This window comes from Oceanisphaera psychrotolerans (genome assembly GCF_001870485.1).
GTDB classification, from domain to species: domain Bacteria; phylum Pseudomonadota; class Gammaproteobacteria; order Enterobacterales; family Aeromonadaceae; genus Oceanimonas; species Oceanimonas psychrotolerans.
This window is the reverse complement of record NZ_MDKE01000015.1, coordinates 1-57,671: the sequence shown is the minus strand read 5'-3', so window position 1 is coordinate 57,671 and position 57,671 is coordinate 1. Positions and strand designations below refer to the sequence as shown.

Below are 57,671 nucleotides of genomic sequence, written 5' to 3'. Positions count from 1 at the left end.
CACCATCAGAACAATAAAACAAGCCGTCTCTATTCCCGTGATCGCCAACGGGGATATCGACAGCCCGGAAAAGGCGCGTTTTGTACTGGATTATACCGGCGCCGATGCCATCATGATTGGCCGGGCTGCCCAGGGACGGCCGTGGATTTTTAGAGAAATCCGCCACTATCTTGAGCAGGGCACCACTCCCGCACCGCTTCCCAAGGACCAGGAGCGGTCCATGATCCGGGAACATGTTGCCGCACTGCACGAGTTTTACGGTGCGGTAATGGGCGTAAGGATTGCCCGGAAACATGTGGGGTGGTACCTGCAGGAAAGTGATGCGGGCCGTGACTTTCGCCGTAATTTCAATGTTCTGGATGAGGCCGGGCAACAGCTCGACTCGCTGGAGCAGTATTTCGCGAATATAGCTTAACGAACACAAGAAGAGCCGACCGAATATGTTCGAACAAACTACGACTTCAGATGCACTGGTTACTACTACTAAATCTCCGACTTCCGAGCAGCCTACCCAGCGCCCGCTACGCAACTCGGTAGAGCAGGCCCTGCGTAATTACCTGTCCCAGCTCAATGGCCAGGAAGTAACCGAGTTGTATGAGTTGGTCCTCGCCGAAGTCGAAGCCCCGATGCTGGACGTGATCATGCAGTATACCCGCGGTAACCAGACCCGCGCCGCCAACATGATGGGCATCAACCGCGGTACCCTGCGCAAGAAGCTCAAGAAATACGGCATGAACTGATAGCAACCAGTTAAAACATTGAATTTAAAGGCATCATTCCGAAAGGGGTGGTGCCTTTTTCTATTTTGTAGCACACCATGTAGCACACAACGCCAACCGTTCAGCTCAGCTGTTCACCTGCCAACGCTTCATTGATAAGGATCACCATGAAAATTGCGACGTTAGGGCCTGCTGGCAGCAACCACGAACTGATTGCCCGGCGCTACCTTGAAAGGCGCTGTTCAGACGAGGGCAGCGTGGTATTGTTCGCTGAGTTCGAAGAGGCATTTCAGGCTCTTATGGCTGGTCAAGTCAGCCACTTACTGCAGTGCACCGCCCATGCCACCCATGGCGATTGCGTTGGTCGCTATATGCATCGTGCTTACCCGGTGGATACCTTTATTGCGGGCAGCAAGCCGCTGGCTCTGATTGCACAACGCGCGATAGCTCGGCCCACTCGGGTAGCGATTCAGCCAGCGACACGCCACTACACCGATCTGACGGAATACCGGATAATCGAAGCCCCGACCACAGTGGCGGTGGCAGAGGGGCTGCTCGCGGGGCGTTTTGAGGCGGGTATTTGCGCCGAAGAGGTGATGGCACAGGCGCCCGAGCAACTGCGTTTGATACAGTCACTGGGGCCTGCGCTGGATATCTGGGTGATCTTTGCTACCCAGCCGCTGCCGGCTTCTTCACCACTACGGTTGGATGCGGAAGTTTAAAACCCGAAGATCAGCATGCCCCCAGCCGCGATCAGCGCTCCTCGCTGCCACAGCGCCTTACGAGCAATCACACCGAAAGAGATGGCACCCAAGCCCATTGCCACTTTCAGCGCATCAAACAGGGCGCCTGAAGGGTTAACGGCCAGCTGGATCATGTCCGGGTTGGCCACCATCGCCAGGGGGATAATATACAGCCCTATGCCCAAAGCCATGGCCTTGAAGGCGACTTTCAGCCAGTTCTCTCCCACCATGCCCGCGGCGATAAATACCCCGCCACACACCGGCGGTGTGATGGTAGAGAGTAGCGCATACCAGAAGACGAAAAGGTGCGCCAGGAGCGGCTCCAGGCCCAGTGAGATCAACGCCGGTCCGGCAACAGAGACGCAGATGACATAGGCGGCGGTGGTCGGTACCTCCATGCCCAAAATCAAGCAGGCCAATGCCGTTAGCAGCAGTGCTGGCCATAGCATGTCGTTGGAGAGCGACAGAATACCCGAGGTGATCTTGACGCCCAATCCGGTCAACGACAGTACGCCGACCACCAGCGAAGCACAGAGGATGATGGCACCAATCACTGCAATTTGCCGCCCGGCGGTCACCGCTGCTTCCGATAAACGCCGGGCAAAGCCGGACAGCGAAAAGCGCAGCGCAACATCAAAGCACAGCAGCGCCATGCCCGCAAAAATCGCAATGCTCGCGGCGTACTGGGGGGTATAACCGCCGTTGAAAATACGCTCTAACAGCAGCACGAACGGGATGGCGAAAAACAGCGAGGTAATCAACACCTCTTTCGTGCCGGGGCGTTCGCTTTCGGCCATGGGCTTGAGATCATGCCGGGTCGCATAAGCATTAATGCCTATCCAGACCGTCAAAAAGTAGAGCACCGCCGGCAGCATGGCCGCCGCCATAATCTGCGTATAGGGTGTGCCCGTCAGCTCCACCATGACGAAGGCCCCCGCCCCCATCAGCGGCGGCATGATTTGCCCACCGGAGGAGGCAACCGCTTCCACCGCACCGGCCAGCGAGCGTGGGTAACGCAGACGGACCATGGATGGAATGGTGATGGCCCCGGTGGAGGCCACATTGGCCGAGGCCGAACCAGAGATGGAGCCCATCAGCGCGGAGGAAATCACCGCCACCTTGGCCGCCCCTCCCGTGAGCCGACCCGCGACCGCGCTGGCCAGATTCATAAAGCCCTGGCCCGCTTCACCGGCATTCAGCACGGCGCCGAAAATCACAAAAATGGCGACGACGCCGACACTCACTCCGGTGAGCGACCCCCATAGCCCGCCTTCGGCAATGGTCAGGGTGCCCACCATGCTGGGCAGCGGCAGCCCCGGATGGCCAAACGCTCCCGGAATGTACTGGCCAAAAGCGCCGTACATCAGGGCCAGCAGGGCCACCAGCGGTAGCGGCCAGCCAATGGCCCGGCGTGCCGCTTCAAGTGCCAGGGCGATTAAAAACAGGCCTATTGCCATCTGCAGGTGGCTATCGATAAAGCCGTACTGGTCAGCCAGCGCCGACTCGTTAACGGCAATATAGCCACAGGCCGCTATGCCCAGCACCGTCAGCAACCACCCACTGATGCGCTGCGCCGGCGTCTTGGCCATATAGACCAGTATCCAGGGCAACAACAGCGCCATGTGCAGCGGTCGACTGACGAGCGCAGGCGTTAAGCCATAAAAGATCAATCCAAGATGAAACACGACACTGGCCGCCCCTAGCGCGATCCAGCCAGGCGCTATTGCGTCATCATCCGCAGGGGCCGCCGTGTGCGACGAAGTAAAAGCACGCATGCCAGGTTACCTATCAATACAGCACAGCCACGGTGGTGCCGTGGCTGTGAAAAGCGGAACGACAAGGATTAACGCAGGGAGTCAGGGACCACAAAGCCCGCTTCTTCGTAGTAACGCAACGCGCCCGGGTGTAACTGACCGGCCATGTTTGTCAGCATGCCGGGGGTAATACTGCTCCACCACACGGCTTCTTCTGCCATGGCATCGCGACGCTCCCAAAAGGTCTTGGTCAGCGTATAAGCGGTGTCATCATCCATAGCAGTGGTGGTGTAGGCAATGACCGGTAGCGACGTGGTCTCTACGTCTTCATCAACGCCGGGATAGATGCCAGCCGGAATGGTCTGGCGTGGCGCACCGGTCTGTTCGATTTGTTCATCGGTCAGGCTGATCAGGGTCACCGGCATGCTGGCGGCCGTTTCAATCACATTGGGCGACGGGAAAGAGCTGGAGGTCACAAAGCCATCAATCTGGCCGTTTTTGAGCGCATCCGGGCCACTGCCAATGGCTGCATCGGCAATTTTCACACTTTCTTCCAGGCCAAACAGTTTCAGGTAGCGAGCGGCTTCACGGGCGCCAAAGGTGCCTCGACCAATCAATAAATGCTTACCTTCCAGCGCGGTGATATCGGTCACGCCTTCGTCACCCGCCAACACAAAGTGCATGGTAATAGAGGGGATCGGGAATAAACCACGAATTTCCTGAAAGCGGGGATGCTTGCGTTTGGCAAAGGCGCCCTCTCCGGCCATGGCTTGCTTGACCAATGCAGGCGGTGTGGTAAACACATAGTTGCCCTGGCGAGCCATCACTTCCATCACGTTTTGTACCGAGCCCTGACTCTCTTCCAGGGTCAGAATAATGGCGTCATCCGTTCCCTGACGGATGGCTTCCGATAGCTCTACGCCCATCTGATAATAGGCGGTACCCGCAGAGGCCGATTTATAGGTCACACGGGTGTCAGTGTCGGCATGAGCAGAGAAAGCGGCACTGGCGAGTGCCAGCGTTGCCGCCGACACACCCAGCGTGTGGCGAAGTGAGCGAAAGGGGTTGCGCATCGTTATTTTCCTTAATGTATCCAGCGGCCGTTTTCCAACGGTCCTCGTTTTATCTCATCAAGCGGTGAGTATGGCGGGCCTCAACATAGCACGACAGTGCCCAGGCGGGCCAGGCTCTGAAGGAGCCCCACATTTTTTGTGAATAATTTATCCCGGCAGACTCGCCCTTGTTTAAGCAGCCTTCATGCGCGGGAATATTACCTAGACTGATAGCAATGGATTTTTATAGACGAGACAATCACCCATGGTCGGGATAAAGCAGAGGCAATCCGGGCTCACCACCGTTGAATATGCCATCGTCGGTGCCTTGCTTGCCCTGGCGGTGGTCGCCAGCTTTGCCGGGCTCGGCAAGGCGGTGGGTGATACTGTGATGGATCTTGTGGTGGCAATTCAGCAGCTCAATGACAATGATGCTGACGCAAATTCCGACAATAACAATGGCGGTGACAACTCGGGATCCACCGGCGGTGGGTCGGGAGCTGGAACTGGCGATAGCGGTTCGGGTTCGGGTACCTCAGGCGCCGGTGACAACGGCTCCGGTTCGAGCTCAGCGGGCGCCGGCGATAATGACTCCGGTTCGGGCTCAGCGGGCGCCGGCGATAATGGCTCCGGCTCGCCGGGTGCCGGTGATAACAGCCCTACATCATCGTTATCGGACAGCGCCGATAGTGATACCGAAGCCCTCCCTGCGCCGGAGACTGCAGCAGCCAATATTTCCCCCTCTGCTGATGGCGCCATACCAGCCCAAGGCAGCGTCAATACCCAGAGGCAGATCAACGCGCATGAGCAGGGAGTACAATCGTCATTGTCTCCCTGGCTGCTCGGCCTGATCGCATTTGTCCTGGCATGGTGGCTGTACCGCCGCAGGAAGAAAAAAGCGGCTTAAGCGGGTGAGCCAAAGCAAACCTCCGGTTGGAAGGTGGTAGTCCTGCCCCCCTTCAATACAGGTCAGCCGTAATACAGGCAGATGCGCTGGCCGCGGATGTCTGCGATGTCGAAGTCGGTGTCGTAGATGTCCGACAACACCTCGGCCCGGATCACCTCGTTTACCGGGCCCTGGGTGATCACCCGGCCCTGTTTGAGGACGATGATGTGGTCGGAGTAGCAGGAGGCGAAGTTGATATCGTGAATGACGATCACCACCGCCTTGTTCAGCTCGTGGGCCAGCACCCGGATATTGCGCATGATCTGCAGCGAGTGTTTGATATCCAGATTGTTCAGCGGCTCGTCCAGAAAAACGTATTCGGTGTCTTGTGCCACCACCATGGCGATAAAGGCGAGCTGACGCTGGCCGCCACTCAGCTCGTCCAGATAACGGTGCTGAATACCGGTCAGATCCAGATAGTCGATCGCCTTGTCGATCACCGCCTTGTCTTCGCGGCTGAGCTTGCCGCCGCTATGAGGAAAACGGCCGAACGACACCAGCTCTCGCACGCTGAAACGCATGCTGAGGTTGTTGGCCTGACGCAGCACCGCCAGCCGTTTGGCCAGTGCCCTGGTGTCCCATTGCGCCAGCTCCCGGCTGTCGATAAACACCTGACCGCTGTCTTTTACCAACAGGCGGCTCGCCATCGAGAGCAGGGTGCTCTTGCCCGCGCCATTGGGGCCGATAATGGCCGTGACCTGGCCGGTCTTGAAACAGGCGGAGGCCTGGTCGACCACCATTTTCGAGCCGAATTTCTTGGTCAGCTGTGCGAGTTCGATCATTGTTCTGGTTATCCGCGTCGTTATATTTTTTGACGGATCAGCAGCCACAAGAAGTAGAGGCCACCGAAAAAGTTGATCACCACGCTCAGGGTGGTGTTAAGCGCAAACAGGTTTTCCAGCAGCCACTGGCCGCTCAGCAGCATCAGTACCGCCAGCAGGGAGCTGGCGACCAACAGCACCCTGTGCTGGTAGCTGTTGCACATCTGGCGGGTGAGGTTGGCCACCAGCAGGCCGAAAAACAGGATGGGCCCCACCAGCGCGGTAGACACCGACACCAGCACCGACACCAGTAGCAGCACCCGTTTGGTCACTGCTTTTACATCCACCCCCAGGCTGATGGCGTTGTCCCGCTCCAGCCAGAACACGTCCAGCTGCCGATGCTGGCGATACAGCAGAACCACCACCAGCGCCAGCGGCAACAGGCAGAGGTACACCAGCTCGTTGTTGATGTTGTTGAAGCTGGCAAACATCTTGCCCTGGGCCAGGGCGAACTCGGTGGGATCCAGCAGCATCATGAAGAAGGAAGACAGGCTGCCGAACAGCTGGCCGAAAATAACGCCGAGCAACAACAGGGTCATGATGCCGGCCTGCTGCTTTTGAAAGTAAAAACCGAACAGCAGCAGCGAGAACAGCATCATCACCGCCACCGACAAGGCAAAGTTGAGGTACACATTGGCCATGGCCACGCTCAGTCCGCCCAGCAGCAGCACCATCAGCAGTTGGGTGACCTGATACAGGGCGTCAAAGCCCATGATGCCGGGAGTCAGAATGCGGTTGTTGGTAATGGTTTGAAACACCAGTGACGACTGGGCGATGGCCACGGCGGCGATGATCAGTGCCAGCACCCTGGGCGTGCGGCGCGACAGAAAATAACGGTAATTGTCCGCGTCCAGTCCCACCCCGACAAAGAGCCCGGCAAACAACAGTGAGGCGGCCGCCATCAGCATGATTTTAAGCGTATCGGACATCATGATACCTGCCGGCCCGGGGTGTCTTTCAGCACCAGATAGATGAAGGCACCGCCCCCCAGAATACTGATGACCATGGTGATCGGCACCTCATGGGGAAAGATAATCAGCCGGCCGAGCACATCGCAAACCAGCACCAGAATGGCGCCGCACAAGGCCGTGACCGGGATGTTTCTGCGCATGTTGTCGCCCAGGTAGCGGGACACCAGGTTGGGCACTATCAGCCCGAGAAAGGGCAGCATGCCGACGATCATCACCACCGAGGCCGACATCACCGACACCAGCATCACGCCCAGCAGCACCATTTGCCGATAGTTGAGGCCGATGTTGATGGAAAAGTCCTTGCCCATGCCGACGGCAGACAGCCGGGTGGCAAACCAGTAACTGATGACACCTACCGGCAGCGCGATATAGAGCAGCTCGTAATTACCCAGCAGGATGCTGGAAAAGTTGGCCATCTCCCAACCCGACAGGTTCTGGATGACGTCGAATTTATAGGCGATGAAAGTGGCGGCGGCGCCGACCACGTTGCCGAAAATAATGCCGATCAACGGCACATAAATGGCGTTCTTGAACTGAACCCCGTGAATGAAACGCACAAACAACAGGGTGCCGGTCATGGCCGAGCCGAAGATGACGAGCAGGTTGCTACCATCGCCAAACAGCACCAGGCTCAGTACATAGCCAAACATGGCACACTCTATGGTGCCGGTGGTGGACGGGGCGGCAAAGCGGTTCTGGCTGATTTGCTGCATGATAAGCCCGGCGATGCTCAGGCCCGCTCCTGCCAGCCAGATGGCCAGCAGACGGGGCAGACGACTGACCAGCAGCACCTCGATGGCGGCGGCATCACCGGCCAGTACCGCCCCGATATCCAGATCGATCACGCCGACAAACACCGACGCCACACTGAACAGCACAAAAACAAGCAGTAACTTTTTCAAGTTGAGCTCCTGATGACCCTGCGAACACAACAGGGTCAGTACGGGCTGGCCCTGTTGCTGCCGCATGATCGGCTTACTGAATATGCAGGTTCTGTTTCACGTCCCGGATCATGATCTCGGTGGCGGTCACGCCCGAGGCGGAGGTGTACCAGGCAGCGATATCCGGATAGGTCACGGCGTGATTCTTGTAGGCATCGGTGGCCTTGACCAGGGCGTTATCGAACTGTTCGTGGGTGGTACTCTTGCCCTTGTTCACCACCTTGTCCCGGTCGATGATGAACAGGTGCTGCGGATTGGTCTGCTTGATGAACTCGAAAGACACCAGCTCGCCATGGCTCGACTGAGTGGTCACATGGGCCGCGTCCATGAAGCCAAAATCACGGAACACCGCAGAAAAGCGTGACGGGGCGCCGAAGGCAGTGATGTTCTTGCCGCTGCTCATCACCAGCAGGGCATTGTTTTGCTCGGCCCTGTTCTTGTCGGCAATGGCCCTGAACTGGGCATCCAGTTCGGCGATCTTCGCTTCTACCCGGTCTTCGATGGCGAACACCCGACCCAGGGTGCGCCACAACTGTTGGGTGCCTTGCCAGTAACTGAGATTGGCCGTCGTGTCCGGTGCAAACACCAGCGTCGGGGCGATCTTGCTCAGTTCGTCAAACTGTTCAGAGCTGCGCGGACCGACGATGATCAGATCCGGCTTCAGGCTGAAGATGCCTTCAAAATCGGGCTCGAACAAGGTGCCGGATGAGGCAAATTTATCGTCCTTGTATTTGGACAGATACCCCGGCAGATATTCCTTGGTCACCGCTATCGGCTCGATGCCGAAAGCGTCCAGCATATCCAGGGCGCCAGTCCCCGTGACCACCACCCGCTCGGGCCTGACCGGTACCCGTGTCTTGCCCATCTGGTGTTCCACGGTAATGATGTTTGCGGGCGTCTCGGCCGTAACGAAAAAGGGAAAAACCAGGGCCGCGAGCAACGCCAGTGCCGGGAAACGCATATTCAACTCCTGAAAACTAATGAAAATCGTTTTTATTATGATGCGCGTAATTTATCTTAATAATTATAAAAAGCCCATGATTAATCATCACCCGCATCGGGTTTGCGGTGCCTGCTGCCCGGCACCCCATTGAATTTGCGGGTTAAACGGGCGGCCAGTCGAGAACATGATGCTCGCGGCGGGCGAAACGATCGAAGTGGGATTTGATCACCTCCTTGAGTTCTTCGAGTCGGGCCTCGTCTTCGGCACAACAATGAATGCTCAGGGTGTCGGCATTCGCCGCAAGGGTGCAACGACCGATATCGAAGTGGATTTCTCCCTCGCTGTCGGTCCAGCTCGCCTCGACCTTGTGATTGAAATGTTTACACAGATGACGCAGATACTTGCTGCCATCTCCGGTATTGATGAAAGTGCTGCTCTCGAACATGGAAAACTCCGTTACATGCAAGAGGCAGGCACTCTGTACCTGCCTCTTGATCAACAAAAGGGTTAGAAGCGGTAGGCCGCACCCAGGCGGATATCCCGGCCCGCCTCGGGCAGGCCGGCGGTGATATCCAGCGGATCGGCATAGGTAGCGTGATCCAGATACTGCTTGTCGAACAGGTTGTTCACGGTCAGCGACAGGGTCAGCTGATCACCGGCCAGCGGCCGCCAGCGGGCATAGACGTCATGCACCCCAAAGCCCGGCTTCTCGGAGTAGCCGTCGGCCACCGTGGTCAGACGCTCGCTCACCCGACCGGTCCAGCCGAGATCCACGCTGTCGACGGGTTGAAAGTCCAGGTTCGCCACCCAGGTATCGCCGATGCTGGTACCGATGCCCATATTGCCATCGGACAAGGGCTCACCATCCAGCTCTGGCCGCGCCTGGCTGTAGCTCAGCGAGGCGCTCACCCGCTCCCAGTCGTAACCGATGCCGGCGGTAAAGCCCCTGGTTTTGAGGTCGCCAAGATTGGTAATCATGCCACTGGAACGACCCACCACGTCATCGATATGGCTGACAAAGGCGGTGGTGGTCAGGGTGAGGTTGCCATAACGGTAAATGGCGCCCAGCTCGTAGTTGTCGGCGACTTCTTCCTTGATGTCCGGGTCATAGCTGTAAGTGTCCATCAGGTACAGCTCCTTGAGCTGGGGACCGCGTATGGCACGGGCCCAGCCACCGTGCAGGTTGAGCCGGTCGGTGGCGTCCAGACTGAAGCCCAGGTTGGGGCTCAGCCCCGACTCGCTGTAGCTACGGCCGGACAGGCCTTCATCCAGCTGGTACCAGTCATAACGGGTGCCGGCGCTCAGCATCAGGTAATCGGTCAGCTGGTAATGATCCTGCACATAGAGACCGGTGACATGGCCGACATCCTTGTAAGACTCGCCCGGGGCTGAAAATTCACCTTCATCATGACGATAGTCCATACCATAGGTCACGCCATGATCCCCCAACTGGCTCTTGTTGCGCAGATCGGCGCCGTAGCTGCTGGTACCGGCGGCGTAATCATATGAGCCTTGAAACAGGGAGGCTTCAGTGTTGTACAGGGTCAGCTCGGTATCCACCAGATCGTTGTCGCGGGCGTAAAGCCGTACTTGCCGGTAATGGTTTCGCGCAGCACTTCCTGGTCGATGGGAGTACTCCAGCTTCCAGGGAAGTGCGCCTTGAAGGGGCGGAAGGCTTCGTCCTCGGTGCGCTCATAGCTCAGGCTGACCTTCTGCTCGTCGGTAAGCTGGCCCACCACCTTGCCGAAGCCGGTCAGCAGCTCGGAGTCGGTATAGGGCTGGGTCTCACCGTTGCCGTCCTTGTATTCACCCAGCTCGGTACGGGACAGGGTGCCCATGGCACTCCAGTTGTCGGTCAGGTTGCCATAGAGGCTGGCGGAGGTCTTGTAGCCGTCGGTATTGCTGTAGTACTCAGTCTTCAGCGTGCCGCCGACGTCCTGCCCCGGGCGCAGCATGTCCTCCGGATCCTTGGTCACGAAGCGGATGGCGCCACCCAACGCGCCCGGGCCATTGGTGGCCTCGCCGGCGCCGGCGGAGACTTCCACCTGCTTGAGCAGCTCGGGGTCAACCGTTACCCGCCCCTGGTGATGAAAGATTTGGCCTGCCTGGGTGGCACCATCGACACTGACATTGAGCTGGGTGTCTTCCACGCCGCGCACATAGATTTTCTGCGCGCCTGGGGCAGAGCCGCCCACGGCCACGTCCGGGGTGTCGGAAAAGATATCATCCAGATCGGTCGCCTGTTTTTTCTCGAGGCTGTCCTGGGTCACCAGCACATCGGTGTCCGGTGCGGTGCGTGATTCGGTCACCACCACCTGATCCAGTTCGGTATAGCCGCTGTCGGCGGCCCGGGCCTGGCCGGTGGTGATGACCGCCGTCACGGCCAGGGCCAGGGCGGAAGGTCGGGTAAGCAGAGAACGTGGGCTGGTCATCGAGAATCAAGGTCCTTTTAATGAGAATGATTGTCATTTGTGTGCATATTCTCAATATTTGCGGCAGCCCGGTAAACCACTTTTACATTTGTTACAAACAGCGGAAATAAAACTCACCTGAAACCATATCCCTGACCGTGAACCGTCTTCAGTCGATCCGGTGCCAGTCCCGCCTGAGTCAGCTTGCGCCGAACCCGGCTGAGGTGCATGTCCAGGCTGCGATCATCGGTGCTGAACGGTTTTTCCAGCACCTGACGGTAGAGAAAAGGCTTGTCCAGCACCCGCTCCCGATGAGCCACCAGGGTCCACAGCAGCCGGAACTGGATCGGCGTCAGTGCCACCTCTGCCTGACCGACCTTGACCCGCATCTGCAGACGATCGAGGCAGAGACTGTCCACTCGCAACATCCGTGCGGGATGGTCCGGCCCGCGGGGGTAACGGCGCAGCAGGGCCTGGATCCGCCACAGGCACTCTTCCGCATCGGCCGGGGCCGACAGCACATCGTCGGCGCCCCGGCTCAGGGCGGCAATGCGCCCCGCCGCCGTGCCGGTGGCTTCAATCGCCAGCAAGGGCCGGTCCGTCCGCTGTCGCCACTGGGCGATCAGTGCGGGCCCCGCCTCCCCTTCGGGCAGACATAACACCACCAGCAGCGGAGCCTGCCGTTCCAGCCATGTCTGCGCATCCACCGCGGAGCAGCACAGAAATGGATGATCGGCCTGCTGCAGCCGCTCGCCCAACGCCCGGAAAAACGCATCCTCTTCGGCCATGACCAGCAGAATGGTATCGGTGCTCACCGGAGAACAGGGCATGCCTCCCCCTTATCCGACCGCAAGCAGCGACGGCGCCCGGGCGGCATCACGCGCCAGCTCGGCGATGGCCCGGCGATCCCGGCGCAACACCTCGAAACAGTCGTTGCCGAACCACTCCAGCGAGGCCGACACGTCCGGATCCTCCAGCAAGGGTGCCAGTAAGTCCCGGTAGTCCACGCAGCCGTCAAACAGCGGCACCATTCCCCTGCGATCGCCGGCCGCTGCATAGACATTGGCCGGGTTGAACACTGCCAGCTCGTCACGGCTGCGCACATTCTTGAGATGAAAATAACCGATGTGAGGCCGCAGTTGCCGCAATAGCGTCAGCGGTTCGTCGCCCCCTTCCCACACATGCAGGGTGTCGAAATTGAGCCGGAAGGCCGGATGATCCACCTCCTCGAGCAGACGCAGCGTGGAGGCCCCGCAATCCGCCAGGGTGCCCGGGTGGGTTTCCACCAACAGCTCCAGGCCGTGTTCCGCGGCCATGATGCTCTGCTCCCGCAGGCAGGCGACGATGGCGGCACGCTCTCCCGATGCCGTGTCCCGGCTACCGCGACGGCCGGCAAAGGTGCGGATCCGGGAGGTGCGCCAGTGCCGGGCCAGGGCGCACAGGGCCAGGGTCTGCTGCCGGATGTCGGTGCGCGGACCTTCGGTCGGCAGGTAATCACTGAGCATGGGCACCTCCAGCCCGAAGCCGGCCAGCCAGTCGCCGTCATAATGGGGCTGCCCCGCCAGGTTGCGGGCGTGGGCGCCCCACAGTTCGATGCCCTGAAACTGGTTGGCCTGGGCCCAGATGGCCAGCTCGGCCAGTGAAATCAGCTGATGCCGGAAGCTGATGGTACAAAGCGCAATCTTCATGCGACTCCCTCCATTGTTTCGGTGGCGGCAGCCGAGCCGTCCGCCAGATCATGGTGCGCGCACCAGTCGGCAAACACCGCCGCCAACCCACGCTTGAGCCTGAACTCGGTCTCGTCCAGAGTATCGAGCTGCCGGACAATCGCCGGCACCAGTTCGGGATCGCCACGTTGTCCCAGCTTCATCAACTGATAGTGCAGCGCCTTGAAACCCTGGATCAGGCTTTCTATCACCTCGCACCAGCACTCGAAATCGGCGTCCGCCAGTTTCAGCTCTCGCCAGAAGAAGGCGAAGGCATGTTCGTAGCCGTACTTGCGGACCGATATCACCGGCAGCTCGCGCAGGGCATGGTCCAGATTGCCTAACCGAACCCCATCGGTGCCATTGAGGTGCGCGTCCAGAATGCGCCGCACCCCCTCGGTCAGGCCGTTGCACTCGGGCCGGAAGCAGGCGAGAAAATAGTCGCGCACCACCGCCGGCACCGGCGGCCGGACCGGAGCCCGGTCGAAGCGCCAGCCGCCGGCCACCGTGGGCTGATCCACCGCCTGCAGTATCCGCGCCCGCGGCAGCTCTCCCTCCCAGCGGTAGTCCGGATCGCGCATCAGCCAGATCTCCGGATCCGCGGTGGTTTCCAGCAGCACATAGTGCGGAAAGGGGCTCTGGTTGAACTTGTTTTCCCGCTCCGGCAGTTGATAGAGATCGAGCATCACCATCACGGAGCCCGTGGCCGGTCGTTGCTCAACCAGCTCGCACAGGGTGGCGATATTCTCGGCCCGGGAAGCGTCCGGCCGGTACCACTGCTGCAGCGGTATGCCGTACAGACGCTCAAACCAGTGACGAAAGAAGTCATGGTTTATCGAGGGGGCGTGGTAGCTCAGTACCCAGCCCGGCTCGATGGCGAAATCCGCATCCCAGACCGAAAAATAGTAAGGTCGGTGATCGATGCCGGCCTGCTTCAGGGCATCGCAGACACAACTGACGAAACAGTGCACCTTGATATCCACATAGTCTTCGCCGTGAACCCCCTCCCCCTGCTCGTGGTCGGTGATGGCTGGGGCAGATACCCGAGCCATCGCGCGCTCCGCCTCGCCAGCGTTGCGAGCGAGAAAGGCGGCCAGGCTGGCCACGGTGTTGAAATCGTCCTGCCCGAAGGCCTGCTCCGGTATCTCTAAGCCCCAGTCCAGTTCCAGATGAAGCAGCAACTGCAGCACCTGCACCGAGTCGAGGTACAAGTCTTCGTTGAGCCGGGCCTCGGGCCCGAACCCGGCCAGATGAGGATGATTCAGGCTGTCGCGCAGCACCCGGTGAATGGCCGTGATGATATCTTGCTGTTCCATCAGGCCACCTCGCCTGCCACTGGCGCCAGCTCACCGGCGTCAAAGCGTGCCGCCACCTCCCGACGGCTGATCTTGCCGTTGGCCTGACGGGCGATATCCGCGACCTGCACCATCTCCGCCGGTATCTGATACGCCGCCAGACGGGCCCGGCACCAGTCCCGCAGTGTTGCCGTCGACACCGGCACATCGGCCGTAAACAGCAGGCAGGCCCGCTCGCCGGCGAAGGGATCCTGCCTGCGCAGCACCACGGCGTCACGGATCCCGGCCATCGCCATGACCACGTCTTCCACCTCCTGCGGATAGAGGTTCAGCCCCGCCACATTGATGGTGTCATCGAGCCGGGCCACGAACACCAGCATGCCGTCGGCGCGCCGGTAACCCAGATCCCGGGTATGGATCACGCCGTCCTCCCCAGCAAACACCAGCTCGGCCGGGGCCTCGCCGGTGGGGGCCGCGGTCAGCTTCAGATGCGGCAGCACAAAACCGATATCGGTGGCCGCCTTCACCGCCGGGTTGATGGCGATGCACCCGGCTTCGGAACAACCATACTGCTGAAACAGGTGTTCGGTACCGGCGCTGAGGGTCTGAAACCAGGGGCCGGGCAGCACGGTGCCGGAGGTCATCACCGCATGCAGCCGCTCTCCGGCCGGCAGCAGCCGGCACAGGGTGTTAAGCATCGCCGGTGAGGAATACAGCAGGGGCCGGGGGATGTCGCGCAACCGCCGCAGCAGGTATTTGGGATTGAGGTTATCGATGATCACCGGCACCTGCCCCCGGCGCAGGGCCACCAGCAGCCCGGCAATGAGGCCATAGGAATGGGTGACCGGGCAGGCGATCACCGCCGTCATCGACTCCGGCTCGCGGAAGTGGCCGACGTAGCTGTCCAGCTCACGCTCTATGCTGACCCAGGACCGGGCGATGCATTTGGGCTCGCCGGTGGTGCCGGAGCTCATCTGCAGCAGCTCGCCACCGGGCACGGCCGCCATGTTTGATGACAGTGCCTCGGGTGCCTGGCCGTGATGGAACAGCCAGTGGCAGCCGGCTCGCCGGGCCAGTCTCCGGGCCGCCTCGAGCGGCATGTCCGGATGCAGCGGCAGCACGCTGCTGCCGGCGTCACGCAGAAAGAAAAACAGCGCCAGCCACTCCGCCGTTGCCGGCAGGCAGACCGCATAACGATGATTCTGGCAGTCGGCCAGCGCCGGCAGGGCCGCGAACTCGCGGGCGGCGGCGTCGAAATAGGCCTGGTCAAAAAATTGCTCGTTTACATACAACATCGGGTTCAGCTCTCGTGATGGTGTTCCGGACACAGCGGGTTGTCGATCAGGTGGTGATAGTCCACCCGGTTACCGGACAGCTTGCGGGTCAGCAGGGATTCGGTGTAAAGCTGGCGGGCGTCGTGGCCAAGCCGGCACTGACGCGCCTGCAGGCCATGCTCGACGGCATACCGGTCCAGCCGGGCCGCCAGCCGCGACCAGAACCGGTTTTCCGACAGACCACAGTGACGTTCGAGCAGGTTTGAAACCTCGCTCAGGTTGAAGACGAAGAGGGTATCCATCACCAGCTCGCGCAACAGCTCGATGGTTTCCATCCAGTAGTACTGGTTTGGCGCACCCTCCCGGTAGCAGGGATCCATGGCCATGAAATCCGGCACCCGCTCCGGCGCTTGCAGAAAGGCGGGCACATACTCCACGCTCTCGTGAAAGTCGCGCAGCACCAGCCGCACCGGCCAGCCGTTGCGATGCACCAGCACCATGTTCTGACCATGGGCCTCCAGCGCGATGCCGTGAGCCACCAGCAGGTGCCAGACCGGCAGCACCGCCACCTCGAACAGCTGCTCCAGCCAGGATTCCAGGCCATGCTGCGCCAACCAGTCGGCGATGAAGGGCCGGCCGTCGTGCTCCAGCATCATCAGGGCATTGAAGGGCACCGCCTGCTCGCCCGGCCGCAACAGGGGAAATAGGCTCTGCCGCCAGATGGCGGCGAGCTGCCCTTGTTCCTCGGCGATGATGCCGGCATATTCGGCCAGCAGGGTCAGCGGATAACGCTCGTTGAACAGCGGGTCGGAGGCCACCACCCCGGTCAGCCAGCGCGAAATCGGTGGCGCACTGCACACCGAATGAGGCGCCAGGGTGCGCAGCGAGGAGCTGTTCACCATGTTCATCGCCAGCTTGATGTTGGCCTTGTGGGGGTGATCCGCATTGAACAGGGTACGCACCGACTGGCTAGCCTGGTAGTGATCGCCGGCCGCGCCGAGATACAGGTAATGCCCCTGCTCCAGCCCTTCGGCCAGCAGCGAATGGCGCTGGTTTTGCCACTGCCAGGGATGCAGCGGCAGCAGGGCATAATGGTCCCAACTGCCGCCCAGACCATGCAGCCGGGTCGACAGCAGATCCCAGGTGTCACCGCCCAGCTCGGCCAGCCAGAAGGCGCTTTCTTCGCTCGGCAACGCCTGACGCAGGCGGCTTCGCTCCACCGCCAGCCACACCAGCTGAAAGCGCGCTTCGGCTTCGGGGCCATAGTGCCGGTGATCGCTCTCGCTGAAGCCGGTACGCGCCTTGAAGCAGGGGTGATAGGGATGCCCCTCGTCGAGGGCGGCCTCCAGCCGGGCAAAGTCCAGCTGGCGACGCGACGGTGGCGTTACCAGATGTTGCCGGTTCCAGCGGCACAGCCGGACCGTCTGCGCGAGCTCCGTCGTCAGTTGCCCGCGCACCCGGGGCAGCGCCGGCAGTGCCGTGATCAGCCGTTGCAGGCTGGCCGGCAGCCAGCCCCGCTCATCATGTCGCTGCTGCAGGCTACCGGCCTCCATCCGTACCCGGTCGAAGGCACCGATGCGGGCCCGGCAGCGATAGTCGATACCCCGCAGCCGCCAGCAAAGATATTGCTCCCCCGCCGCCGACTGCCAACCGGCCGACAGCCGCTTTTCAAACAGCAGGGCTTCGACCAGTTGCCGCATTACCCGCTCTTCCGGTCGGGCAGTACATTCTTCAGGCAACGGCATCGGCCACCTCCCTCATCTTGCGGCGTTGCCATTGCCACAGGGGATTGACCAGCTCGGTATAGATGGCCTGCTCGTTGTCGGCCTCCAGTTCATCCACGTCATACAGCCGGGTCAGCAGGTTGCCCTTGGCCGGTATGGTGGGCCTGTTCAGCAGGGAGCAGGCAAAGTCGCGACCGGCGCCCCCTAGCTGGCTCGCCAGGTGTTCGAGACGACGGTGCAGCATGGCCAGCAAGTCCGCCTCGTCGACCAGCCGATCCTGTCCCATGCGGCTGATGATGGCGCAGACCTGGTTGACGATAAGGTAGTAGGCGAAGCGATCCCGGATCTCGTCGTCCGGGTAGTAGAGCGACGCGATCTGCGCCGCTTCCGGGGCCAGCCGGTCCAGGTGATCCCGATAACGCTCCGACAGGTAATAGCCCTGGTTGTCCCGGTAGTAGTAGGCGGTGGGGTAGCCGGTGGAAACATCGAGCAGACTGTTCTGCTGGTGCGCCTCGAGGGCGATGCCCTGTTCGTCGTACAGGCGCACCAGCGGCTCGAGCGCACAATCCAGATAGCGTTCGAACCAGCGGCGGCAGATCCGGCCCGGCTCTTCTTCATCGCGGTGGGAGATGCCCCTCAGCAACAGCGCCAGATGTGACGTCTCGCCCGGCAACGGATCAGCGGTCAGCGCCGCTATGGTACAGACGCCCCGCTCGCCCCCGCCGGTGAAGGGATTGTCACGCAGTATCACCTCGAAACCGCTTTCGTCCCGGCCGGGCAGATCCAGGGTGATGTAGGCGGGATCATGGATCATGCGAAAGGCCGGATAACGGCGCCCGAAGCCGGTACGGGACAAGAGACTGTCCATCATGCCCCCCGCCTCCAATTCGTGCCGGCGATTGCGCCGCAGCGATTGGTGATCCGTACCGGGATGGAAAACTTGATCATCCAGGGCAGCGCCGGGTGATAGAGGGTGCGCACCGACGAGGTGGCGGTAAAGGCGGGGCCGGCCGGCCCCAGATAACAGAGCCGGCCATCGGTGAGCAACGCGTTCACCGCCGGGTCCAGCAGCAAGGCCTGGGCCTGCAGCGGATGCATCGGCAGCAGCAGCTTGCCGTCCGTGCGCGCCAGCCGTCGGACGTCGTCACCGAGCAGCGACATGATCATGGCCGGAGCCTCGGTCGTCCGGGACGAGCCATGCCGGACCAGGCTGGCATCGGCGGCGAAGTAATGCAGGGCAAAGCGGCCACCCAGCTCGGGCGCATAGGCCTTCTGTTGCCAGTCGGTCATGCCCTGACGACTCTTGGGCGTCGGGTGCAGCCAGTGGCCGAACAGCACCGCCTGCTCGGCGGCGATGAAGGTGTTCATGTCCTGGTGCTGGCGCCGCGCCTCCACATAGGCCGCCATCAGCCGGTAGCTGTCGGTCAGGCGGTGCAGCAGCTCCAGCTCCCGCCCGCGCAATTGCTCGACACAGCCCTGACAAAAGGCCCGGTAGATTTCATGTACCAGCATCAGCACGGCGGCGAAGGGCTCAACCGGTCGCCAGTCCTCTTCCCCCCTGCGACACAACCACAGGCGGCCAAAGACGTGGCAGCCGGTGAGCGAGCGATAGTCCAGCTCGGCCCGCAGTACGGCCTGGTGGCTGGTCAGCGGCAACTCGATGGCGTCGGTGCCGGCAGGCAGGCCGCTTTCCGGCCCGACGGTATGGCTGCAGTCGATCCCCGGCTCGACTTCACGCAGGTAACAGTTGAGAAAGGCTCTCAGGGTAGCCTGTTCGGCGATATACCGTGATGATGTGCTCATCCTTTAACCTTGTCTGTTCTATGGTCGATTTCATGCTTTTGTTTGGCATGCAGAGGAAGTAAAGTACCCGCCAATTAATTTGCATGATAATCATTTGCATTTCCATAAGTGTTACATATGTTACATCAGGGAGTAATTCATGTCAGTCATTGAGTGCGGGCACCCCATGGTACAGACGCCGGTGTTGTCGCTGTTTTTCCGTTTTGCCGGACAGGCGCTGATCAGCTTGCTGGCGATCACCAGCGCATCACTGGTGGATGGCCTCTTTGTCGGTAACCTGGTCGGGCCCGACGCCCTCGCCGCCGTCACCCTGCTGATGCCCTACTTCACCCTGCTGTTCGCCTTCGCCCTGATCCTGGCCATCGGCGGCTCGGTACAGGCCGGCCACCTCCTCGGCACCGGCGATGCCGCCGCGGCCAGCCGGTTGTTCGGCGCCGCCCTGCTGACCATCGCATTGCTGGCGATGCTGGCCGGCGCCATGGCAACGCTGTGGCCGTCATTGCTGTTCGATGCGCTGGGGGCGCCGGCCCGGCTTCGACCGCTGATGGCGGATTACCTCGGCATCATGAACGTCGCCCTGGTCATCCAGCTCGTCACCCTGGTGGCCTATTACTTCATTCGCAGCGATGGCCATCCCGAGCTGGCCACCCGCGCCCTGCTCGGCGGTGCCCTGTGCAACATGCTGCTCAACGGCCTGCTGGTGGGGGGACTGGGGCTGGGGCTGACCGGGGCCGCCTGGGCGACGCTGCTGGCTCAGCTGATGCAGATAATGCTGATGGCCGGCTACTTTCGCCGGCCGGAGCGCACCCTGCGCCTGCGTCTGGCCCGTTATCCCTGGCGCGAGATGGCCGCGGTGTGGACCAATGGCCTGTCGGAGGGGGTCAATGAAGTGTCGGTCGGGGTGGTGATCTGGCTGATCAACTGGCTGATGCTCGGGGCCGTCGGCGCCGAGGGCGTGGCCGCCTTCAGCATCGTCAATTATCTGATTTTTACCGGGGTCATGCTCTGCTACGGCATCGTCGACGGGGTACATCCTCTGGTCAGTCACAATCAGGGGGCCGGCCGGCCGGATCGGGTGCGTCAGGTGGTCAGGATAGCCGCCCTTACGCTGGCCGCGCTGGCCGCGTTGATGACGAGCCTGCTACTGCTGGCCGGCTCGCATATCCCCGCCCTGTTTCTCGGCCCGGACGAGCAGGGCACCCTGGCGCTGGCCAGCCGTTATCTGGCCATCATCTGGCCGCTGTTTCTGTTCAACGGCTTCAACATGCTGATCGCCGTGACCTTTACCGCCCTGCAGCGGCCCCTGCCCTCGGCGCTGATCGCCTTCAGCCGCGGGCTGATACTGCCGGTCGGCCTGATGCTGTGGCTGGCAAGCGCCTTTCCGTCCACCTCCTTCCTGCTGGCGCTGCCGCTGGCCGAAGGCCTGACCCTCCTGCTCGCCCTGACCCTGGTGGCAGTGAGCCGGCGCACCCGGCCGGGGTATCTGGAAAACTAGCATCCGGTCAGCGTTCAGGCTCCCTCACCGGCCCGGGCCTCGTCTCGGCATCAGGGTTGTTGAACGAGGCCAAGGTCAACCGGATGGGCCGCCAGCCAGCTCCTGGCCGCCTGCCGCCAGTCCTGACTCTGCTGCCAGCTGGCCATGATCTGTTCAATATCCTCCGGTTGCCAATGCAGCGCCTGCAGTATGGCGAACGCTTCCGGCGCGTCCTGTTCCAGGCTGCGCCGCACCAGGGTATGGGGCCTGTCTCCGGCCGGCCAGAACCCGGCCTCGCTCGCCAGGCCGCCGTCTTTGGGCCCCAGATCGTGCAGCCGCTCGAAAAAGCGCTCCACAAAGGGGGCCGACGCTTCGGGCAACCATACCGACAGGCTGGCATCGCCGTTACCGGCCCACAGTTGCTGCCAGATTTTCCCCAGCCGGACCTGCTCTATGGTCACGCCATAGCCGTGTTGCTCCAGCACGGCACCGGCCAGATGGCTGCGGGCCAGCTCGGCGGGTCTGGCCCCGCTCAGCAGGTGGATCTCGCGCGGCGTCGAGTCGGTACAGGCCGCCAGCATCAGGCCCAGCATCAACAAGACCGCTTTTACCGCTGTGTTCATCGCTTGTCCCCATGAAAAAGGGCAAGAGTGCCAGAAAATGTCGTCGGGATCATGATACTTCCATCCATGTGCAGACGAAGTTCGGGACGCTGCACACGGATTATTTTTTGCGTCACCGGCTGCTTTTTCACCGATTTGTGATAACGTGCGCGCACCTTGATGCTGCAGCCAGTCTCACTTCTGGACTCGTTCAGGTAAACCATTGTTTTTATTATTTTAAATGGATTCTCAGATGCGTCTGTCACCCTTATTGAAAGTGGCCGCGCTCAGCCTGCTGCTGAGCGGTTGTGTAGCCCCCCTGCTGGCCATGGGCCAGGGCCAGTTGATGTGGGCCCTGCTCAAACCCATGGTCGGACTGGATCCGAACACCACCAACCTGTTTGAACAGCCGCTGATCAAGACCCGGATGACCAGCCTGCTCGGCCCCAACTACGACACCACGGTCAAGTTGCTGCGTACCGCCGGAGAGCTGCAGCAGGAAGGGCCGCTGCTTTATCTGGCTTCCCGCTATGATCCGCAGCAAGGACCGGAGCGCGCCAGCCTGGTGTGGAACTCCCAGACCAACCAGATGGCGGCGCTGCTCAATAACGGCGAGCAGACCAAGATCTTTACCGAGTCCCATACCGGCAAGGCCGCAGTGTGGCCGCAGGAAATGCAGGACTGGCTGACCCAGCCTGCAGCCTCATCGGCATTGACCGCCTCCCTCAGCGAACCCGCTGCCCCGGCGGCATTGACCGCCTCCCTCGTTCAGCCGGCAGCCACCTCGGCCAAGGCCGGGCAGGAGCAACTGCAAAGCGACTTGCAGGCGGCGCAGCAGCAGTTGAAGGCCGCCGAAGCCAAACTCAAGGCGCTGGAAGCCGGGCAAGTGCCGGCTTCGACCTCGGCGAAGCCCAAGACAGCCAGCACTGACCAGGAGCTGAACCGGGAGCAGGCCGAAGCCGCCATGGAAGCCTTGCTGAGCCAATAACGGCTCAGTCCTGACGTAGCGATAAAACAGACAGGGCGCGGAATATCCGCGCCCTGTTGGTAGATGCCGTTGCCGGCGGCGAAAGGTTGAAGCGTCAGCCGGTCAGGTTGCCCAGATTGACGTATTTGGTTTCGAGAAACTCTTCCAGCCCGATACGGGCCCCTTCCCGTCCCAACCCCGACTCCTTGACCCCGCCGAAAGGCGCGACCTCGTTGGAGATGATACCTTCGTTCACCCCCACCATGCCCGACTCCAGCGCCTCCGATACCCGGAATACCCGGTTCAGATCCCGGGTGTAAAAATAGGCCGCCAGACCGAAGGGGGTCGCATTGGCCCGCTCGATGACCTCACTCTCATCGTGAAAGCGGAAACAGGCAGCCACCGGACCGAAGGTTTCTTCCTGCGCCAGTTGCATCCCCTCACCGGCATCGGCAATTACCGTGGGCTGATAGAAGGTGCCGCCCAGGCTGTGTGGCTGGCCACCACAGATCAGCCGCCCCCCTTTATCGATGGCATCACTCACATGACGCTCCACCTTGTCCAGCGCCGCCTGGTTGATCAGGGGTCCCTGCTGGGCACCCGGTGTCAGGCCGTCGGCCACTTTCATGGCGCTGGCGGCGTCGGCCAGTTTCTGCACGAAGGCATCATAGATGCCGTCCTGCACGAAGAAGCGATTCACACAGACACAGGTCTGGCCGGTATTGCGAAATTTGGACGCCATGGCGCCGGCCACGGCGGCGTCCAGATCCGCATCGTCGAACACAATGAAGGGGGCGTTGCCACCCAGCTCCAGCGACAGCTTCTTCACGGTGTCGGCAGCCTTGGACATCAGCAACTTGCCGACCCGGGTCGATCCGGTAAAGGACAGCTTGCGCACCAAGGAGCTGCTCATCATGGCATCCCCGATGGCCGCTGCATCGCCGGACACCAGATTGAGCACCCCCGGTGGCATGCCGGCCCGTTCCGCCAGTACCGCCAGCGCATTGGCGCACAGCGGCGTTTCTTCCGATGCCTTGACCACGGCGGTGCAGCCGGCGGCAATGGCCGGGCCCACCTTGCGGGTGAGCATGGCGATGGGAAAGTTCCAGGGCGTGATGGCCGCCACCACCCCCACCGGCTGTTTCACCACCCAGAGGCGGTTTTCGGCCTTGGGGCTGGGAATGGTCTCGCCGTAGGCGCGCTTGGCCTCTTCCGCAAACCATTCGAGAAAGCTGGCGGCATAGGCCACTTCACCCTTGGCCTCGGCCAGCGGCTTGCCCTGTTCCAGCACCATCAACTCGGCCAGTTCGTCCTGATGTTCCATCATCAGTTCATACCAGCGTCGCAGTACGGCCCCCCGCTCCTTGGGAGTGGTGTGGCGCCAGCGTTCAAAGGCACGTCCGGCGGCATCAATGGCCGCTTCGGTTTCTTCGCCACCACATTGTGCCACCCTGGCCAGCAGCTCACCGCTGGCGGGATTGTAAACCTCATAGTGACTGGCGCCGGTGCGCCACTGGCCATCGCAGTACCAGCCGGTTTGCCACAGCGGATTTGAACTGTCCATTTAGCTTCTCCTCAAGCAGGTGAATTGGCAGGGCTTTCCCCAGCGATCAATGACGTTATAGCGTGTCGAGTATAGGAGCAAACCGGGTCTCGGTGTGGAACCAATAAACCCGGTTTGAGCAGGCCAAAAAATGCAAAAGGCCGGGGAGACCCCGGCCTTGGCAACAACAGTACTTGGAGGGCGTTAGCCGCGTTCTGTCTGTGCGTCGGTTACCACGTCGGCGGCAGCAGTGCCGGTTTTGGCTTTGTTGTCCTTGACCCAGATATCGGCGTTCTTGATACCCAGTTTAACGGGGTCGAAGGTCGGATCCAGTCCTTGCGCCTTCTGTGCCTCGTAGTCTTTTAGGGCGATCAGCGCCGGCTTCTGCAGCAGCAGGATGGCAACGATGTTCAGCCAGGCCATCAGACCCACACCGATATCACCCAGACCCCATGCCAGCTCGGCAGTTTTAACCGAACCGTACACCACCGAGCCCATCAGCGCGATTTTCAGCAGGAAGGTCAACCAGGGGCGATGAACCTGACGGTTGATATACGCCACGTTGGTTTCGGCAATATAGTAGTAGGCCAGAATGGTGGTGAAGGCGAAGAAGAACAGCGCCACCGCCACGAAGATACCACCGAAGCCGGGCATCACCGACTCCACCGCCGCCTGGGTATAACCCGGGCCGGCCGACACGCCGGGCAACTGCTCGACGATGGCCTCACCGGTTTTGCCCATCACGTTGTAGGCGCCGGTGATGATGATCATGAACGCGGTCGCGGTGCAGACAAACAGGGTATCTACGTAAACAGAGAAGCCCTGTACCAGACCCTGCTTGGCCGGGTGAGAGACCTCGGCTGCCGCCGCCGGGTGCGGACCGGTACCCTGACCGGCTTCGTTGGAGTAGATGCCACGCTTCACACCCCACTCGATAGCCAGACCCAGGATGGCGCCAAAACCGGCTTTCATGCCGAAGGCACTGCCGACAATCAGACCCACCACATCAGGCAGCATCTCGATGTGCATCACGATGATCACGAACGCCACCAGGATATAACCCAGTGCCATGAAGGGCACCACTACCTGGGTAAAATGGGCGATACGCTTGACACCACCGAAGATGATGAGCCCCAGCATGATAACCACGGCAGCAGCAGACACCGAGGTGGAAATACCGAAGGCATTCTCGATACCGGAGGCGATACTGTTGGCCTGAACACCCGGCAGCAGCAAGCCACAACCGATGATGGTGGCGAAGGCAAAGATCCAGGCATACCACTTCATGCCCAGGCCTTTTTCGATGTAATAGGCAGGACCACCGCGATAGAGACCGTTGTCGTCCTTTTCCTTGTAGATTTGCGCCAGCGTCGATTCCACGAAGGCGGTACCGGCCCCGAGGAAGGCCACAACCCACATCCAGAAGACGGCACCAGGGCCACCGAAGGTGATGGCGGTGGCCACACCGGCGATGTTACCGGTACCCACACGGCCGGACAGCGACAGCGTCAGGGCCTGGAAAGAAGTGATACCCGCAGGTGAGTCCTCGCCCTTGAACATCAGGCGAACCATTTCCTTGATATGACGGATCTGCAGAAAACGGGTGCGCAGCGAGAAGTACAGTCCTACCCCCAGACACAGATAGATCAGGGGCAAGCTCCATATATAACCATTTATACCATTAACCAGGTCACTCATATAACGTCCTTTGTTCTAAGTTAGGATGACTGCCTCGGCAGAACATTACCCTGTCTGTACTTGTCATTAATGACCAGGGCATACCCCGCCGTTAAGTGCAGAAAAAAATACTCTGCAATGAGGCACAACACAAGTGGGCGCATTGATTAGAATTTCTCATCCTTGAAGCCCCAAAACTGCAACATTTTCCCTACATCGCTTCCGCGAGGACACCGCATGCCATACTACCGCTCACCACAAAATCGTAACCATCTATTTTAAATAGGAAAAATATAAAGGGCACGCTTACAACGCTGCTACATGCAAACGTACATTAACTTACAAACAGGTAAAACAGTCTGGATGAGGGAACCGATACAGTGTTAAAAAAACGTGAAAAAGATCACATTTCATTTAGCTACAACAAAGGCATTTGTAAGTGAATTTAACAAGGAAAAGACCTAGATACCGGTCATTAATTGACAAAAAATGTACAAAATCAGCATAAAAAATGGCTGCCTGTTTCGAATAAAAAACAGGCCGACAACTCACGCTGTGACCTGCAACCAGCCAAAATAGAGTAATGGAACAACAGAGTATCGAAACAGGCCGTACCGTCCGGCCCAAGGACTTACCGCGGGAACATCGCCACCTGCTCCTGCCAGCGTTGCTGTAATGTCACCAGTGATATGGCGCCAAAATGAGCCTGATCTCCCTGGCTGTACCAGGCCCAGGACTGATTGCCATAATCGAAATGCCACCATTCACTGGGCAAATTGGTGAAGCCGGCATGTGTCATGACACTGTGCAGCAGTCGACGATTCTCGATCACATCCGCTTCCCGGGCCGAAGGCTTGCCGACCGCCTCGAAGGCGGCACTGTAAGACCAGGGGCTGATATCATCGAACTCGGTGCCCATGTCCAGCCAGTTGCCGTCACCATCACACAGGGTGACATCAACCGAGCCACCGGTCAGATGCGGACTGGGCGCAGCGGGGTCACTGCTGGGTGGTGCCACGAAATGACGGCTACGCGCCAGCAGTTCGGCCTCGCTCTCGCTGGAAAAATGCGCTTTCATCGCGGTCGACAGGGTATCAAACAGATATTGCTGCACCCGCAGCGGACGCCAGCCATCCAGCACCACCAGCTCGATGCCGGCAGGCAGCAACCGAGCCGCCTTCTGCAACCGGGTCAATACCGGACGGCGCACGTAACACTGGTTCAGAGCTCCCGGCACCCCCAGATGGAAATAGGCCGGATATACCCGCAGGGGCGATGTGACCAGTCCCAGCGGCACCAGCGGCTCTTCGGTTTCGACAATGGGCAATGCCTGCAGTTGCAGCCAGTCCGGCTCGGGTCGGGCCGCAATGGCCTGGGACAGGAAATTCATCAGATTCGCCAAGGGTTACGGAAAGATGACTCAGACTCGCCAATATCGGCGTTGTTTGCAAGTGGACGGGCCATTGACCGGAGGACAACAGGGCCGGATGCTTCGGCGTGTGCCCCAGTCATGGTCGCCGAGCCTAAAGATCCCGGATAAAAGACTTGTCCAGCTGCTTGAAGGCGAGATTGAGGGTCTCTCCCAGCTCAAAATAGCAGGGACGGGAGACCGGCTCCTTGATGGGCACGCCGGCGGCAGCGATTTTCTGATACAGCTGCCGATACCAGTTCACCAGCGTCGGCGACAACCGGGTATCGGCCCGCTTGCCCAGCCAGTACAGCCCCTGCAGCGGCAGACTGGCGAGAAACAGCACCGAGGCTACCACTCCGGGCCAATAGCGGGGATCTCCCAGCTGAAACTGTACCAGCAGACTCAGGATGATCAGTGCCGGCAAGGCACGCAGCCCCAGCCGAGTGGCCGCCATTATGCGATACTCGGGAAACAGCGCCGCCAGCTGCCGTTCTTGCGGCCAGACGTCGAGATAATCACTGCCTCTGTGCAGGGTGGTGCTGAATGTGCCCATGGTACCTCCGGGGCTGGACGCCACTTGACAGGTAAGTGGTCATTAATGGACTTAGGTCAATAAACCAAACTTTCGTTCTGTTTATTTTACAATACGACGAAGGTATTATCCCGCCTTCGTTATGCTCCGGCACCGCCGAAGCAGTCAGGGATGGTAGCGGCGTTGTCCCCGCTTGGGAATACGCCTTACTCTTAAGGATAGAGTTGCACCAACATTTATTGTCCGGACACCGGTTTCGGGCCAACGATTGTAATAATCCCTGACGCAAAGGTTGATTGATGACTAGTAAGCTGGTTTTAGTACTTAACTGCGGCAGTTCGTCGCTCAAGTTCGCCATTCTCAATGCCGAAAGCGGCGAGGAGAAACTCTCCGGCCTGGCCGAGTGTTTTTACCTTCCCGATGCCCGCATCAAATGGAAACTCGATGGCCACAAGGGCAGCGCCGAGCTCGGTGCCGGTGCGGCCCACCAGCAGGCGCTGGACTTTATCGAACAACAGTTGCTGGCCCCTCACCCCGAGCTGGTCAACAACCTGGTGGCCATCGGCCACCGTGTGGTACACGGCGGTGAGCAGTTTACCCAGTCGGTGCTGATCGACGATGCCGTTATCAAGGGTATCGAGGACTGTGCCAGCCTGGCCCCCCTGCACAACCCGGCTCATCTGATCGGCATCGCCTCGGCCCGCCGTTCTTTTGCCACGCTGCCGCAGGTAGCGGTGTTCGACACCGCCTTTCATCAATCCATGCCCGAGCGAGCCTACCTTTATGCCCTGCCCTACCACCTGTATCGGGACCAGGGGATACGCCGCTATGGCATGCACGGCACCAGCCATTACTTCATTGCCCAGCAGGCTGCTGCCCTGCTCGACAAGCCGCTGGCCGAGCTGAACATCATCAGCTGTCATCTGGGCAACGGTGCCTCGGTCTGCGCCATCAAGAACGGCCAGTCGGTGGATACCTCCATGGGGCTGACACCGCTCGAAGGACTGGTGATGGGCACCCGCAGCGGTGATATCGATCCGGCCATTATCTTTCATCTGCACGATACCCTGGGCTACAGCACCACTCGTATCAACGACATGCTGACCAAGGAATCCGGCCTACTGGGACTGACCGAGCGCAGCAGTGACTGCCGCTTTGCCGAAGATAACTATGACCAGCTTCCCGAAGCCAAGCGGGCGCTGGACCTCGCCTGCTACCGTCTGGCCAAGTATATTGCCGGCTACAGCTGTGCCATGGATGGTCGCCTGGATGGCATCGTGTTCACCGGGGGTATCGGCGAAAATTCCAGCCTGTTCAGAGAGCTGACGCTGTCTTACCTGAGCCTGCTTGGCGTCAGGCTCGATCCGGAGGCCAACCTGGCCGCCCGCTTCGGCAAGGCCGGCCGTATTACCACCGCCGACAGCACCCCCGCCTGGGTGATTCCGACCAACGAGGAATGGGTTATCGCCCAGGATGCGCTGGCCCTGTCCGAACAATCACTTTCCGCTCAACACTAAGGGGATCTCATGGCCAGAACCATAATGCTCATACCCGTCAGCGGTGGTGTCGGCGCGACCTCGGTCAGCCTCGGCATGGTACGCGCCATGGAGCGCAACGGGGTGAATGTCAGTTTTTTCAAACCGGTCTCTCAGCCACGCCATCGTAGCAAGATTCAGGATCATTCCACCGCGGTCATCGCCAACGGCTCCAATATCACGCCGCCGGAGCCTTTCGCCCTGAGCTATGCCGAAAGCATGATCTCCAGAGGCAACCTGGATGTGCTGCTGGAAGAAATCGTCGCCCGCTTTGAACAGCACCTGCTGGACAGCGGCGCGGAAGTAGTGGTGGTGGAAGGCCTGATCCCCACCGACAAGCAGCCTTTTGCCAACCGCATCAATTACGATGTCGCCAAGGCACTGGATGCGGACATGGTGTTTATCACCCAGCCGGGCAGCGACACCAGCCAACAGCTGAAAGATCGTATCGAACTGGCCTGCGCCAACTTCGGCGGCATGCTCAACAAGCGTATCGTCGGCTGCATCATCAACAAGGTCGGCGCCCCCACGGATGAGCAGGGCAATACCCGCCCCGATCTCACCGAGATGTTCAACCCCAATAACAAGAATGAGCAATACCCCCCCAATCTGGAGGTGTTGCAGGTCTTCGGCAAGACACCGCTGCGCATTCTCGGCTGCATTCCCTGGAATACCCAGTTAGTGGCACCGCGCGCCGTGGATCTGGCCCGCCATCTGAATGCCACCATCATCAACGAAGGCAAGCTCCACAGCCGCCGGTTGCAAAGTGTCACCTTCTGCGCCCGTGCCCTGCACAACATGGTACAGCACTTCAAGCCGGGCAGTTTACTGGTGGCCTCGGGCGATCGATCGGACGTAATCGTCTCGGTCTGCCTGGCGGCGATGAACGGGGTCAAGATTGGCGCCCTGCTGCTGAACGGCAGCTATCATCCCGAGCCGCAAATCATGGATCTGTGCCAGCGCGCCATCGAAACCGGCCTGCCGATACTAATGGTCAATACCAATACCTGGCAGACCGCCGTGAGCCTGCAGCACTTCAACCTGGAGATCCCGGTGGACGATCTGGGTCGTATCGAGCTGGTGCAGGATTACATGGCCAGCCATATCGACAAACACTGGATCGAATCCCTCAGTGCCAAATCGACCCGCAGCCGTCGCCTGAGTCCGCCGGCGTTCCGCTATCAGCTGACCGAACTGGCCCGCCGCGCCGCAAAGCGTGTGGTACTGCCGGAAGGGGAAGAGCCGCGTACCATCAAGGCCGCCGCCATCTGCGCCGAACGGGGCATCGCCCGCCCGGTCCTGCTCGGCAACAAGGAAGAGATAATGCGTGTGGCCGCCCAGCAGGGGGTGGTGCTGGACGACCGGGTAGAGATCGTCGATCCGGCCCTGGCACGCGACCATTACGTCGAGCGACTGGTCGAGCTGCGCAAATCCAAGGGCATTACCGAAGTGGTCGCCCGGGAGCAGCTGGAAGACAACGTGGTGCTGGGCACCATGATGCTGGAGCGCGACGAGGTCGATGGCCTGGTCTCCGGCGCCATCCATACCACCGCCAACACCATACGTCCGCCGCTGCAGATCATCAAAACCGCCCCCGGCTCGTCACTGGTGTCGTCGGTGTTCTTCATGCTGCTGCCGGATCAGGTGCTGGTATACGGAGATTGCGCCATCAACCCGGATCCCACCGCCGAGCAGCTGGCGGAGATCGCCATTCAGTCGGCCGAGTCGGCCCAGGCCTTCGGTATAGAGCCGCGGGTGGCGATGATCTCCTACTCCACCGGCACCTCCGGTACCGGCGCCGATGTGGACAAGGTGCGTGAAGCCACTCGCCTCGCCCAGGAAAAACGTCCGGATCTGGTGATCGACGGTCCGCTGCAGTACGACGCCGCCATCATGGAAAACGTGGCCAAGTCCAAGGCGCCCAACTCGCCGGTAGCGGGCAAGGCAACGGTATTTATCTTCCCGGATCTGAATACCGGCAATACCACCTACAAGGCCGTGCAGCGCTCGGCTCAACTGGTATCCATCGGTCCCATGCTGCAGGGCATGCGCAAACCGGTGAACGATTTGTCGCGCGGCGCCCTGGTCGACGACATCGTCTACACCATTGCCCTCACCGCCATTCAGGCCGACCAGCTGGCCGGCAAGGACAAGGGCTGATAACCTCGCCGCCCCTCGCCCAGTGTTCACTGCATAGGTGTTCACTGCACATGGGGCGGCGCCTTTCCTGACCACACTCAAGCGAATACCGCGCTTGGTGCAAAAATAAAAACCTTTTCCTTATGATGAAAACTGGTAACTTAATCCCTTTCATACAGGAGATAAATCATGTCTACAGTGACTTTCCAGGGTAATTCCGTCGCCGTTTCCGGTCAGTTTCCCCAGGCCGGCCAGGCCGCGCCCGACTTCACCCTGACCGGTGCCGATCTGAACGATATTCGTCTGGCCGACTTCAAGGGACAGAAACTGCTGCTCAATATCTTCCCCAGCGTGGATACCGGCGTCTGTGCGACCAGCGTGCGCACCTTCAATGAAAAAGCCGCCGCCCTGGCCAATACCAAGGTGCTCTGTGTCTCCATGGATCTGCCCTTCGCCTTTGGCCGTTTCTGCGCCGCCGAAGGCATCGAAAATGTACAGGTGGCTTCCGCCTTCCGTCACGCCGAATTTCTGAATGCCTACGGTGTCGCCCTGAGCGATGGCGCCCTGCGTGGTCTGTCTGCCCGTGCCGTGGTGTGCATCGATGAACAAGGCAAGGTAGTGTACAGCGAGCGCGTTGCCGAGCTGACCGACGAGCCGGCCTACGACCCGGCTGTCGCCGCCTTGTCCTGATCCTGACGGATCCCTGCCCGATCTGTTTTTTGTTTTAATATCAAGAAACTAGCGGCATAGTTCGGGGTAATCTACAGACTTACTCACAGTTTATGTGGATAACCCCGGCCTTTTGCCGGCCATTTGCCCCACTTCCGACAGCTCAATCCTGCGTGATATCCGTAAGCCTCTGTTATTCTGATGGTGTAGTATCGATCAAAGCGGCATCCCGTCCGACAGGCATCAACCCGGCTGCCGTATCAATCTGGCGAAGAGAGGGAGGAAGCATGAATATACTGCTTACCGGTGGTACCGGCTTCATCGGCCATCGTTTAATGAGCCATCTGCGGCCTCATCATCAGGTCACCGTACTAAGCCGTAATCCCAACAAGGTGTATCAGCGCCTGGGACACGATATCCGCGCTATTGCCTCTCTCGACGAGCTCGAGAACCTCGATCGGTTCGATGCGGTCATTAACCTCGCCGGCGAACCCATCGCCGACAAGCGCTGGAGTCAGGAGCAGAAAGATCGTATCTGCCAGAGCCGCTGGCAGCTCACCCGGCAACTCGTCGAAAAGCTCACCGCCGGCCGGCAACCGCCCAGGGTGATGATCAGCGGCTCGGCCGTCGGCTTTTATGGCCGTCAGGGCGACTCTCTGGTCGATGAAGACTCCAACCCGCACCCGGAGTTCAGCCATGAAGTCTGCGCCCGGTGGGAGCAGCTGGCTCAGGCCGCCGAGAGTGAACACACCCGGGTATGCCGGATCCGACTGGGCGTGGTACTGGGCGCCGAGGGCGGCGCCCTGAAGAAAATGCTGCCCGGCTACCGGTTTGGGCTGGGAGGTCCTATTGGCTCCGGTAAACAGTATATGTCCTGGATCCACATCGAAGACGTGGTGAATCTGATCCTGTTTCTGCTGGAACACGAGGAATGCAGTGGCCCCTTCAACGCCACCTCCCCCGAACCGGTGACCAATGAGCACTTCAGCCAGAGTCTGGCCCGGGTGCTGAGCAAGCCCCACTTTGCCCGGGTTCCCGCCTGGGCGATGAGGCTGCTGTTCGGAGAAATGGCCGATTTGCTGCTCACCGGCCAGCGGGTAATGCCGGTCCGGTTACAGCAGGCGGGGTTTCATTTCCGTTACCCCACCCTCGACAAGGCACTGAAAGAAACCCTGAATACGCCTCAAGGCCGCTGACGCCGGCTCATCCCCACTGGCGCAGACGCCCCATCAGGGTGCCACTGGTGATGCCTCCGACCCGGCCGGTCAGCAGCAACAAGACGGCGCCGAGCAGGGGCAGACCCAGCCAGATGTGCGGATGCGGCTGCCAGGGCAGTCCCAGCCACCGGGCAGCAACACCGCCACACACAGCTCCACCGCCAGCGCGGCCGCCAGCCCCGAGACCAGCCCCGCCGCCAGCCACTCCCAGCGTAATGACGTCTTGATCAAGCGTTCCCCCGCTCCCAGGGTGCGCAACAGCACCAGCTCCCGTCGGCGGCTTTCCAGGGTGGTTTCCATCTGCGCCAGCAACACCAGCAGGCTGGCACCGGTCACCAGCGCCATGATCACCAGCAACGCCTGACTGACCCGAGCCAGCACCTGCCGCAACTGCGACAGCAGCGCCTCCACATCCAGCAGGGTGACGGTGGGAAAGGCCCGGATCAGCTCGACTTCAAACACACGCTGCTCCACCGGCAGATAAAAGCTGGCCAGCCAGGTGGCCGGGTAGTCCGCCAGCACATCGGGGCTGAAAATCAGATAGAAATTGGGCTTCATGCTGTCCCAGTCCACCTCGCGCAGACTGCGCACCTCGGCCGATACCGACTGGCCGGCCAGATCCAGCGTCAGCCGATCGCCCAGGCCGATCCCCAGTCGTTCGGCCAGCCCCGACTCGACCGAGACACCATCCGGCGTTGTCGACCACTCCCCCTGCAGGATGCGATTCCCCTGGGGCAACCCGGTGCTGTAAGTCAGGTTCAGCTCCCGGCCCATGCCACTGTCGCGCTCGCTGTCCACATTGGCGACGGTTTGCCGGTCGTTGATGGCGCTCAGCCGACCGCGCACGATGGGGTAGAACTGCGAACTGTCGAGCCCGGCCTGTTCCAGCTGCTGGCGCAGCGGGTCCAGCTCGTGGCTGGCGATATTGATCAGAAAACGGTTGGGCGTATCCGGCGGCAGCCGGGCCAGAAAACCGTCCGTCAGCTCGCCTCGCACCACCCACAGCAGGGTGCCGAGAAACAGCGCCAGTGCCACACCGCCAAACTGCACCAGGGTGGTAATGCGTGCGCGCTGCAGCCGACTGACCGCCAATCGAAAGGCGATGCTACCGCCGCCGTAGCGGGTCGCGGTCAGCATCAGCCAGCACAGGCCGCCCAGCAACGCCATCAGGGCCACCAGCCCCAGCAGCAGCCCGACGGCCAGCCCCAGCTCGCCGGCAAACAACCAGCTCAGTACAAAGGTACCCGCCAGCAGGATGCCGGCACTCCACCAGGGCGAAATCCGGGCTTCGGCGTCAAAACGCAGCACCCGCAACGGCGGCACGCCGAGCAGGCGCACCATGGGGACCACCGACAGCGTCAGGGTGGTGAGCAACGCCAGTCCCGCCGCCACCGCAAAGGGCCTGAGCGAAGGCGATGGCAGGGGTATCGCCAGCGCCTCGCCCAGACTCAGTAAAATCAGCTTGTGCAGGCTATAGCCGACGATGGCGCCCAGCACCGAGCCGAGCAACAACAGGGTCAGCAACAGCCGCGCCAGCCAGGCCTGCAGCTGTCGCCGTCCTGCCCCCAGGGTCTTGAGCAGGGCGATGCGCCCCTGTTCACGCCGCGAGAAATACCCCAGCGCGATGGCCATGGCCAGGATGCCGAGCAGCACCCCGACGAGCGAAGCCAGCCGGAAAAACTGTTCGGCCCGGGTGAGCGAACGGGCTACCGGGGTATCGGCATCGTCCGGTCCACGCCAGCGCTGGTCCTGCTGCAGCTGCGGCCGCAACCAGTCGGCATAGGCGCTCAGCTGTGCCTCCGGGCCCTTGAACAGATAGCGATAGCGCACCCGGCTGCCTTCCATCATGATACCGGTGGCGGCCACGTCATCCAGGTGAATCATGGCTCTGGGCGCCAGCAGCATGGGAGAAAAGCCTTCATCCGGTTCCCTGATCAACTCCCCGGCGACCTCCAGCTCGGTATTGCCCAGCTCGAGCCGTTCGCCCGGCTCGAGCTGCAACAGCGCCAGCAACCGGGCCGACAGCCAGATGGTGCCGGGCTTCACCCGGCCCGCCGGCGCCAGTTGCAGCTCGCCATAGAAGGGAAAGGCGTCATCCACCGCCCGCACACTGGCCAGCTGCAGTTTATCGTCGGCGAAAAGCACGCTCTGAAACGCCTGGGTACGGGACACCGCCAGCCCTCGCTGCTCGGCCTCACTCAACCAGGCTTCGTCGGCGGCGCGGCTGCCGGACAAAATGCGATCGGCGGCAATATAATCCCGCCCCGATACCTTGATCGCCTGATCCAGTCGATCCGCCACCAGGGTGACGCTGAGCATGCTGGCCACGCTCAGTGCCAGCGCCAGTATGAACAGCCGCAGCGGCCCGTGTCCGGCTTCCCGCCAGATCAGCCCTACCCCCAAGCTACGCATGCTGCTCCTCCAGACGACCGGCGGTCATCAGTAACCGTCGCTCACAGCGGCTCGCCAGGGCATCGTCGTGGGTCACCATCAGCAGGGTGGTGCCGTGTTGACGATTGAGATCGAACAGCAGTTCGATGATCTGGGCCCCGGTATGATGATCCAGGTTGCCGGTGGGCTCGTCCGCCAGCAGGATATCCGGCTGGGTCATGAAGGCCCGTGCGATGGCCACCCGCTGCTGCTCGCCGCCGGATAACTGGCCGGGGAAATGCCGCAGTCGCTCTTTCAGCCCCACCTGCTCCAGCAGTTGCCGGGCCCGGCTCTCGCCGTCGCTTCGGCCCTGCAGCTCGGCGGGCAACATCACGTTTTCCAGCGCGGTGAGGGTCGGCAGCAATAGAAAAGACTGAAACACGAAGCCGATATGCTGGCCGCGCAACTGGGCACGCTGTTCTTCGTTCAGGGAGGACAACGACTGACCACTGATTTCGATGTCGCCTTCGGTGGCGCTGTCCAGCCCGGCCAGCAGCCCGAGCAGGGTCGACTTGCCGGAGCCGGAGGCTCCCACCAACGCCACCGTCTGGCCGGACTTGACTTCCAGCCCTATCCCCTCAAGATGGTGAGAGATTCGTCGCCCAAAAGCACCCTGTGGGTCAGCCCGGCCACCTTGATAATCGGAGAGTTTGTCATGCCTCGTATCCTTCTGCTGATCCTGCTGTTGGTGTCATCCGTTACCCATGCTAACACCGTCCTTATTCTCGGTGACAGCCTCAGTGCCGGTTACCGTATGAGTGCCGAGCAGGCCTGGCCTCGCCTGCTGGCAGAGCAATGGCGCCAGGAAGGCCGCCAGGTCGAGCTGGTCAACGCCAGCGTCAGCGGCGACACCACCCAGGGCGGCCTGCAACGCTTGCCACCGCTGCTCGAACGTCATCAGCCGAGTCTGGTGGTGCTGGAGCTCGGTGGCAACGACGGCCTGCGCGGTCTGCCGCCGCCGCTTATCGAACGCAACCTGAAGGCGTTGATCCAACTGGCGGACAAGGCCGGGGCCAAGGTGATACTGACCGACATCCGGCTGCCACCCAATTATGGTCGCCGCTACCTGCAACAGTTTGAACCCATCTTCGGCAAGCTGGCCGAAGCACACCGGCTCCCCCTGTTACCGTTTTTTGTGTCTCCACTCATCGGTGAAAACGGCATGATGATGGACGATGGCATTCATCCCACCGCCAGTGCCCAGCCACTGATCGCCCGCCAGGTACATGCGTTTCTCACCCCCTATCTGGAGCATTAACCCTATCTGGAACATTACCCGATAGAGCAGGCGACGGTCTTGCTGATTTCGCTGAAACTGCGCCCGCTTTGCCGGCGCCACTCGTTGAAGGCTGCCTGGGCCTCGGCCATGCCTTTTTTGCTGCCGAGGCCGGCGCTGATCACCTGATGGTGGCGCAGATAGGCACTGACATCATGGGTAAACACGAAGGTGTCCACTCCCAACCGGCGCAGGCCGTAGGCGGCGATGTTGCCGCCCAGCAGCTGGCCGTTGCCCTTGATTTGCTGCCAGAGTCCGGTGATGTCATCCTGCGGCCACTGGGCCACGAAGGCGCCGAATCCACCATGCTCCCGGCCCAGCTCCAGCACCATACGGGCATTGACCGGCACCGCCGCTATTTTCTTGGCGTGGCGCACTATGCCCTCATCGTTGTTGAGCCGCGCAAGATGCTGCTCGTCCAGCAACAGCATTTTCTCCGGCGCAAAGCCGAAGAAGGCGCGCTCGAACTCCGGCCACTTGTTGCGGATCACCTGCCAGACGAAGCCCGACTGGAACAGGCTCATGGTGAAGGAAGACAGCCAGCGATCATCGGGAATCGCCGCCAGTTCGGAGGGGGTCAGCAAGGGCGTGGCAATACGTTGCCGCAACGCCGCCTCACCACCATGACGCTCACAGGCGCGCCGATAGATATGGTCGAAATGCTCCATAAAGTCGGTCTCGTTTGAATTTTGCTCATTGTGCGTGGGGAGCGCGGAAAAGGCCAGAGACGGAAAGTCGGGCGGCGGAAAAACAGAAAAGCCGCTGCATTTCTGCAGCGGCTTTTCTGATTCCACAATAAGTGGTGGAGCTACGCGGGATCGAACCGCGGACCTCTTGCATGCCATGCAAGCGCTCTCCCAGCTGAGCTATAGCCCCGCTTATCTTTCTTCCCGGACCATGTCCGTTCAGACGAGGCGCATAATAGGCAGGAGGACTTTTTGTGTCAACCAGAAAATAAAAAAAGCCGCTCAACCAGTCATTTTTTGAACTCAACGGTGAGATTACCGCCAACTCAGGCCGTAAACCGTCATGTCGACACCAGACGATATACGCCGGCAATAAAAAACGGCGCTGTACCAGACAGCGCCGTTCTTCTTACTGCTTATAGTTTTTTAACCCTGGGCGCGTTCGGCAATAAACGCCAGCGCCATGTCGATACGGGCCAGCACCTGCTCCTTGCTCAGCAGCGCGATCACGCCGTCAATGGCCGGTGACTGGCCGATACCGGTCACGGCCACCCGCAGCGGCATGCCGACCTTGCCCATGCCCAGCTCCAGCTCAGCGGCGGCAGCGTTGATCTGCTCGTGAATGGACGGCGCCTGCCAATCGGCCAGCTCCGCCAGCTTGGCACGCACCAGCGCCAGCGGTTCTGCGGCCACCGGACGCAGGTGCTTCTTGGCGGCACCGGCTTCGAATTCGGCAAAGTCCTCGAACAGGTAACGGCTCTGAGCCGCCAGTTCTTTCAGGGTGTTGCAGCGCTCGGCATACAGCGTCACCACCTCGGCCAGCGCGGGCCCCTTGCTGGCGTCGATGCCCTGATCCTGTATGTGCCATTGCAGGTGCCCGGCCACTTCGTCGGCGGGCAGGCTCTTGATGTAGTGCTGGTTCAGCCACAGCAGTTTGTCGGTGTTGAAGGCCGAGGCAGACTTGCTGATGGCATCCAGTGAGAACAACTCGATCATCTCTTCCAGCGAGAAAATCTCCTGATCGCCGTTGGACCAGCCCAGTCGCACCAGGTAGTTGAGCAGCGCCTGAGGCAGGTAGCCGTCATCCCGGTACTGCATCACGCTCACCGCGCCGTGGCGCTTGGACAGCTTGGCACCGTCGTCACCCAGGATCATCGATACATGGGCAAACTCCGGCACCGGCGCGCCCAGGGCCTGATAGATGTTGATCTGGCGCGGGGTATTGTTGATATGGTCTTCGCCACGCACCACATGGGTGATCTCCATGTCCCAGTCGTCCACCACCACACAGAAGTTGTAGGTGGGGGCGCCATCGGTACGACGAATGATCAGGTCGTCCAGCTGATCGTTGGCGATCTCGATGCGGCCACGCACATGATCGTCGAACACCACGGCACCGTCGGTCGGGTTCCGGAAACGGATCACACTGGGCGCATCGGCGGGGTGATCATGATCGCCGTGGCGACAGGCGCCGTCATAACGGGGCTTTTCGCCGTCAGCCATCTGCTGCTCGCGCAGCGCATCGAGCCGCTCCCGGGAGCAGTAGCACTTGTAGGCTTTGCCTTCGGCCAGCAGCTGGTCGATAAGCGCGTTGTAACGGTCAAAACGCTTGGTCTGATAATAGGGGCCCTCGTCCCAGCTCAGGCCCAGCCAGTTCATGCCTTCCAGAATGGCATCGATGGCTTCCTGAGTGGAACGTTCCACATCGGTGTCTTCGATGCGTAACACGAACTCACCCTGCTGATGACGGGCATAAAGCCATGAATACAGGGCCGTACGGGCACCACCGACGTGAAGAAAACCGGTGGGGCTGGGAGCAAACCGCGTTTTAACTGTCATTCTTTCTGCCTTAGCTGGTAAATAAAGCCCAAATGAGCCTCGTAGAAATGAAATGGTGGCTATTTTAGCACCCGTGGCGAGCCGGTGAAACGCTTTGTCACCCTGCCCGCCTTGCCGATTCCCGACAAAAGCGGCCGGCAGTGCAAAAAGGGGACTCGCCACCGCTTGTCGGCCACAGGGCCCACGGATACACTGTTTGCTTCGAGGAGCCTTATCCATGTCCAGAAGACCATCAACAACAAAACGAAAACAGCCGGAGTCTTTCGGTACCAAAGTCAATCAGCTGACCCTGCCCGCCCGGCAGGGACTCGGCTGTGCGCTGCAGTGCTGGCAACGGATTCCCCGACTTCACAAAACAGGACTGCTGATACTGCTGCCCGTCTGGTTGCTGTTGCTGGCCTGGCAGCCTGCGCCAGAGCTTGCGCCCGCGCCGGTAACCGGCAGCCTGAGCCTGTCGCTGTCGCCGGCGGTCGTCCGGGAAATTCCGGTGCCGGACGGCGGTAAACGACTCGATCATACCCTGGCACAGGGCGAAACCTTGGCCGCCCTGTTCCGTCAGTGGCAACTGCCGGGTCATGATCTGATTGCCCTGGTGCGGGCCGAGCCATCCTATAAACCGCTCAGCAACCTGCGGGCCGGTCAGGACCTGACCTGGTGCTCAATGCCGATGGTCAGCTGCATTATCTGGAAATCAGAGACAAGGGGCTGTTGTTGAACGCCTTTCGCCGCATGGGCCAGGAATTCAGCGTACTGACCACCCCATAGAAGGGGATTAGGGAGCAGGGATCGGGCTCTGCTCCCCATCCCTGCTGTTCTTAGCTGTGTTCGGCCAGCAGCGCCAGCAGGGCGTCTTCATCCATGATGTCGATGCCCAGCTCCTGCGCCTTCACCAGCTTGGAGCCTGCCGCTTCACCGGCCACCACGCAACTGGTTTTGGCCGACACCGACCCCGCCACCTTGGCGCCCAATGCCTGTAGCGCCGACTTGACATCGCTGCGGGACAGTTGCGTCAGGGTGCCGGTCAGCACGAAAGTCTGCCCCGCCAACGGCTGGGCATCGGCGGCCACGGGTTCCATCGCCGGCCAGTGCAGACCGCAGCCACCTTGCTCCCGGGCGTCGACCAGCGCCTGCACCACCTCCAGGTTATGCGGCTGGCGGAAGAAATAGTAGATATGCTTGGCCACGATCTCCCCCACATCCGATACCGCCAGCAAGGCCTCGATGTCGGCCCCGATCACCGCTTCCAGGGTCAGGAAGTGCCGAGCCAGGTTATTGGCCGTCGCCTCCCCGACCTCACGAATACCCAGGGCATAGAGAAAACGGGCCAGGGTGGTGGTGCGCGCCTTGTCGAGCGACGCCAGCAGCTTGGTCGCCGACTTGTCACCCATTCGCTCCAGTCCGACCAGATCCTGATGGCTCAGACGGAACAGGTCCGCCGGCGTCTTGACCAGCTCCAGCGCCACCAGCTGATCGATAATCTTGGTGCCCAGGCCCTCGATATCCAGCGCCTTGCGCGAGGAGAAATGCTTGATCGCCTCTTTGCGCTGGGCGGCGCAAAACAGGCCGCCGGTGCAACGGGCCACCGCTTCGCCTTCGATACGCTCTATGTCCGAATCGCAGACGGGACAGCGGGCGGGAAACTCGATAGTCCGGGCGTCCTCGGGACGGCGCTCCAGCACCACCGCCGCCACCTGCGGGATCACGTCCCCGGCCCGGCGCACGATCACCGTATCGCCGATCATCACCCCCAACCGGGCGATTTCATCGGCGTTGTGCAGGGTCGCATTGGACACCACCACGCCGGCCACCGGCACCGGCTCCAGCTTGGCAACCGGAGTAATGGCGCCGGTGCGACCGACCTGAAATTCCACATTCAGCAGCCGGGTCAGCTCTTCCTGGGCCGGAAACTTGTGGGCGGTGGCCCAGCGTGGCGCCCGGGCCACAAAGCCGAGCCGCTCCTGCAGCGCCAGTTCGTCCACCTTGTAGACCACGCCGTCTATCTCGTAGGGCAACTGATCCCGACGGTTGAGAATATCATCGTGATATTGCTCGCAACCGGCGCGGCCCGCCATGCGCCTGACCTCGGGGCTGACCGGCAGGCCCCAGCCCTTGAGCCGTTGCAGAATATCGAAATGGCATTCACCCAGCGGCTCGCCGTCCACCAGTCCAACCCCGTAACAGTAAAAAGCCAGCGGCCGTTTGGCGGTCACACGGGAGTCCAGCTGACGCAGACTGCCGGCGGCGGCGTTGCGCGGATTGGCAAACACCTTGTCTCCCCTGGACCGGGCCGTCTCGTTCATCTGTTCGAAACCGGCGCTAGGCATGAATACTTCGCCCCGCACCTCCAGTCGAGCAGGCCAGTCATCGCCTCTCAGCCGGAGCGGAATCGCCTTGATGGTGCGTACATTCTCGGTAATGCCTTCACCGGTACTGCCATCGCCACGGGTCGCGGCCTGCACCAGCCGGCCCTGCTCATACAGCAGACTCACCGCCAGACCATCGAGCTTGGGTTCGCAACAGAACTCGATGGGGGCGTCACTGCCCAACCGGCTGTGCAAACGCTTTTCGAAAGCGGACAGCTCCTCCTCGCTGAACACGTTATCCAGCGACAACATCGGCAGGGCGTGACGCACTTCGGGAAAGGCGGACACCGGGGCTCCGCCCACCTTCTGGCTGGGTGATGCGGCATCGAACAATTCGGGATGAGCCTGTTCCAGCGCCACCAGCTCGCGCATCAGCCGGTCGTACTCGGCGTCCGGCACCGTGGGGGCATCGGCCACATAGTATTGCTCGTTATAGGTCTCGAGCTGGTCACGCAGGGCAAGAATTCGGGCTTTGGCATCGTTCATGGGGATATTCCGCTTAAACAAAAAGTGCGGCCCTCGGCCGCACTTTACTATTACAAACAAGGTGATGGGGCACAGTTGGGCTTATTGGGCCTGGCTGTCGTAGTTTCGCAGCTGCTCCCGGCAATGCGCCAGATAATCGGGGCTGAGCGGAGCCCGTTCGGCATCAAGCAGCAGGGCATCCAGATCCTCGGCCATGTTCTCGGCCGTCTGCACCATCAGGTTGAAATGGTTCTTGGCCATACCGGGCCTGGGAAGCTGCATGAAAATCGATATTCCCGGGGTGCTGAACTCCGCCATGGCGCTGGGGTTGAAGGTGCCCGGCTTGACCATGTTGATCAGGCTGAACAGCACTTCACCCTGACCGTTCGCGGTCTGATGGCGGTGAAAAATGTCCATATCACCGAAACAGAAACCGGTGTCGGTCAAGGCTCGGATCAGGTCGCGGCCCGCCAGTTGCTGATTGGGCCTCGCCACCAGATTGATGACGTAAACATCCTGCCAGGTTTTGACAACCTCCCGTGGCGGAGCTGCCGGTACGGGCACCGGCTCGGGCTCGGGAGCCACCTCATAAGCCGGCTCGGGGGCAAGCTCGGGTTCAGGCTCGGGGACATACGACGGCTTGACGATATCGGCCACAGGGGCCGGTGTGGCGGGCTCATCGAACAGGGGATCAATCTCTCCCTGGCGATACCGGCGCTCACGCAGCTGGGCTTCGGTTTCGTGGACCCGCGGCTTGGGCTCGGCTCTGGCTGTTGCAACAGGCCGCACCGGCGAAGGAGGTGCCGCCGGTGTCAGGCCGATACTGGGCTCGTCTTCTTCATCATCGTCGTTAACCGCAGTGAAATGCGGGGTCGCCGGCCAATCATCATCGTCTTCGACCCGTTGACGCCGCGACTCGGCCTTGCGCGCGCCGACCACCCGTACCCTGCCGATGCCATCACGATCAAAATCGTCAGGATCAACACCACCGTTGGCGGCCGTTTCATTCATCATCTTGCCGATGGGTTTTTCACGCATCGGCTTCTGGCGTCCTTTCTGGCTGGTCCACAGACCGTGGATCAGCAAGGCGGCAATGGCAACCGCACCCAGGATGATCAAGATAATTCGCAAATCCTGCATGATCGTTTCTCTAAAATTTTTGCTTATGTTCAGCCGAACCGCCGACGCAAGCGGGAATCAGATGACTTGAGCCGGAATGTAATAAAGACAACGACAAGGGTATGTTTACCATAGGGGTTTGACAAGAGTCATCTCAGTGATGATCAGACAAAAACATTCATTTTTCACATCTTTATCCGCTGTCGGGTCGATTGCAGCACGGCTTGCACCACCCCGGGCTCGCTGACACAGACAAAAAAGACACGACAGACGGCTTCGCGGCGGTTATCGATTGACGATGACAAAGCAGGGATATGCTTGGCAGCCCGGCACCGGCTCTCTAGAATACGGAGTTTTATCAAGGAAACCCGAGATGTCAGCCACCTATCATACGGCCAGCGGTCCGCAGTATCTGCTTCGGGGATGGTCCCTGATCTGGGAGCGGGATTTGCGTTTCTTCGTGCTGATCCCGCTGGCAGTCAACCTGCTGTTGTTTGGCGGCGCCTTTTACTGGTTTTACTTGCAGCTCGAACAGCTGTTTTCCTGGTTTGAAGGGACCATTCCCGACTATCTGCAGTGGTTGAGCTATCTGCTCTGGCCCCTGGCCATCGTTACCATAGCGGTGGTGTTTTCATTGATCTTCACCAGTTTCGCCAATCTGCTGGCAGCCCCCTTCAATGGCCTGCTGGCGGAACGGGTAGAACTGAAACTGACCGGAAAGAAGCTCCCCGACAGCGGCTGGAGTGCCCTGGTCAGGGATACCCCCCGCATGCTGGGCCGGGAAGTGCGCAAGATGACCTACTATCTGCCCCGCGCCATCGGCTGCCTGCTGCTGTTTCTGCTGCCCGCCTTCGGGCAAACCCTGGCACCGCTGATCTGGTTCGCGTTCAGTGCCTGGATGATGGCCATCCAGTACTGCGACTACCCGTTCGATAATCACAAGGTAGACTTCGATCTGATGCGGCGCTCACTGGCAGAAAAAAGACGGCTCACCTGGGGCTTTGGTGCCAGTGTCACGCTCTGCTCCGGTCTGCCTTTTATCAACCTGCTGATCATGCCGGTGGCCATCTGTGGCGCCACCGCCCTGTGGGTCGATCATTACACCCAGCTGCGCACCGGGCCGGTGTCGAGGTGAATGAAGTCTGACTTGGGATAATAGCCGACCCCACCCACCTTTAGCTGCAGCGCCGCCTGCCGGACCTCTGCCAGCGGGACACCGGGCAGGCGCAGATCGATGGCCTTGCCCTGCATGTGGTAGCTCTTCTTGGCCACTCCCTTGCTGTTACTGCGCAGCATGGCGTTGGTATGCGGAGAGCGGTACCCGGAGATGATCTGGATCTCGCCCGCCTTGCCCAGTCGGTGCTGCAGCAGAAACAACTGGTCGAACAGCTTGGGATCGATGTCGTGCACCTCGTTACGGCGAAAATCACGCATGACTCTATTGAAGGTGCTGAGCCCTTCATCGAGGTAACGCCCTTCTTCCCAGAAACTGGCCGTGACCTTTTCCCCGGTATGCAGGTTATGCAGGCTCAATTTGCGCACCGGCGCCGACAGGGAGGCCTGTGCCGGCAGTGACACCAGCGAGGCCAGTCCCAGCCCGCCCATGCCCATCAGAAAACGGCGACGATCGACACCACGTTTATGCATTCCATCTTTTTCAAACATCATTCAGACTCATTTTCAAATACAACAAGGATGCATCAGCCGGGTAAAGACCCGGTTGATAACCTGGACACAGCGCTAAAGGGAAGAGCTGAACAAAAAGCAGCAACCCACCACACAGGGATTGCCTTTCGGTTATCTGATGTCACCACATAAGAAACGGGCGATAATTATCCTATAAGCGGCTAAAACATCAACAACCTTTAGTTATAAGGCCGCCGTTTACGGCGGCACAACGAGGTAAAGGCTAGCCGGTGGTGAAGGGATTACGCAAGGAACGATCGAAATGATAAATGTCATCCCGAAAACGAGGCAGGCCATCCGGGCCCAGCCAGCCCGGCCAGTACACCATGAATACAGGCAGCGGCTCGGCCACCCGGATCCAGCGGGTGATCCGGTTGGCTTTCAGGGCTGCCAGCCGCTCCGGGCCAAGCTGCCCGCTCAGCAACCAGTGCACCAGTTGTTCGGCACCTTCCACCCTTACACAGCCCGAACTGAGCGCCCGGTTGTCCCGGGAAAACAAATTGCGGGCCGGCGTATCGTGCAGATAGATGGCATCATCGTTGGGCAGATGGAACTTGTAGGCGCCGAGGGCATTGTCACTGCCGGGCCGCTGCCGTAAACGATAGGGAAACCCTCCCCCCTCATAAAGCCGCATTTGCCACTCGGCAGCGGATACCTTGCGCCCCCCGCTGCCCAGGACCTCGAAGTTCTCCCGCTCGATATAGCCGGGATCCCGATACAGCCGGGGTAAGATGTCTTTCTCGATAATGGAGCGCGGCACATTCCAGGGCGGATTGAACACGACATTGGTGATTGCGCTGGTCATGATCGGGGTTTTGCGCTTATCCCGCCCCACAATCACATCGCTTTCCAGCACCATGGCCTGGTTCTGATAAAGCCGCAGACGGTATTCGGGAATATTCACCAGCAGGTAGGACGACGGCAGATTATCGCCAATCAGGGTACGCAGCATACTGCGTGTCAGCAGCTGCGCCCGGTAAAGAGGAGACACATCGAGCCAGGCAAAGGTCTTGGGACCGATAACACCATCCACCTGCAGGCCATGACGCTGTTGAAAGCGCCTGACCCCAAGCTCCATCTGGGAATCAAACTGTTCGACATTGGAAGCGATGGCCTCGGCTGACATATCGCCGAGCAGCTCAAGCCGCTCCCTGATCAGGGCGACCACAGTTCCCCGTTCACCGGGTCTGAGGGTGGCGGTACGCAACGCAGGCCAGGGCTGCTCGTTCAGCGCCAGCAGTCGCGCCAGTTGTTGCTGTAACTGGGCATGATCCGAATAGCCCGGCGCCAGGCTTTGCACCAGACGATGACGCTGCCCCGATTCCGCCGCCAGTTGCAATTCGAGCCGATCCTGCTCCCGGAAAGAAAGTACGACATCATCGGTGCGCAGATACTGGCGATCCACAAAGGACAGCGAAGCCCAATGCCGCCAGAATGCCTGCATGCCCAGCAGCAGGCGGTCATCGGCCTCATCGGAGGCGGTATCGACTGATACCGCCTGTTGCCACCACAGCGTCAGACTGGGGTTCACATCGGCCAGCGCCAGCTCCAGTCCCTGTTGATGCAACTGCAACCGGGCCTCGGGTTCATCCTGCCAGGAAGCGGCGGCAGCGTCTCCCATGCCGACACACAGCAACAGCCATAACCCGATGATCTCTGGGTACCTTTTTATCTTATTGCTCATCATCTTGCTGCTCACCATCTTGCTGCTCGCCCACTCAGGAATCGAATACCTGCCTGCCCCTACAGTACACCCGGACAGACCTCGAGGGGTAGCACACCACCACTATCCAGTTCCGATAGTAGACCCGGGCCGGAAGTATCACGAGTTCGCCGCCGAATAAGGTATATGACACCATTATTTAATAACATATAGTTATAACCAATCGTCACTTCTCATTCGGCAAAGAATGGTTAAGCTGACTACATGTAGATACTTTTGGTATTACCGAAACTTAGGGATAGCCGTCATGAGCAAGATTTTTGAAGATAACTCACTGACCATTGGTCGTACTCCGCTGGTCAAACTGAACCGAGTCAGCAAAGGCCGGGTGCTGGCCAAGGTAGAAAGTCGCAACCCCAGCTTCAGCGTCAAATGCCGCATCGGCGCCAACATGATCTGGGATGCCGAAAAGCGTGGCGAACTGGTCCCCGGTAAAGAGTTGATTGAGCCTACCAGCGGTAATACCGGTATTGCCCTGGCCTTTGTGGCGGCATCTCGTGGCTATACCATTACCCTGACCATGCCCAACACCATGAGCCTGGAGCGCCGTCAGCTGCTGAAAGCACTGGGTGCCAACCTGGTGCTGACTGAAGGCGCCAAAGGCATGAAGGGCGCCATCGAAAAAGCCATGGAGCTGAAAGAATCCGCTCCGGAAAAATACGTGCTGCTGCAGCAGTTCAACAATCCGGCCAACCCGGAAATCCATGAAAAAACCACCGGTCCCGAGCTGTGGGAAGACACCGACGGTGATATCGATGTGTTCGTGGCCGGCGTGGGTACCGGCGGCACCCTGACCGGTGTGTCCCGCTACATCAAGAATACCAAGGGCAAGGCGATTACCACGGTAGCCGTCGAGCCGGTCGAGTCGCCGGTGATCACCCAGGCCCTGGCCGGTGAAGAACTCAAACCCGGCCCGCACAAGATTCAGGGCATCGGCGCCGGCTTTATTCCCGGAAACCTGGACCTGTCTTTGATCGACCGGGTAGAACAGGTGTCCAGTGAAGACGCCATCGACATGGCTCGTCGCCTGATGAAAGACGAAGGCATTCTGGCCGGTATCAGCTCCGGCGCCGCCGTGGTCGCCGCCAACCGCCTGGCCGAACTGCCCGAGTACGCCGACAAGACCATCGTGGTTATACTGCCCAGCTCCGGCGAGCGTTACCTCAGCAGCGCCCTGTTCCAGGGGATTTTTACCGAGCAGGAACTGCAGCCATAATCGAATGAGCACCTCATCGGGATCTTTTTGCCCCGAGTAAAAAGACCGGATCAGATCGCGACAGAATGGCATTCCCACGCGCTGCGTGGGAATGCTTTACTCGGTAATTTCTCCGCTTTTAATCACCAGATACTCCCCTTTTCCCCTCCCCCATGTACATTCGCCATTCAGCCCTTACAATGATGGAAGTCTTTGTCCATGCTTGTTATTCCCGAACAGGCTTACCCCTTTCTCTTGAGAAAGTCCGTCTGTTATCATCATCATTAAATAATGCCAGGAGCTGATATTATGGGTCTGTTCGATAAACTGAAAAAAATGGTGTCTGATGATACCAACGATACCGGCGGCATCGATATTTTTGCCCCTCTCTCGGGGGAGCTTGTCGCTATCGAAGATGTGCCGGATGTGGTGTTTGCCGAAAAAATTGTCGGTGACGGCATCGCCATCAAGCCCAGCGGCAACAAGATGGTTGCCCCTTGCGACGGCACCATCGGCAAAATATTCGAAACCAATCACGCATTTTCTATCGAGTCCGACTCTGGCCTGGAGCTCTTTGTCCACTTCGGCATCGATACCGTGGAGCTCAAGGGCGAAGGTTTTACCCGCATCGCCCAGGAAGGACAGCAGGTGAAAAAAGGCGATACCATCATCGAATTCGACCTGGCGCTGCTGGAAGCCAAAACCAAGTCCACCCTGACACCGGTGGTCATTTCCAACATGGATGAAGTCAAACAAGTCAGCAAGCTGACCGGTGCAGTGACCCTGGCCGAAGACGTGATAATGCGCGTCAAGAAGTAATCCTGGCTTCGGTTGCAAGGCGCCACAACGGCGCCTTTTTTATCGGCTACTCCATTCTCCGCTACAGGAAAGCTCTCAACCATGTTCGACTGGCTAAAAAAATGGTGCACGAAAGACTCCCACGCCACCAGCCCCCATTTTGAACCTGCCTCTTATCAGGGCTTTGACATCCATCCCGAGCCCATGGCCGAAGGTGGCCAGTACCGGCTGCACGGTCGCATCACTCGACTAAAAGACGGGGAGCTGCAGGAATATCGACTGATCCGCTCGGATCTGCTGCCCTCGGCCGAGCAGGCCGCCGAGCTGATGATCGCCAAGGCAAAACGGGTGATCGACGAAAATGGTGAGCGCATATTTGACTGAGTGGGCCCGCTGGCGCCGGCTGCTGCGCCATAACGGCGAACGCCGTCTGCTGGTGCTGAGTGGCAGTGAAACCTGGGCCATGGCCCAGGCCGACGCGCTTGTAGATGATAACGGTGGCGGCCACTGTCTCTGGCTGGGCCAGGCACCCGCTGACAGGGAGTCTTGCCCTCAGGGCAAGTTTCAGGGAGCACTGGGTCGGGAATACAGCAGCTTGGTGTTCAACGCCCACAGCGGCCTGCACCCCGACGCCTTCGGCGCCAGCGCCGGGGCTCTGGAGGCCGGTGGTGTCATGCTGCTGCTATGTCCGCCACTGGCAAGCTGGCCTACTTATACGGATCCGGACCTGTCGCGTTATGTCGCCCTGCCGGAGCAGGCTGCCGGGCTTTACAGTCATTTTTTGCATCGGTTTTCCACTCTGCTGCAGCAAGACACCTCGGTTCTTATCTGGCAGCAGCATGCACATTTCCCATCCTTGCCAGCACTCTCTCGTGTCTTCTGGCAGCGAGAGCCCGACCGCCGGGGTTGCCTCAATCACCAGCAACGCCAGGCGCTGGCCATGATGCTGCAAGCCGCCCGCCGACGCCGACCACTGGTACTGACCGCCGATCGGGGGCGGGGCAAGTCCAGCCTGCTGGGCCTGGCGGCCAATCGCTTGCTGAACGCCGGTTACCGGGTGTTGCTCACCGCCCCCAGCCCGGGGGCCGCCGCCCAGGTACTGGCGCACTGTGATGGGCCGCTGGACTTCATGGCCCCGGACGCCCTGCTCGCCCATCCCCCCCAGGCAGACATATTGCTGATTGATGAAGCCGCCGCCATTCCGGTGCCCATGCTGCTGACGCTGGCCCGCCGTTACTGCTGTCTCTTCGCCAGCACCGAGCACGGCTACGAAGGTACCGGGTTGGGGTTTCAGCTGAAGTTTCAGCCGGCACTGACGGAACTGGCGCCCGACTGGCAGAAGGTGCATCTGGATATTCCGGCACGCTGGAGCACGCAGGATCCGCTGGAGCCGCTGGTATTCCGCCTGCTGGCGCTCGGTGCGGATCCGGCCACGCCACCACCGCCAGGTGAGCTGAGCCTGCGCCGGGTCAACCGCCAGCAACTGCTGGAGGATGACGAGCTGTTGCAACGGCTGTTCGGCCTGCTGACCCTGGCCCATTATCAGACCCGGCCCGGCGATCTGCGCCACCTGCTGGATGCGCCCGAACTGAGCCTGGTGGTCGCCTTTCGCGCCGAGACTCCGGTGGCCGCCGCCCTGCTGACCCGGGAGGGTGCACTGCCACCATCGCTCAGTCAGGCTATCTGGCGCGGGCAACGGCGCCCCCGCGGTCACCTGCTGCCCCAGTCGCTGGCCTTTCATGGCGGTATCAGCGAGGCCTGTCGATTCCGTTATCAGCGGGTGATGCGCATCGTGGTGCATCCCCAATGCCAGCATCAGGGAATCGGCTCACGACTGCTGGGCTGGCTGCAACAGCAATTACAGCATGACGAATGCGACTTTCTCGGCGCCAGCTTCGGTGCCAGCCCCGAGTTGCTGGACTTCTGGCAAGACAACGGCTTCGGTGCCGTGCGCATCGGCCTGAGTCGCGACGGTGTCAGCGGCCTGCATGCGGCCATGATGCTGTGGCCCTGTTCCATCGCCGCCCGCCAGGCCCTGCCGCTGTGGCAGGGCCAGTTCAGCGCCAACCTGGCTTTTTACCGCCGGGGGTTGCTGCGGGAACGGCCGGACGACGGGGGGCACAGACTGAAACTGCTGCCACCGGCAGCGAGCGCAACGCGGGATCGGGACATCGCCCATGACTTCGCCTTCGGTCACAGAGACCTGTTGTGCGATCGGCCGGCCTTGGTCCGCTTCACCCTGTCCAATGTGCCGCTCACGCCGCTATCCCGACGCCAGCAAGAGCTGCTGCAGGCGCTGCTGACACCCGGTGCTATGCCTGCCGAAGTGGCACAACAACAGGGCCTGTCCGGACACAAGGCGGCGACCCAGCAATGTCGCCTGCTGCTGCGCCACTTCTTTCCGGTTCCATCCGAAACATAAACTCATTATTCATTTCCCGAAAACAGGGCTAGGCTAGTACAGGAAAGTCCTGTTGATTCCATATTATTCATGCAAGGAGCCGCGCAGATGGAACTGCTTACCGAATTGCTAACCAAGATCAATGGCGTCGTCTGGGGCGTCCCCATGCTGGTAGGGATACTGGGGCTCGGCCTCTATCTTCAGCTGGGACTCGGACTGATGCCTATCCGCAAACTGGGTACCGGCTTCAGGCTGCTGTTTTCCAAGGTGGAAGCCGGCAGTGGTGAAATTTCGCCCTTCAACGCCCTGATGACGGCGCTCTCCGCCACCATCGGGACCGGTAATATCGCCGGGGTGGCTACCGCCATCTTCTTCGGCGGACCCGGCGCCCTGTTCTGGATGTGGATGACCGCCCTGGTCGGTATGGCCACCAAATATGCCGAGGCGGTCTGTGCGGTCAAGTATCGGGAAACCGACAAGCTCGGCAACCACGTCGGCGGTCCCATGTACTACATCAAGAACGGACTGGGCGCTAAATGGGCCTGGCTGGGTGTCGCCTTCGCCATCTTCGGCGGTATCGCCGGTTTCGGAATCGGTAATACGGTGCAGGCCAACTCGGTGGCCGATGCACTCGACTCCTCCTTCGGTATTTCCCATGTCACCACCGGCATCGTGCTGATGGTGCTGGTGGGTGCCGTGCTGATCGGTGGTATTCGCTGGATCTCCGAGGTGGCCGGCAAGCTGGTACCGCTGATGACGGTGTCCTACTTTGCCGCCGGTCTGGTGGTGCTGGCGCTGAACCTGAGCGCCATTCCTGCCGCCTTCGGCCTGATCATCGAGCATGCCTTCAGCCCCATCGCCGCCCAGGGTGGCTTTGCCGGTGCTGCGGTATGGATGGCGATTCGTTTCGGGGTGGCGCGAGGAGTCTTTTCCAACGAGGCCGGTCTGGGCAGTGCGCCCATCGCCCACGCTGCCGCCAAAACCGATAACCCGGTGCGTCAGGGCCTCATCGCCATGCTGGGTACCTTTATCGATACCATCGTGGTCTGTTCCATCACCGGTCTGGCCATTATAGTTACCGGCAGCTGGACCAGCGGCGAAGCCGGGGCTTCGCTCACCACCCTGGCCTTCTCGACCGCCATTCCCGGCGGGGAGTATATCGTCGCCATCGCCCTGGCCATTTTCGCCTTTACCACCATCCTCGGCTGGAGCTTCTATGGCGAAAAATGCGTGCAGTTCCTGTTTGGCGTCAAGGCGATTGTGCCCTTCCGTATTGCCTGGGTACTGGCATTACCCGTCGGTGCCACCCAGTCGCTAGAATTTATCTGGCTAATGGCCGATACCCTGAACGCCATGATGGCCATCCCCAACCTGATAGCGCTGGCCCTTTTGAGTCCGGTGGTATTCCGCCTGACCAGGGAGTACTTCGCCAAACAGTGATCTTTATCCGCCGGCCTCTGATGGCATCACTACAGCCATCGGGGTCCGGCTGATATACTGGCCCGAGCCAACGTTCAGGACTCGATGCCATGCATTCACACCCCAGCTATTCCAGAAAGGCTATCGCCGATCTCTGCAAATCCAACCCCCTGCTCGACTCGCTGATGGCACTGCAGCCGGTCAGCTGGTTCAACCCGGAAAGAAAACCGGTCGAACAGGCGTTATCCGCCGTGGGCCTGACCGCCGGAGATGTAGCCGATGCCAGCCAGCGGCTGACCCGTTTTGCCCGCTATTTCTGTGCCGCCTTTCCCGAGACCCGAGCCAGTGAGGGGTTGCTGGAATCCCCGGTGCAAGCCATTCCCGCCATGCAGCAGGCGCTGGCCGAACGTTACGACCAGCCGCTTGATGGTACCCTGCTGCTGAAACTGGACAGCCAGCTGCCCATTTCCGGCTCGATCAAGGCCCGCGGCGGTATCTACGAGGTACTGCAACACGCGGAAAAACTGGCACTCAAGGCCGGCTTGCTGCATCTGGACGACGATTATGCCCGGCTGCACAGCGAGGAGTTTCGCGAATTTTTCGGCCAATATCGCATCGCCGTCGGCTCCACCGGTAACCTGGGCCTCTCTATCGGTATCATCGGAGCCAAACTGGGCTTCAAGACCAGCGTGCACATGTCGGCCGATGCCCGCCAGTGGAAAAAGGACATGCTGCGTGAACAGGGTGTGACCGTGCTGGAATACGAGAGTGACTACTCGGTGGCCGTGGCCCAGGGCCGGGCAGACGCCGAACAGGATCCGATGTGTCATTTTGTGGACGATGAAAACTCGGTACAGCTGTTTCTGGGTTATGCCGTGGCCGGTGAGCGGTTAAAGGCCCAGTTTGCCCGGCAGCAGATCCGGGTGGACAGGGAGCATCCGCTGTTCGTCTATCTGCCCTGCGGCGTGGGCGGTGGCCCCGGCGGCGTGGCATTTGGACTCAAGCTGGCCTTTGGCGATGCGGTACACTGCTTCTTTGCCGAGCCGACCCACTCCCCCTGCATGCTGCTGGGGGTTTATACCGGCCTGCACGACCATATTTCGGTCCAGGATCTCGGCATCGATAACCTCACCGCCGCCGACGGCCTGGCGGTCGGTCGCGCCTCCGGCTTTGTCGGTCGCACCATGGCGCCCATGCTCGACGGTTTCTATACCCTGAGCGATGAGGAGATGCTGGGACTGCTCGGGCTGCTGAACGAGCAGGAAAATATTCGCCTGGAGCCATCGGCCCTGGCAGGCATGCCCGGCCCGGTACGGGTATCGAATGAAACGAAAGGTTACCGCCAGCGGATGGGGCTGACCCCGGCCCGCATGGCCCGGGCTCATCACCTGGTGTGGGCGACCGGCGGCGGCATGGTACCGGAGCCGGAAATGGCCCGCTATCTGGTTCAGGCGGCCTCAGCCAAACCAGCCACGGTTTAACCGGTCCTTGCACTGCCAGTACTGGTCCGCGTAGCGTTTGGCGCGGGCCTCTACCTTGCGTGACGTTTTCAACAACCACCCCTTGCGCAAGTGGCTGCCGCGACGATAGCCACCCCAGCCTTCGTGATAGTTGAGGTACTGACCATAGGCATCCCACTTCGACACGCCATTGACCTTGCTGGTTTTGCTCATGTACCAGCCCATGAAGTCGATGGCATCGTCGAAGTCGTCCCGGCTCGACCAGCCATTGCCGCTTTCGCGCTGGTAATCGCCCCAGGTGGCTTTCTTGGCCTGGGCATAGCCATAGGCATCGGAGGCGCGACCGTAGGGAATAAACAGAAAATAGCGCATCGGCGGCCGGGCATCGTGTCTGAAACTGCTTTCCTGATACATCATCGCCATGGTCACATGCACCGGCGCGCCCCACTTTTCCCGCGTCTTGTTGGCGGCCTTGTGCCAGCTGCCATGCTGCTCGAAAATGGCGCAGATATTTTCCGGGTTGCGCGGCGGTGAGGCGGCACAGCCGGTCAGCACAAGCGCGGTCAGCAGCCAGATGCTCGCTTTTCCCATGGATGGCATATAAGGTCCGTTATTATCTGCATGGTGTGGATGGGAAATAGTGCCTGCTGTTCAACGACATTTCCAGTTGGAGAGCGTCACCCCGCAACAACCGTGATTTTTAATCATCTTATATGCATAACCATTTTTGTCAGCCCCGGCACTTAGCAGTAGAATGGGCGCTGGACGGGCTCGACTATCGAGCAGTTTACCGGTAACTCAAGGAATCCCGATGCGCTTTTATTTTCCCATCATCATCATCGATGAAGACTTTCGCTCCGAGAACACCAGCGGCTCGGGCATTCGTGAACTCGCCGCCGCCATCGAGAAGGCCGGCATGGATGTGGTGGGTTACACCAGCTATGGTGATCTGACCTCCTTCGCCCAGCAGCAAAGCCGGGCCGCAGGCTTTGTGTTGTCCATCGATGACGAAGAGCTGGCCGGCAGTAACGAAGAAGCTCACTCGGTACTGGAGCAACTGCGCCGCTTCGTCGAGCAGATCCGCCATCGCAACCCGGATATCCCCATTTACCTTTATGGTGAAACCCGTACCGCCCGCCACATTCCCAACGCCATTCTGCGCGAGCTGCACGGCTTCATTCACATGCACGAAGACACGCCCGACTTCGTGGCCCGGCACATCATCCGCGAGGCCAAGGGCTACCTGGACACCCTGGCGCCGCCCTTCTTCCGGGCTCTGACCCATTATGCCCAGGACGGTTCCTACTCCTGGCACTGCCCCGGTCACTCCGGCGGCGTGGCCTTTCTGAAGTCGCCGGTGGGTCAGATGTTCCATCAGTTTTTCGGTGAAAACATGCTGCGGGCCGATGTGTGCAACTCGGTGGACGAACTGGGTCAGCTGCTCGATCACACCGGTCCGGTGGCGGCCAGCGAGCGCAATGCCGCCCGCATCTTCAACGCCGATCACCTGTTTTTCGTCACCAATGGCACCTCCACCTCCAACAAGATAGTGTGGAACTCCACCGTGGCCCCCGGCGACATCGTGGTGGTCGACCGCAACTGCCACAAGTCGATTCTGCACGCCATCATGATGACCGGTGCCGTGCCGGTGTTCCTGATGCCGACCCGCAACCACTACGGCATTATCGGCCCCATTCCGCGCAGCGAGTTCGAACCCGCCCGCATCCGTGAAAAAATGCTGGCCAATCCTTTCTGCCGCGAACTGCTGGCCAAGAACCCGGATCTCAAGCCGCGGGTGCTGACCATTACCCAGTCCACCTACGATGGCATTCTCTATAACGTGGAAGAGATCAAGCACTTGCTCGACGGCGAAATAGAGACCCTGCACTTCGACGAAGCTTGGTTGCCCCATGCCGCCTTCCACGATTTCTACGGCGATTATCATGCCATCGGCGAAGGCCGCCCCCGTTGTCAGGACTCCATGGTGTTCGCCACCCAGTCGACCCACAAGATGCTGGCCGGCCTGTCCCAGGCATCGCAGATACTGGTACAGGACGGCGAAGCCAATCGTCTCGACCGCGACGTGTTCAACGAAGCCTATCTGATGCACACCTCCACCAGCCCGCAATATGCGATTATCGCTTCTTGCGATGTGGCGGCGGCCATGATGGAAGAGCCCGGTGGCACCGCTCTGGTGGAAGAGTCGCTGGCGGAGGCGCTGGAATTTCGTCGCGCCATGCGCAAGGTGGGTGATGAATATGGCAGCGACTGGTGGTTTGAAGTCTGGGGGCCGGACGATCTGACCGATGACGGCCTGGACGACCGCGACGCCTGGATGCTGCACGCCGGCGAAAGCTGGCACGGCTTCGGCGATGTCGAGCCGGGCTTCAACCTGCTCGATCCCATCAAGGCGACCATACTGACGCCAGGACTGAACATGCAGGGCGAGTTTTCCGACAGCGGCATGCCGGCGGTGGTCGTGACCAAGTATCTAGCCGAACACGGCATCGTGATCGAAAAAACCGGCCTCTATTCGTTCTTTATCATGTTCACCATCGGCATCACCAAGGGCCGCTGGAACAGCATGGTCACCGAGTTGCAGCAGTTCAAGGATGATTACGACAACAACGTGCCGTTGTGGAAGGTACTGCCCAAGTTCATTCAGAGCAACCCCAGCTACGAGCGGGTTGGCCTGCGAGATCTCTGCGATCAGATCCACCAGATCTACAAGGAAAACGATGTCGCCAAGCTGACCACCGAGATGTATTTGTCGGATCTGGTCCCGGCGATGAAACCCGCCGAGGCTTTCGCCAAGATGGCGCACAAGGAAATCGAGCGGGTACCGCTGGACGAGCTGGCCGGTCGTACCACGGCGGTGATGGTTGCCCCCTACCCGCCGGGTATTCCGTTGCTGATCCCCGGTGAGGTATTCAACGATACCATCATCAGCTATCTGAAATTCGCCCACGAGTTCAACCGTCGCTTCCCCGGCTTTGAAACCTATATTCACGGCCTGGTTGGCGAAGAAGAGCAGGGCGAAACCCGCTACTTCGTGGACTGCGTGGCTTAAAACAACAACATGGCTCCCGCAGCAGCGGGAGCCATGTTGTTTTATTCGTGAATATCTCTGTAATTCGTCCAGCTCCACCGGCAGCAACGACGAAGTCATCCGCCATTAAGACCCTGACAAAACAACCTCTTCTGACTTACAGATCCGACATCAATTTTTCATATTCCTTGAGCACATCATCGATCACGCCATAAAGATCAAACGCATCTCTGCGTGAAAGCAGCAGCCCTACATCATCGATGGAGCTGCAGCCTTTTTCATTACACACCAGCAGCACGCCTTTATCACTGATTTTGAAGTGAACACGTTCCAGTTCACTGGATATATGCTGGTGTTTTTCGGGTATGTCTATTTCTATGGTGCCACACGGATTAACGATGATATTGGCATGAAGAGAGTCACCACTTTTCAGGGTATAACTGCGTTTCCTGGCTAACATTTCCACCTCCTTGATCCAATTCAGCATCCTCTCAAGGCAATCACCCAGGAAACGAGCCGACACGCTGGAACGATATTCATAAAGCCAATTAAGGTTAGCCCAGTCTCAGGAGGTTGCAAAACCCGATACATGACCGGTGGCAGAGCAGGCGATATGTTTTGAAGGTAAACGTCTCTCTGGGTCACTAAGGGTGGTTTGACAATATGGGGAAGGTAAATTTACTGAACGGCAGACAGCAAAAAGCCCTGACCGTAAGGTCAGGGCTTTGATGTAATGGCGGAGCGGACGGGACTCGAACCCGCGACCCCCGGCGTGACAGGCCGGTATTCTAACCAACTGAACTACCGCTCCGCATAAAGCTGTATAGTCAGGATACTAAATTGGGTGCCTGGCAGTGACCTACTTTCACATGGCAGCTGCCACACTATCATCG

General features: G+C 60.3%; 49 protein-coding genes, 2 tRNA genes and 2 pseudogenes (1 of these 53 running past the window's edge). 20 read left to right on the top strand and 33 right to left on the bottom strand.

Annotated features, from left to right (window positions below):
* From dusB to BFR47_RS07150, 3 genes are all read left to right on the top strand, one after another.
* Window positions 1–415, top strand: partial view of a tRNA dihydrouridine synthase DusB gene (gene dusB / locus BFR47_RS07160; RefSeq protein WP_071472424.1) — the final stretch only. Its footprint begins 551 nt before the window's first position; 415 of the gene's 966 nt are visible here — the last part of the coding sequence; the start codon falls outside the window, past its left edge; its stop codon occupies window positions 413–415.
* A 25-nt stretch (window positions 416–440) separates the two neighbouring features.
* Window positions 441–740 (top strand): DNA-binding transcriptional regulator Fis, encoded by a 300-nt coding sequence (gene fis, locus BFR47_RS07155; protein ID WP_071472423.1) that lies wholly within the window; start codon window positions 441–443, stop codon window positions 738–740.
* 146 nt (window positions 741–886) lie between these two features.
* A complete protein-coding gene (locus BFR47_RS07150) occupies window positions 887–1,441 on the top strand; it encodes a hypothetical protein (RefSeq protein WP_071472422.1) in 555 nt (184 codons plus the stop codon).
* Here BFR47_RS07150 and BFR47_RS07145 read toward each other — a convergent pair.
* Complete coding sequence (locus BFR47_RS07145; protein WP_071472421.1) at window positions 1,438–3,237, bottom strand: TRAP transporter permease; 1,800 nt, start codon at window positions 3,235–3,237, stop codon at window positions 1,438–1,440. The two genes, BFR47_RS07150 and BFR47_RS07145, sit on opposite strands and share 4 nt — an antisense overlap.
* Window positions 3,238–3,305: 68 nt before the next feature.
* A complete protein-coding gene (locus BFR47_RS07140; protein ID WP_071472420.1) occupies window positions 3,306–4,289 on the bottom strand; it encodes a TAXI family TRAP transporter solute-binding subunit in 984 nt (327 codons plus the stop codon).
* Window positions 4,290–4,533: 244 nt separating this feature from the next.
* Here BFR47_RS07140 and BFR47_RS07135 point away from each other — a divergent pair, with 244 nt between their 5' ends.
* On the top strand, window positions 4,534–5,175 hold the full coding sequence (locus BFR47_RS07135) for a hypothetical protein (protein WP_071472419.1): 642 nt from the start codon (window positions 4,534–4,536) through the stop codon (window positions 5,173–5,175).
* Between the two features lie 62 nt (window positions 5,176–5,237).
* Here BFR47_RS07135 and BFR47_RS07130 read toward each other — a convergent pair whose 3' ends face one another.
* The 14 genes and pseudogenes from BFR47_RS07130 to BFR47_RS19300 all read right to left on the bottom strand — a co-directional run.
* A complete protein-coding gene (locus tag BFR47_RS07130; RefSeq protein WP_071472418.1) occupies window positions 5,238–5,996 on the bottom strand; it encodes an iron ABC transporter ATP-binding protein in 759 nt (252 codons plus the stop codon).
* A 20-nt stretch (window positions 5,997–6,016) separates the two neighbouring features.
* Window positions 6,017–6,967 (bottom strand): iron chelate uptake ABC transporter family permease subunit, encoded by a 951-nt coding sequence (locus tag BFR47_RS07125; protein ID WP_281245955.1) that lies wholly within the window; start codon window positions 6,965–6,967, stop codon window positions 6,017–6,019.
* On the bottom strand, window positions 6,964–7,908 hold the full coding sequence (locus tag BFR47_RS07120; RefSeq protein ID WP_071472430.1) for an ABC transporter permease: 945 nt from the start codon (window positions 7,906–7,908) through the stop codon (window positions 6,964–6,966). Before BFR47_RS07120 ends, BFR47_RS07125 begins: the two co-directional genes overlap by 4 nt.
* A gap of 73 nt (window positions 7,909–7,981) precedes the next feature.
* Window positions 7,982–8,908 carry a siderophore ABC transporter substrate-binding protein gene (locus tag BFR47_RS07115; protein WP_071472416.1) on the bottom strand — a complete coding sequence of 309 codons (927 nt, stop codon included), beginning with the start codon at window positions 8,906–8,908 and terminating at the stop codon, window positions 7,982–7,984.
* A 142-nt stretch (window positions 8,909–9,050) separates the two neighbouring features.
* On the bottom strand, window positions 9,051–9,335 hold the full coding sequence (locus BFR47_RS07110) for a DUF2218 domain-containing protein (protein WP_071472415.1): 285 nt from the start codon (window positions 9,333–9,335) through the stop codon (window positions 9,051–9,053).
* 62 nt (window positions 9,336–9,397) lie between these two features.
* Complete coding sequence (locus BFR47_RS17480) at window positions 9,398–10,450, bottom strand: TonB-dependent receptor domain-containing protein (RefSeq protein WP_175514075.1); 1,053 nt, start codon at window positions 10,448–10,450, stop codon at window positions 9,398–9,400.
* On the bottom strand, window positions 10,435–11,322 hold the full coding sequence (locus tag BFR47_RS17475) for a TonB-dependent receptor plug domain-containing protein (RefSeq protein ID WP_083399050.1): 888 nt from the start codon (window positions 11,320–11,322) through the stop codon (window positions 10,435–10,437). Before BFR47_RS17475 ends, BFR47_RS17480 begins: the two co-directional genes overlap by 16 nt.
* A 113-nt stretch (window positions 11,323–11,435) precedes the next feature.
* Complete coding sequence (locus BFR47_RS07100; protein ID WP_083399049.1) at window positions 11,436–12,131, bottom strand: response regulator transcription factor; 696 nt, start codon at window positions 12,129–12,131, stop codon at window positions 11,436–11,438.
* A gap of 9 nt (window positions 12,132–12,140) precedes the next feature.
* Window positions 12,141–12,989, bottom strand: a complete 849-nt coding sequence (locus BFR47_RS07095) for a sugar phosphate isomerase/epimerase family protein (protein WP_071472414.1) — start codon at window positions 12,987–12,989, stop codon at window positions 12,141–12,143.
* Entirely contained in the window at window positions 12,986–14,323 is a 1,338-nt protein-coding gene (locus BFR47_RS07090; protein ID WP_071472413.1) for a DUF6005 family protein, read from the bottom strand. Before BFR47_RS07090 ends, BFR47_RS07095 begins: the two co-directional genes overlap by 4 nt.
* Complete coding sequence (locus BFR47_RS17975; RefSeq protein WP_071472412.1) at window positions 14,323–15,597, bottom strand: AMP-binding protein; 1,275 nt, start codon at window positions 15,595–15,597, stop codon at window positions 14,323–14,325. Before BFR47_RS17975 ends, BFR47_RS07090 begins: the two co-directional genes overlap by 1 nt.
* 5 nt (window positions 15,598–15,602) lie before the next feature.
* Window positions 15,603–17,321, bottom strand: coding sequence for an IucA/IucC family protein (locus BFR47_RS17970; protein WP_071472411.1), 1,719 nt, complete (start codon window positions 17,319–17,321; stop codon window positions 15,603–15,605).
* Window positions 17,308–18,051 (bottom strand): IucA/IucC family C-terminal-domain containing protein, encoded by a 744-nt coding sequence (locus BFR47_RS18160; protein ID WP_342713626.1) that lies wholly within the window; start codon window positions 18,049–18,051, stop codon window positions 17,308–17,310. The genes BFR47_RS17970 and BFR47_RS18160 overlap by 14 nt, the downstream gene beginning before the upstream one ends.
* Window positions 18,043–18,668, bottom strand: a pseudogene (locus BFR47_RS19300) (IucA/IucC family protein); the annotation flags it as partial. The gene BFR47_RS18160 and the pseudogene BFR47_RS19300, both read right to left, overlap by 9 nt.
* A 574-nt stretch (window positions 18,669–19,242) precedes the next feature.
* Here BFR47_RS19300 and BFR47_RS07070 point away from each other — a divergent pair.
* A complete protein-coding gene (locus BFR47_RS07070; protein ID WP_071472410.1) occupies window positions 19,243–20,598 on the top strand; it encodes an MATE family efflux transporter in 1,356 nt (451 codons plus the stop codon).
* A gap of 50 nt (window positions 20,599–20,648) precedes the next feature.
* On the opposite strand, the gene BFR47_RS07065 is transcribed toward BFR47_RS07070, so the two are convergent.
* Window positions 20,649–21,200, bottom strand: coding sequence for a glycine betaine ABC transporter substrate-binding protein (locus BFR47_RS07065; protein WP_071472409.1), 552 nt, complete (start codon window positions 21,198–21,200; stop codon window positions 20,649–20,651).
* Window positions 21,201–21,432: 232 nt separating this feature from the next.
* Here BFR47_RS07065 and BFR47_RS07060 point away from each other — a divergent pair, with 232 nt between their 5' ends.
* Entirely contained in the window at window positions 21,433–22,167 is a 735-nt protein-coding gene (locus BFR47_RS07060; RefSeq protein WP_071472408.1) for a hypothetical protein, read from the top strand.
* A gap of 94 nt (window positions 22,168–22,261) precedes the next feature.
* On the opposite strand, the gene BFR47_RS07055 is transcribed toward BFR47_RS07060, so the two are convergent.
* The 4 genes from BFR47_RS07055 to yfbV all read right to left on the bottom strand — a co-directional run bounded on the left by BFR47_RS07055 (window position 22,262) and on the right by yfbV (window position 27,330).
* On the bottom strand, window positions 22,262–23,710 hold the full coding sequence (locus BFR47_RS07055; protein WP_071472407.1) for an NAD-dependent succinate-semialdehyde dehydrogenase: 1,449 nt from the start codon (window positions 23,708–23,710) through the stop codon (window positions 22,262–22,264).
* A 183-nt stretch (window positions 23,711–23,893) separates the two neighbouring features.
* Window positions 23,894–25,387, bottom strand: coding sequence for an alanine/glycine:cation symporter family protein (locus BFR47_RS07050; protein ID WP_083399048.1), 1,494 nt, complete (start codon window positions 25,385–25,387; stop codon window positions 23,894–23,896).
* 610 nt (window positions 25,388–25,997) lie between these two features.
* On the bottom strand, window positions 25,998–26,756 hold the full coding sequence (locus tag BFR47_RS07045) for a M15 family metallopeptidase (RefSeq protein ID WP_071472406.1): 759 nt from the start codon (window positions 26,754–26,756) through the stop codon (window positions 25,998–26,000).
* A gap of 133 nt (window positions 26,757–26,889) precedes the next feature.
* Entirely contained in the window at window positions 26,890–27,330 is a 441-nt protein-coding gene (gene yfbV / locus BFR47_RS07040; protein ID WP_071472405.1) for a terminus macrodomain insulation protein YfbV, read from the bottom strand.
* A gap of 278 nt (window positions 27,331–27,608) precedes the next feature.
* Here yfbV and BFR47_RS07035 point away from each other — a divergent pair, with 278 nt between their 5' ends.
* From BFR47_RS07035 to BFR47_RS07020, 4 genes are all read left to right on the top strand, one after another.
* Window positions 27,609–28,826 (top strand): acetate kinase, encoded by a 1,218-nt coding sequence (locus BFR47_RS07035; RefSeq protein ID WP_071472404.1) that lies wholly within the window; start codon window positions 27,609–27,611, stop codon window positions 28,824–28,826.
* 9 nt (window positions 28,827–28,835) lie between these two features.
* Window positions 28,836–31,004 carry a phosphate acetyltransferase gene (gene pta / locus BFR47_RS07030; protein WP_071472403.1) on the top strand — a complete coding sequence of 723 codons (2,169 nt, stop codon included), beginning with the start codon at window positions 28,836–28,838 and terminating at the stop codon, window positions 31,002–31,004.
* A 168-nt stretch (window positions 31,005–31,172) separates the two neighbouring features.
* Window positions 31,173–31,673 carry a thiol peroxidase gene (gene tpx / locus BFR47_RS07025; protein ID WP_071472402.1) on the top strand — a complete coding sequence of 167 codons (501 nt, stop codon included), beginning with the start codon at window positions 31,173–31,175 and terminating at the stop codon, window positions 31,671–31,673.
* Between the two features lie 266 nt (window positions 31,674–31,939).
* Complete coding sequence (locus BFR47_RS07020; protein WP_071472401.1) at window positions 31,940–32,848, top strand: TIGR01777 family oxidoreductase; 909 nt, start codon at window positions 31,940–31,942, stop codon at window positions 32,846–32,848.
* 69 nt (window positions 32,849–32,917) lie between these two features.
* Here the strand turns inward: BFR47_RS07020 and BFR47_RS07015 are convergent, their stop codons facing one another.
* Window positions 32,918–35,281 carry an ABC transporter permease gene (locus BFR47_RS07015; protein WP_245748839.1) on the bottom strand — a complete coding sequence of 788 codons (2,364 nt, stop codon included), beginning with the start codon at window positions 35,279–35,281 and terminating at the stop codon, window positions 32,918–32,920.
* Window positions 35,274–35,956 (bottom strand): annotated as a pseudogene (locus BFR47_RS07010) (ABC transporter ATP-binding protein). The gene BFR47_RS07015 and the pseudogene BFR47_RS07010 overlap by 8 nt, the downstream one beginning before the upstream one ends.
* On the opposite strand from BFR47_RS07010, the gene BFR47_RS07005 reads away from it, so the two are divergent.
* Window positions 35,955–36,557, top strand: a complete 603-nt coding sequence (locus tag BFR47_RS07005; RefSeq protein WP_071472400.1) for an arylesterase — start codon at window positions 35,955–35,957, stop codon at window positions 36,555–36,557. The pseudogene BFR47_RS07010 and the gene BFR47_RS07005 overlap by 2 nt on opposite strands.
* Window positions 36,558–36,571: 14 nt before the next feature.
* On the opposite strand, the gene BFR47_RS07000 is transcribed toward BFR47_RS07005, so the two are convergent.
* From BFR47_RS07000 to gltX, 3 genes are all read right to left on the bottom strand, one after another.
* Entirely contained in the window at window positions 36,572–37,243 is a 672-nt protein-coding gene (locus BFR47_RS07000; RefSeq protein WP_071472399.1) for a DNA-3-methyladenine glycosylase I, read from the bottom strand.
* 132 nt (window positions 37,244–37,375) lie between these two features.
* A tRNA-Ala gene (locus BFR47_RS06995) sits at window positions 37,376–37,451 on the bottom strand.
* Between the two features lie 236 nt (window positions 37,452–37,687).
* A complete protein-coding gene (gene gltX, locus BFR47_RS06990; RefSeq protein ID WP_071472398.1) occupies window positions 37,688–39,100 on the bottom strand; it encodes a glutamate--tRNA ligase in 1,413 nt (470 codons plus the stop codon).
* Between the two features lie 217 nt (window positions 39,101–39,317).
* Between gltX and BFR47_RS06985 the strand changes: the two genes are divergently transcribed.
* Window positions 39,318–39,815, top strand: a complete 498-nt coding sequence (locus BFR47_RS06985; RefSeq protein WP_245748838.1) for a LysM-like peptidoglycan-binding domain-containing protein — start codon at window positions 39,318–39,320, stop codon at window positions 39,813–39,815.
* 100 nt (window positions 39,816–39,915) lie between these two features.
* On the opposite strand, the gene ligA is transcribed toward BFR47_RS06985, so the two are convergent.
* Window positions 39,916–41,949 carry an NAD-dependent DNA ligase LigA gene (gene ligA, locus BFR47_RS06980; RefSeq protein ID WP_071472397.1) on the bottom strand — a complete coding sequence of 678 codons (2,034 nt, stop codon included), beginning with the start codon at window positions 41,947–41,949 and terminating at the stop codon, window positions 39,916–39,918.
* An 81-nt stretch (window positions 41,950–42,030) separates the two neighbouring features.
* Entirely contained in the window at window positions 42,031–43,068 is a 1,038-nt protein-coding gene (zipA, locus tag BFR47_RS06975) for a cell division protein ZipA (RefSeq protein WP_071472396.1), read from the bottom strand.
* A gap of 352 nt (window positions 43,069–43,420) precedes the next feature.
* Between zipA and cysZ the strand changes: the two genes are divergently transcribed.
* The gene (gene cysZ, locus BFR47_RS06970; RefSeq protein WP_071472395.1) at window positions 43,421–44,182 is read left to right on the top strand and encodes a sulfate transporter CysZ; all 762 of its coding nucleotides are present in this window, start codon (window positions 43,421–43,423) and stop codon (window positions 44,180–44,182) included.
* On the opposite strand, the gene mepK is transcribed toward cysZ, so the two are convergent.
* Together mepK and BFR47_RS06960 are read right to left on the bottom strand one after the other, a co-directional pair.
* Window positions 44,146–44,694: a peptidoglycan L,D-endopeptidase MepK gene (mepK, locus tag BFR47_RS06965; RefSeq protein WP_071472428.1), complete on the bottom strand. Its 549-nt coding sequence runs from the start codon at window positions 44,692–44,694 to the stop codon at window positions 44,146–44,148. The genes cysZ and mepK overlap by 37 nt on opposite strands.
* A 262-nt stretch (window positions 44,695–44,956) precedes the next feature.
* A complete protein-coding gene (locus BFR47_RS06960) occupies window positions 44,957–46,420 on the bottom strand; it encodes a L,D-transpeptidase family protein (RefSeq protein ID WP_245748837.1) in 1,464 nt (487 codons plus the stop codon).
* 283 nt (window positions 46,421–46,703) lie between these two features.
* Between BFR47_RS06960 and cysK the strand changes: the two genes are divergently transcribed.
* The 6 genes from cysK to dsdA all read left to right on the top strand — a co-directional run bounded on the left by cysK (window position 46,704) and on the right by dsdA (window position 53,750).
* Window positions 46,704–47,672 carry a cysteine synthase A gene (gene cysK, locus BFR47_RS06955; RefSeq protein WP_071472394.1) on the top strand — a complete coding sequence of 323 codons (969 nt, stop codon included), beginning with the start codon at window positions 46,704–46,706 and terminating at the stop codon, window positions 47,670–47,672.
* Between the two features lie 288 nt (window positions 47,673–47,960).
* The gene (gene crr / locus BFR47_RS06950) at window positions 47,961–48,470 is read left to right on the top strand and encodes a PTS glucose transporter subunit IIA (RefSeq protein WP_071472393.1); all 510 of its coding nucleotides are present in this window, start codon (window positions 47,961–47,963) and stop codon (window positions 48,468–48,470) included.
* 81 nt (window positions 48,471–48,551) lie between these two features.
* Window positions 48,552–48,833 carry an HlyU family transcriptional regulator gene (locus BFR47_RS06945; protein WP_071472392.1) on the top strand — a complete coding sequence of 94 codons (282 nt, stop codon included), beginning with the start codon at window positions 48,552–48,554 and terminating at the stop codon, window positions 48,831–48,833.
* Window positions 48,826–50,871: a tRNA(Met) cytidine acetyltransferase TmcA gene (locus BFR47_RS06940; RefSeq protein ID WP_083399047.1), complete on the top strand. Its 2,046-nt coding sequence runs from the start codon at window positions 48,826–48,828 to the stop codon at window positions 50,869–50,871. The genes BFR47_RS06945 and BFR47_RS06940 overlap by 8 nt, the downstream gene beginning before the upstream one ends.
* Window positions 50,872–50,958: 87 nt before the next feature.
* Entirely contained in the window at window positions 50,959–52,290 is a 1,332-nt protein-coding gene (locus tag BFR47_RS06935; protein ID WP_071472390.1) for an alanine/glycine:cation symporter family protein, read from the top strand.
* Window positions 52,291–52,379: 89 nt separating this feature from the next.
* Window positions 52,380–53,750: a D-serine ammonia-lyase gene (dsdA, locus tag BFR47_RS06930; RefSeq protein WP_071472389.1), complete on the top strand. Its 1,371-nt coding sequence runs from the start codon at window positions 52,380–52,382 to the stop codon at window positions 53,748–53,750.
* Here the strand turns inward: dsdA and BFR47_RS06925 are convergent.
* Entirely contained in the window at window positions 53,727–54,320 is a 594-nt protein-coding gene (locus tag BFR47_RS06925; protein WP_071472426.1) for a transglycosylase SLT domain-containing protein, read from the bottom strand. The two genes, dsdA and BFR47_RS06925, sit on opposite strands and share 24 nt — an antisense overlap.
* 220 nt (window positions 54,321–54,540) lie before the next feature.
* On the opposite strand from BFR47_RS06925, the gene BFR47_RS06920 reads away from it, so the two are divergent.
* Entirely contained in the window at window positions 54,541–56,799 is a 2,259-nt protein-coding gene (locus BFR47_RS06920) for an arginine/lysine/ornithine decarboxylase (protein ID WP_071472388.1), read from the top strand.
* 136 nt (window positions 56,800–56,935) lie between these two features.
* On the opposite strand, the gene BFR47_RS06915 is transcribed toward BFR47_RS06920, so the two are convergent.
* A complete protein-coding gene (locus tag BFR47_RS06915; protein ID WP_071472387.1) occupies window positions 56,936–57,238 on the bottom strand; it encodes a hypothetical protein in 303 nt (100 codons plus the stop codon).
* A 274-nt stretch (window positions 57,239–57,512) separates the two neighbouring features.
* Window positions 57,513–57,589 (bottom strand) — tRNA-Asp (locus BFR47_RS06910).
* Window positions 57,590–57,671: the final 82 nt, after the last annotated feature.

Bases quoted from the DNA above. Each gene is read 5' to 3' on its own strand.
- fis (WP_071472423.1), top strand. From the start codon at position 441: ATGTTCGAACAAACTACGACTTCAGATGCACTGGTTACTACTACTAAA.
- BFR47_RS07150 (WP_071472422.1), top strand. From the start codon at position 887: ATGAAAATTGCGACGTTAGGGCCTGCTGGCAGCAACCACGAACTGATT.
- BFR47_RS07145 (WP_071472421.1), bottom strand. From the start codon at position 3,237: ATGCGTGCTTTTACTTCGTCGCACACGGCGGCCCCTGCGGATGATGAC.
- BFR47_RS07140 (WP_071472420.1), bottom strand. From the start codon at position 4,289: ATGCGCAACCCCTTTCGCTCACTTCGCCACACGCTGGGTGTGTCGGCG.
- BFR47_RS07135 (WP_071472419.1), top strand. From the start codon at position 4,534: ATGGTCGGGATAAAGCAGAGGCAATCCGGGCTCACCACCGTTGAATAT.
- BFR47_RS07130 (WP_071472418.1), bottom strand. From the start codon at position 5,996: ATGATCGAACTCGCACAGCTGACCAAGAAATTCGGCTCGAAAATGGTG.
- BFR47_RS07125 (WP_281245955.1), bottom strand. From the start codon at position 6,967: ATGATGTCCGATACGCTTAAAATCATGCTGATGGCGGCCGCCTCACTG.
- BFR47_RS07115 (WP_071472416.1), bottom strand. From the start codon at position 8,908: ATGCGTTTCCCGGCACTGGCGTTGCTCGCGGCCCTGGTTTTTCCCTTT.
- BFR47_RS07110 (WP_071472415.1), bottom strand. From the start codon at position 9,335: ATGTTCGAGAGCAGCACTTTCATCAATACCGGAGATGGCAGCAAGTAT.
- BFR47_RS17475 (WP_083399050.1), bottom strand. From the start codon at position 11,322: ATGACCAGCCCACGTTCTCTGCTTACCCGACCTTCCGCCCTGGCCCTG.
- BFR47_RS07100 (WP_083399049.1), bottom strand. From the start codon at position 12,131: ATGCCCTGTTCTCCGGTGAGCACCGATACCATTCTGCTGGTCATGGCC.
- BFR47_RS07095 (WP_071472414.1), bottom strand. From the start codon at position 12,989: ATGAAGATTGCGCTTTGTACCATCAGCTTCCGGCATCAGCTGATTTCA.
- BFR47_RS07090 (WP_071472413.1), bottom strand. From the start codon at position 14,323: ATGGAACAGCAAGATATCATCACGGCCATTCACCGGGTGCTGCGCGAC.
- BFR47_RS17975 (WP_071472412.1), bottom strand. From the start codon at position 15,597: ATGTTGTATGTAAACGAGCAATTTTTTGACCAGGCCTATTTCGACGCC.
- BFR47_RS17970 (WP_071472411.1), bottom strand. From the start codon at position 17,321: ATGCCGTTGCCTGAAGAATGTACTGCCCGACCGGAAGAGCGGGTAATG.
- BFR47_RS07070 (WP_071472410.1), top strand. From the start codon at position 19,243: ATGTCAGTCATTGAGTGCGGGCACCCCATGGTACAGACGCCGGTGTTG.
- BFR47_RS07065 (WP_071472409.1), bottom strand. From the start codon at position 21,200: ATGAACACAGCGGTAAAAGCGGTCTTGTTGATGCTGGGCCTGATGCTG.
- BFR47_RS07060 (WP_071472408.1), top strand. From the start codon at position 21,433: ATGCGTCTGTCACCCTTATTGAAAGTGGCCGCGCTCAGCCTGCTGCTG.
- BFR47_RS07055 (WP_071472407.1), bottom strand. From the start codon at position 23,710: ATGGACAGTTCAAATCCGCTGTGGCAAACCGGCTGGTACTGCGATGGC.
- BFR47_RS07050 (WP_083399048.1), bottom strand. From the start codon at position 25,387: ATGAGTGACCTGGTTAATGGTATAAATGGTTATATATGGAGCTTGCCC.
- BFR47_RS07045 (WP_071472406.1), bottom strand. From the start codon at position 26,756: ATGAATTTCCTGTCCCAGGCCATTGCGGCCCGACCCGAGCCGGACTGG.
- yfbV (WP_071472405.1), bottom strand. From the start codon at position 27,330: ATGGGCACATTCAGCACCACCCTGCACAGAGGCAGTGATTATCTCGAC.
- BFR47_RS07035 (WP_071472404.1), top strand. From the start codon at position 27,609: ATGACTAGTAAGCTGGTTTTAGTACTTAACTGCGGCAGTTCGTCGCTC.
- pta (WP_071472403.1), top strand. From the start codon at position 28,836: ATGGCCAGAACCATAATGCTCATACCCGTCAGCGGTGGTGTCGGCGCG.
- tpx (WP_071472402.1), top strand. From the start codon at position 31,173: ATGTCTACAGTGACTTTCCAGGGTAATTCCGTCGCCGTTTCCGGTCAG.
- BFR47_RS07020 (WP_071472401.1), top strand. From the start codon at position 31,940: ATGAATATACTGCTTACCGGTGGTACCGGCTTCATCGGCCATCGTTTA.
- BFR47_RS07015 (WP_245748839.1), bottom strand. From the start codon at position 35,281: ATGCGTAGCTTGGGGGTAGGGCTGATCTGGCGGGAAGCCGGACACGGG.
- BFR47_RS07005 (WP_071472400.1), top strand. From the start codon at position 35,955: ATGCCTCGTATCCTTCTGCTGATCCTGCTGTTGGTGTCATCCGTTACC.
- BFR47_RS07000 (WP_071472399.1), bottom strand. From the start codon at position 37,243: ATGGAGCATTTCGACCATATCTATCGGCGCGCCTGTGAGCGTCATGGT.
- gltX (WP_071472398.1), bottom strand. From the start codon at position 39,100: ATGACAGTTAAAACGCGGTTTGCTCCCAGCCCCACCGGTTTTCTTCAC.
- BFR47_RS06985 (WP_245748838.1), top strand. From the start codon at position 39,318: ATGTCCAGAAGACCATCAACAACAAAACGAAAACAGCCGGAGTCTTTC.
- ligA (WP_071472397.1), bottom strand. From the start codon at position 41,949: ATGAACGATGCCAAAGCCCGAATTCTTGCCCTGCGTGACCAGCTCGAG.
- zipA (WP_071472396.1), bottom strand. From the start codon at position 43,068: ATGCAGGATTTGCGAATTATCTTGATCATCCTGGGTGCGGTTGCCATT.
- cysZ (WP_071472395.1), top strand. From the start codon at position 43,421: ATGTCAGCCACCTATCATACGGCCAGCGGTCCGCAGTATCTGCTTCGG.
- mepK (WP_071472428.1), bottom strand. From the start codon at position 44,694: ATGCATAAACGTGGTGTCGATCGTCGCCGTTTTCTGATGGGCATGGGC.
- BFR47_RS06960 (WP_245748837.1), bottom strand. From the start codon at position 46,420: ATGATGAGCAATAAGATAAAAAGGTACCCAGAGATCATCGGGTTATGG.
- cysK (WP_071472394.1), top strand. From the start codon at position 46,704: ATGAGCAAGATTTTTGAAGATAACTCACTGACCATTGGTCGTACTCCG.
- crr (WP_071472393.1), top strand. From the start codon at position 47,961: ATGGGTCTGTTCGATAAACTGAAAAAAATGGTGTCTGATGATACCAAC.
- BFR47_RS06945 (WP_071472392.1), top strand. From the start codon at position 48,552: ATGTTCGACTGGCTAAAAAAATGGTGCACGAAAGACTCCCACGCCACC.
- BFR47_RS06935 (WP_071472390.1), top strand. From the start codon at position 50,959: ATGGAACTGCTTACCGAATTGCTAACCAAGATCAATGGCGTCGTCTGG.
- dsdA (WP_071472389.1), top strand. From the start codon at position 52,380: ATGCATTCACACCCCAGCTATTCCAGAAAGGCTATCGCCGATCTCTGC.
- BFR47_RS06925 (WP_071472426.1), bottom strand. From the start codon at position 54,320: ATGGGAAAAGCGAGCATCTGGCTGCTGACCGCGCTTGTGCTGACCGGC.
- BFR47_RS06920 (WP_071472388.1), top strand. From the start codon at position 54,541: ATGCGCTTTTATTTTCCCATCATCATCATCGATGAAGACTTTCGCTCC.
- BFR47_RS06915 (WP_071472387.1), bottom strand. From the start codon at position 57,238: ATGTTAGCCAGGAAACGCAGTTATACCCTGAAAAGTGGTGACTCTCTT.